This window comes from Neisseria sp. HMSC069H12, from assembly GCF_001812735.1.
Classification (GTDB): domain Bacteria; phylum Pseudomonadota; class Gammaproteobacteria; order Burkholderiales; family Neisseriaceae; genus Neisseria; species Neisseria subflava.
In genome coordinates, this window is record NZ_KV810289.1 from 1 (window position 1) to 56,128 (window position 56,128).

A 56,128-nucleotide genomic window follows, 5' to 3' on the forward strand; every position below is an offset into this window, starting at 1 on the left:
TGTGGTGTAAACAACGCAACGTTTTCCTACAAATAAACCGCTTCATCACACATCATGTCTCCCCGTCCAGTTACCATTACTTCCTACAATATGCACAAAGGCATGTCTGCGCTCAACCGTAAAGTGCAGGTCAACCGCATGGCTGACGCGCTGGGTGCATTGGGTTCGGACGTTTTGTTTTTACAAGAAGTCCAAGGACAACATCTCAACAGAAGCCGCCGTACCAACTTTCCTGATGCACCGCATTATGACATCATCGGCGACAGCCTCGATTATCATCGCAGCTACGGTAAAAATGCCGTCTATCCTAAACGCCATCACGGCAACGCCATTCTCAGCCGCTTGCCGTTGAAAACGGAAAACAACCTCAATATCAGCGTCAACAAACTCGAACAACGCGGCCTGTTGCATTGCGAAGTCGTGCCAGAAGGTTGGGAAGACCCGCTGGTGTGTTTGTGTGTCCACCTCAACTTGCGCGAGCCGGACCGCCTCAAACAATACCGCGCCATTAGCGACTACGTTGGCCGATACATTCGTCCGGAAAGCCCGTTGATTATCGCCGGCGATTTCAATGACTGGCGACAGAAATCAGCGCGTGAGCTGGGCAGGGCATTAGATTTGAACGAAGTATTTGTCGATAATACAGGCAAACGCCCCAAAACCTTCCCTTCGCGCCTACCCATCCTCAGCCTCGACCGCATTTACACGCGCAATCTTGATGTCATCGATTCTGAAATCCACAACAGTAAAGACTGGCAGCATTTGTCAGATCATCTGCCATTGAGCGTAACGGTTAGACCGCATCGTAAAATGAATATGAAATCAGATAGAAAAATGTGAGGCTGAAATTTTTTAAAGCACCATTGGCAATGTATCGAAAGAAAAAGTTTTTTACTCAGATATTTGAGACAAAAACAGGCCGTCTGAAAAGTTTCAGACGGCCTGTTTAAGTTTATAAAAAAGCGCAAACCTTTTTATATCAAAAGTTTGCGCTTCAAATCTGGTGGAGGCGGGGGGAATCGAACCCCCGTCCGAAAGTCCTCTACAGAGCGTTCTACATACTTAGTTGTGTCTATTTAGAATCTCGTCCCCATCATGCCGACCAACAGGCCTTCAGGGAACCAGTTACCTTAAATCTCGTTTCCTGCCAAGTAACCCGACAGAAAACCAGTCAATGTAGAATGACGTTGCGGTAGCTTGCGCTACACAGCCCATTGACCAACTGCTGCAACGGCAGGCCTTAAGCGGCCAGTGCGTAAGTTTCGTCGTTTGCGACTATTTAGATTCAGTGTTTTACGGGGAATCTGAGACCCCGGTATGCCCGCATCTGCTTTGCAACCCCCGTCGAAACCAAGATCGCCCCCAGATAGGAAAAGTCGATTATACGCATGTCTGCGTGCTTTGCCAAGTTGCCGATTGATTGAAAAGGCCGTCTGAACAGCAGTTTGCTTTTTCAGACGGCCTGTTTGGCTTAGGTTTATTGATGGTAGTTTTGCAAGAAGCGTTTGAGTTTGTCCATGGCTTCTTCGATTTGATGAACGGGCGGCAGGGTAACGATACGGAAGTGGTCGGGGCGTATCCAGTTGAAGCCTGTGCCTTGGACGAACAAGACTTTTTCACGCACGAGCAAATCGTAGACGAATTTCATGTCGTCATGAATGCCGTACATTTCGGTATCGATTTTTGGGAACATATACATCGCGCCCATTGGTTTGACGCAGGAAACACCGGGGATTTGGTTGATCAGTTCCCATGCTTTATTGCGTTGTTCCAACAGGCGGCCGCCTGGCAGGATAAATTCGTTGATGCTTTGATAGCCGCCCAAGGCCGTCTGAATGGCGTGTTGCATCGGCGTATTGGCACACAGACGCATGGAAGAGAGCATGTCGAGGCCTTCGATATAGCCTTTGGCATGATGTTTCGGGCCGTTGAGCACCATCCAGCCTTGGCGGAAACCGGCCACGCGGTAGGCTTTGGAGAGGCCGTTAAAGGTAATGGTCAGCAAGTCGGGGGCGAGGGCGGCAATGTGATGGTGTACGGCACCATCGTAAAGAATTTTGTCGTAAATTTCGTCGGCAAAAATAATCAGGCCGTGTTTACGCGCCAGTTCGGCAATTTCCAGCAGGATTTCTTTGCTGTACACCGCGCCGGTAGGGTTGTTGGGGTTGATAACGACGATGGCTTTGGTTTTCGGCGTAATTTTGGCTTCTATATCGGCCAGATTCGGGAACCAGTCGTTTTCTTCGTCGCACAAATAATGACGCACAGTGCCGCCGGCCAGTGTTGCGGCGGCGGTCCACAGTGGATAGTCAGGCGCAGGAATCAGGATTTCATCACCGTCGTTGAGCAATGCCTGCATGGACATGGTAATCAGCTCGGAGACGCCGTTGCCGATGTAAACGTCGTTGACGGTAATATCGCGCAAGCCTTTGGTTTGATAGTAATGAACGATGGCTTTGCGTGCGGAATAAAGGCCTTTGGAGTCGCAATAGCCCTGCGCGGTCGGCAGGTTGCGGATCACGTCAACCAAAATTTCATCAGGCGCTTCAAAGCCGAACGGGGCAGGATTGCCGATATTGAGCTTGAGGATTTTGTTGCCTTCTTCTTCCAGTTGCAGGGCTTTTTTATGAACCGGGCCGCGGATGTCGTAGCAAACGTGATCCAGCTTGGACGATTTGGGAAATTTCTCCATGATGTGTGTTCCGTAAAATTGTTAACAATGGGGGTAAATTTACTCTTTTTGCGGGTAAATTAAAAGCGTTTCAGACGGCCAAAGCTTACTTATTGCGCGCTTCGGCACGGCGAATCGTCACGCTTTTACCGCCTATGCCCCAGTTGTCCATATCGATTTCGTCAATGACGACGACGGTTGTCTCAGGGTTTTTGTTGAGAACGCGTGAGAGTAATTCGGTTACGCCGCGGATTAATTCGGCTTTTTGCTCTGTGCTCGGGGCTTCGCTGCCACCGGTTACTTTGATATTGACGTAAGGCATGGCTGTTTCCTTTTAAAATAGCGTTCATATGTTATCTTATTTTTATCAGGCCGTCTGAAATTTAATTGCAGGATTTTTCATTGCTCATGACTGCTTTTACAAAGAATTAAGTTTTTTGGAATAGATTGTTTTTACAATGCGGTTTTATTTTGGATGGATATCGTCATGAACCGTTTTCTTCAGACTTTGATTGTGGCTGCGCCAATGGTAATTGCCGCGCCTTATGTGGCGGCGGAAACGCATCCGGCGCAAAAGCAGATGCAGCAGAACATTGATACCGTGTTGAAAATTGCACGCAATACGTCTTTGACAGAGGCGCAACGTGTGAAACAGGTTGAGCAGTATGCCAACCGTTATCTGGACTATGAACGTATTTCGGCTTTGGCGGTTGGTGCGCCATGGCGTGAATTTTCTGCCAAACAGAAAACCGATTTTATCCGTGCATTCAAGGATATGGTGATTGCGATGTACTCGCATTCTGCACTGATTGGTGCGGCGGATGCGAATGTGCGCCTGTTGCCGAAGATGACGGCAAACGGCAATAAGTTTGACGTTTTCTCAGAAATTCAGACCAAAAAAGGCACCAAGTATGAAGTGGCCTACCAGCTTTACCAAAGCGGCGGTGCGTATAAGATTTACAACATCCGCGTGGATGGTACCAGCTTGGTAACGGTATACCGAAATCAATTTGGCGAGCTGATTAAGAGTAAAGGCATTGACGGTACGATTGCGACTGTCGAAGCCAAGGGCTTGAAGAAACAATAAGGCAGATTGATAAAAAGGCCGTCTGAATATTCAGACGGCCTTTTTGTGTTACGGGCTGATTAAGCACGTTTGCGGAATTCGCCGGTACGGGTATCGATTTCGACTTTGTCGCCGTTTTCGATGTAAGACATCACTTGGATTTCAGTGCCGCCGACCAGACGTGCGGTTTTCATCACTTTACCGGAGGTATCGCCTTTAACGGCAGGCTCGGTGTATTCAACTTCGCGAACGATGATGGTAGGCAATTCTACGGAGATTGGGTTGCCTTCGTAGAAAGTAACTTCGCATACGTCTTCCATGCCGTCAACGATGAATTTCAACGCGTCGCCGATGTTGTCGGCTTCGATTTCGTATTGGTTGAATTCTTCGTCCATGAAGACGTACATTGGATCGGCAAAGTAGCTGTAAGTACAGTTTTTGCGGGCCAAGATTACGACGTCGAATTTGTCGTCGGCTTTGTAAATGGTTTCAGAAGCGGCACCAGTCAGCAGGTTTTTCAGTTTCATGCTGACTTTGGCGGAAGAGCGACCACCTTTGATGTATTCGGTTTTTTGAACAACCATAGGGTCGTTGCCGACCATGAATACGTTGCCGGCGCGCAGTTCTTGTGCTGTTTTCATTGTAGTTTTCCAATCAAATCGGTTGTAATAAAACGCGCTATTTTAGCGTATTTTTTTGTGCTTTGAAATAAAGGCGGCAAGTTTTTCGACAGCACTTTTTTGGGTAAAAAGTCCGTCCCGCCATTTTGCCGCGCTTTGACGCCATTCGTTTTGGTGTGCCGTCAGGGTTTGCCATGCCTGCAGGCGTTGGCTGTCGCTGAGTGCTTCTCCGTTGTTGAGTTCGTCGGAAAGACGGTGATGTGCCGTGGCGACAACATCCGGATAAACCTGATGCGCTTTGTCCCAAAACGCGTGCAGTTTGTCGAGATGGATATTTTCTTCTTGCGGATAGATGTGCCAAAAGAAAGGTTTTCCGGCGAGCTGGGCGCGAACAAAGCTGTCTTCGCCGCGTATGACGGCGCCGTCGGCAAGATTGAGCAGTTTATCGAAATCCTGTTGGGCAACGAAAGGGATTTTGATCAGGGTAACGTGTTCGCTTTGATACACATCGCCGTCTTCAAGCAGGGCGTTTTGCGGCACTAGGCCGCTGTTTTTCAGGCTGGCGATGATTTGCGTACCTGTAAGCAGCAGGGTAATGGGTTGGCCGGCCTGTTGCCACATAGTCAGCCATTTTGCCCAAATATCGCTTTGATAGCCGAAAAGCAGCCATTCGGGGGCAGTTTTGGCGGGAAGTTTAAGTTGTCGGCGTAAGGCTTCCGTATCAAATCCGGCAGATTCGGCATAATCGCGTTCGCGCAGCAGGCCGCCGCTTTTTTCGCTGAAACCCATAAACCAAAAGTATTTCTGTATGCCGCCGGCTTGGGGCGAAGGCATTAAGTGCAGCCTCTCGTTGCTGTCTTCCGCGCTGAGGTATTCCCAGTTAAGCCAAAGTGGTCGGTGTCGGTGGATGATGGTTTGAACGTTGTCGGGCAGTTCGCAGGCGAAGGTTTCGATGACGATGTCGGGGGTAGGGGCTGTATCGGTATCTTCGGCATGGTCGGTTTGCCAAGTGTGAATGCCGATGCCTTGATAGATATTGGGAATCGAGGTCAAGTCAGGGTAGAGTGCCTGAAGGGAGGGGAAGTCGTCTGTCCATAAATGCACTTGCCAGTCGAGTTCGCGTTGCAAAATACGCGCCAGCCGCCATGAAACGCCGATGTCGCCGAAGTTGTCGATGACGTTGCAGAAAATCCAGCAGGTATAAGGTGGGGTGGTGTTCATGGAAAAAATATGCCCAAGGCCGTCTGAAAACATCAGAATGCGCCGAAATAGTGGAACAAATAAACAATCAGCAAAACAATCGGGATAAACATCCAAATGCTTTGCCGTTTCAGTTCAGGCTCTTGTTTGAGGTGGTGTTTGATGACATCAAAGAGGACGAACTTGAATAGGAACGTGGCTTCGCAGGCAAGGATGATGCCGTTGATGAGGTGTTGCGTTTTGTCTTCGGGCGGGTTGAGGGCAAACCACAAGAGGGTGGCGAGCGGAATCAGGCAGACAACGAGCCAGCGCAGAAGGATGGGTTTGGACATGGTGTGCGTGCAAGAAATAAAAAGGCATTATACCCTGTCGTCTTTCAGACAAGTGCAAATCAGGCTATCATTCGTTTTATTTGAAGCGAACATTCATCCCTATGCAAACCCAAGCCATCATCCGTCATATTGTTCAATGGCTCAAAGATTACGCCGAGCAGGTGCATGCCAAAGGTTTTGTCGTCGGCGTATCCGGCGGCATCGATTCTGCCGTGGTTTCCACACTTACCGCGCAAACCGGTTTGTCGGTTTTGTTGTTGGAAATGCCGATTCGTCAGAAAGCTGACCAAGTTAACCGCGCGCAAGAACACATGGGCCGTCTGAAACAGCGTTATCCCAATGTAAAAGCGCAAAGCGTCGATTTGACCCAAACGTTCGATACGTTTGCCGATACCGTTGACGTTAGCGAAACCGAATTTCCCAACAAACAGCTGGCACTTGCCAATGCACGCAGCCGCCTGCGCATGACAACGCTTTATTATTACGGGCAGTTGCATGGTTTGCTGGTGGCGGGGACGGGCAATAAAATTGAAGATTTCGGCGTCGGTTTTTTCACCAAATACGGCGACGGCGGCGTGGACATCAGCCCGATTGCCGATTTGACCAAAACTCAAGTGTACGCTTTGGCAGCCGAGCTGGACGTGTCGGAGGATATTCAAAAAGCCGTACCGACGGACGGACTTTGGGATACCGAGCGTACCGATGAAGAACAAATGGGCGCATCTTATCCCGAACTCGAATGGGCGATGAGTGTGTACGACAGCCACAAGCCTGAAGATTTTGAGGGCAGACAGCGCGAAGTTTTGGCGATCTATACTCGATTGCACAAAGCCATGCAGCACAAAGTCAATCCGATTCCGGTTTGCAAGATTCCGGAAGAGCTGTTTTAAGTTTGAACATCAAAAGGCCGTCTGAAAACGCTGGATTAAGGTTTCAGACGGCCTTTTATATTTTATTTCAATAAGAATTGGGAATATGTTTGAAAAACAGCATCATCAGATACCAAAACAGCGTAGCGGCCGCCGCGCCAAGCAATACCCACGCGCTGATTTTGGCGATTTCCCGAATGGTACGCTTTTGTTTGCGGCTGAACAAACGGTTCACAATCAATGCCGCTATGGCGCAAAAGAAAAAAAATCGCAAAAGCCTGCCTATCATTCCACATTCTCCCAAAAATATTGCCTTTAATCAGGGCAGGCCGTCTGAAGCCTCATGCACAAAACAAAAACGAAACGTTATAATACCCCTTTTGCCGCTTCACTTGGAAATTACAAATGACAACAAATGCCTCAGTGGGCATTGTAACGCCCCAGAAAATCCCGTTTGACACACCGCTTGCTCTGGAAAACGGCAAAACCTTACCTCGTTTCGATCTGATGATTGAAACCTACGGCACACTCAATGCCGACAAAAGCAATGCCGTCCTTATCTGCCACGCCCTGTCAGGCAATCATCACGTTGCCGGCAAGCACAGTGCGGAGGATAAATACGCCGGCTGGTGGGACAATATGGTCGGCCCCGGCAAACCCATCGATACCGAACGCTTTTTCGTTGTCGGTTTGAACAACTTGGGCGGCTGCGACGGCAGTACCGGCCCTTTGTCCGAAAATCCTGAAACCGGCCACGAATATGGCGCAGATTTTCCGGTTGTAACCGTCAAAGACTGGGTGAAGTCCCAATCCATGCTTGCCGATTACCTCGGCATTCAAAAATGGGTGGCCATTGTCGGCGGCAGCTTGGGCGGTATGCAGGCATTGCAATGGACGATTTCTTTGCCTGAACGCGTTGCACACGCGCTCGTTATCGCTTCTGCGCCTAAACTTTCCACTCAAAACATCGCGTTTAACGATGTTGCCCGTCAGGCTATTTTGACCGATCCCGATTTCCATGAAGGCAATTACCGTAGCCATCATACCGTTCCTTCACGCGGTTTGCGTATTGCGCGCATGATGGGGCACATCACCTATCTTGCCGAAGACGGCTTAGGTAAAAAATTCGGCCGCGATTTAAAATCAGACGGCTATCAATATGGCTATGGCGTTGAATTTGAAGTGGAATCTTATCTTCGCTATCAAGGCGACAAGTTTGTCGGCCGTTTCGATGCCAATACTTATCTGCTGATGACCAAGGCACTCGACTACTTCGACCCGGCCGCCGATTACGGCCACAACCTCACGCGCGCCGTGGAGAATGTGCAGGCCAAGTTTTTTGTTGCCAGCTTCAGCACCGATTGGCGCTTCTCGCCGCAACGTTCGCATGAATTGGTCAAGGCATTAATCGCCGCGCAAAAATCCGTGCAGTACATTGAAGTCAAATCCAATCACGGCCACGATGCCTTCTTGATGGAAGATGAAGCCTATATCCGCGCGGTTGCCGCTTACATGAACAACGTTTACAAGGACTGCCAAAAATGAATCTGCGCGACGATTTGCAACTCATTTACGATTGGATACCCGAAGGCAGCCGCGTACTCGATTTAGGCTGCGGCGACGGCGAACTGTTGGCCGCGTTGGTGGAACATAAAAATTGCACCGGCTACGGCGTTGAAATCGATACCGACAGTGTGATTGCCGCCATATCCCGCGGCGTGAACGTCATTCAAGCCGATTTGGAAGAAGGTTTAGTGGCTTTTGGCGATCAAAGTTTTGATGTGATTGTCTTGAGCCAAACCATTCAGGCGATGCAGAATACGGAAAAAATCCTGCGCTGCCTGATGCGCGTGGCCAAGCAGGCTATTGTCAGCTTCCCTAACTTCGGCTACTGGCGCAACCGCTTTCAAATCGCCATCGGCGGCCATATGCCGGTTTCCGAGCGGATGCCGTATCATTGGTACGATACGCCCAATATCCATTGGTGTACCCTTAAAGACTTCGATTTATTGTGTGCCAAAAACAAAATCCGCGTGCTTGAGCGTGCGGTCATGACCGGCAATAAACAGATTAAACATCTGCCGAATTTATTGGGCAGTCTGGCGTTTTATCGCGTAGGTTGATTGAGGTCATAGATAAAGACCGTCTGAACAGGTAATCACGAAAGCATGGCTTTGCAGATACCTGTTCAGACGGCCTTTTTTTGTTAAAGCCGGTTTAAGCCTGTTTCAATTTTTCCAACAAGGCCAAACTGCCGGCATCGACCAGACGGTAGGTTTCGTCAAAGTCGCCTGCGTACCATGGATCGGGAACGTGGTTGTAACCTGAATCGGGAATAAGGTCGGTCAGTTTGAAGATTTTGCCGGGGTGGAAACCGAGCTGTTTTTCGGTTTCTCTGAGGTTGTTGTCGTCCATCACGATGATGTAGTCGAAATGTTCGGCATCGCTGGGTTTGATTTTGCTGCTGGTAAAGCCTGACGGGTCGATGCCGTGTTGCTTGAGTGCGCGGCGTGTGCCTTCGTGCATGTCTTCTCCGTCATGCCAACCTGATGTGCCTGCGCTGGCTGTAATGACGGCATTGCCCATGCCTGCTTCGCGGGCGCGGTGGCGCAGGACGTATTCGGCCATGGGGGAGCGGCAGATGTTGCCGAGGCAGACGAAAAGGATTTTGTGGGTTTTCATATGCGTGAAAATGAGCGGTAAGGTTTGAAAATCAATGCAACACGCCAAACCGTTTTCAGACGGCCTTGGCGTGTTGCATTTTCAACTTAGTTTACATGGCTGAAGAAAGGATTGTGGCCTTCCAGTTTTAACGCTTGGGCATAAGTAGGGATGTTCTCGTTTTCGCCCAATGGGTTGTGCAGCAGGTAGAGGTGCTCGATTCGGCATTCGGCCATCAGGTCGAGGAAGTTTTGCTGAACGATGGCGATATTGTCGGTTGAGGCCAGCTCCCAAGTGAAGGTCTGCGGAACGATTTCAAACGCGCTGTCTGTTGCGTTGAAGCTGAACTGGAGCTTACCGTCCGCTTTTGCTGCGGCAACAACGCCGACACGTGGGCTTTGCATACGGATGGCGCGGATGGCGTTGGTGGCAAAAACGTCCATCGCCATGCGTTGGCGGGTGTGGCTGCCGTCGGTAAGCGCGTCAAGCGGCGTATTGGGCGAGAGCGGGTTGGTAAAGAGGGTAACGCCGTCAAGGGCGAGATGCTCTTGCCAAACCTGCATCAATGGCAGGCCTGCCTGTTGCAAGTTGAGGCCCAAGGCCGTCTGAATGTCTTTATTGCCGTAGCCCAGCGCGTAAACAACATGGACGGATTGACCTTCGGGCAGCGTCAATGGTTTGTATTCGAATTTTTGCAGGAATGCGCCTGCCGCTTCATCGTTTTGCTTGGCTTGGAACCACTCGCCCGGGGTAACGCTGCTCAAGTCGGTAGATTGGACGAGGTAGGGCAGCCATTGCGTATTTTGCGTGAGGGTGCGCAGGTTCGGGTAGTTTTGCAGGCAGGCGAAGAGGGCTTCGGTAGGCAATGTAAGCGGCAGGGTTTGTTCTTTTTTGCAACCGGCGACCAAAACGACAGGCAGGGCAAACCATTGGGCTTCGTTATCGTTTTCTGCCTTCAGGACTTCGCCTACGCTTTGAATCAGGCTGGTGTAAGTGCCGACATCGGGCGCCATGGTCATCGCCAATGAAAGGTTGATGTAATGGTTTTGGCTGAGCATGGTACGGATTTCGGTTTGCAGTTGGCCGGCCGAAAGCTTGCGTGATGCGGAGGAGGAGTTGTGCGCCAGTTGATAGGCATTGAGCAGAAGGTAGTTTTTGATAGGGCTCTGCGGATAAGGGCGGGTATCTGGAAGAACAAAGGTTTTCATGACGGTTTGAAGTGTTGTGTTGTAAGTGTGGCGATTATAGCAATTTAGTCAGTCGGTGTGCTTGTTAATAAATTAAATTCAAATGGCGATAGGGGATACGCTTCATTTTTATATGGTTTAAGTATCGGCATTTTCTAAGTCGAGGAGGGTAAATGCCCGATATGTTATAATCCATGACCAAACATAATTCAGAAAGGAACAAAATCATGCGCTTGCTTCATACTATGTTGCGTGTTGGCAATCTCGAACGCTCTTTGGGTTTCTATCAAAACGTATTGAACATGCAACTGCTGCGCCGCCGTGATTATCCTGAAGGCCGTTTTACTTTGGCTTTTGTCGGTTATGGCGATGAGGCGGACCATACTGTTTTGGAACTGACCCACAACTGGGATACCGAGTCTTACGACTTGGGCGAGGCTTACGGCCATATCGCGATTGAAGTTGATGACGCTTACGCTGCGTGCGAACGTGTCAAAGAGATGGGCGGTAAAGTGGTACGCGAAGCCGGCCCGATGAAACACGGCACGACTGTGATTGCGTTTGTCGAAGATCCGGACGGCTACAAAATTGAATTTATTCAAAAGAAAAGCGGTAGCGATTCGGTACAATATTCATCTTAAGACATAAGATAATGGAAAAGGCCGTCTGAACATTCAGACGGCCTTTTTTGATTAGCCCAACTGTTTTTGCTTTTCGCTCAACAGGGCGTGTATGTGAAGCGCAGTAGCGTAGCGGTCTTCTCCCGCTTCAATCGGATCGAGGAAATGCAGCTCGACCGTGCTGGAAGGCTGGCTGATGACCATGCAGATAGATTGCCAGAGGCTGATGTCACCGTAGTAGGCAGTGTGCGGATTAGGGCTGCTGCCGTCCGGATTCGGATAGCGGCAGAGTGCTGGAATAATCGGTACGCCTGCATCATAGGCCGTCTGAAAAAAGCTGGGTTTGAACGGCAGGATTTCACGGCCTTCGGTACTGGTGCCTTCGGGGAAAATGGTGACGGTATCGCCGTTTTTCAGTGCTTCGGTTACGCCGGCGATTTTGGCGGAATTGCCTTTGATGCCGCGGTTGCGCGAGACGTAAACCGTTTGCGCCTGTGTGGCGAGATAACCGACCACCGGCCATTTGGCCACATCGTCTTTAGCTACAAAACGGCCGGGAAATGCGCCGTTAACCGCCATAATGTCCAACCATGAAATATGGTTGCTGATAATCAGCTGACCGCGATCTTCTTGCGGCGGCGTGCCGAAGGTTTGCAGTTTCATGCCGCAGGAAGCAAGCACGCGCAGCGACCATAATTGGATTGCGCGCAGTTTGCGTTTGCTGCTGTAAAAGGGAAACAGAAAAAACATTTCGGCCATGCCGTACAAAAGGCAGCCGGCAATACAGAGAAGACGGAAGATAAAACGGATTTTGGCGGTCATTGTGTGTGTTTTTTTTATAAAGATTAGGCAGGTCGTCTGAAGTTTCAGACGGCCTTTTATTATGAATCGGTTTTAGGGGCAAAACGCTGCAAGTAGCGGTCGGAAAGGTGGCTGATGTCCATCATGATCAGCACATCCGCGCAGTTGAATGCTTCATCGACGCAAGGCTCGCCGCAAAACCACGCGCCTGCTTTGAGATAGCCTTTGATCAGTGCGGGTACAGGCGGATTTTCAGACGGCGTGATGCTGTCCCATTTGAGCGGGTTGAGTGGTTTGACGCGCCATTGTTCCGGAGCGAGGTATTTGTCTTTCAAAGCATGATACAGGCCCGCCGCATCGTTGCCGCCGTCGCGCATTTCGATACTGCCGCAACCAATCATAAAGCGCAGGTTTTCGTCTTTCATGAATTTGACCAAACCGGTCCACAACAGCATGACCAAGCCGCCGTTGCGGTAGTCCGGGTGGGTACAGGCGCGGCCGAGTTCGACGGTTTGCGGCAGAATGTTTTTCAAAGGCTCAAGGTCAAATTCATGCTCGCTGTACCAGCCGCCGACTTTTTTTGCGGTTTCTTCGGTAATCAGGCGGTAGCAGCCGATAACTTCGCCGGTTGCATCATCGAAGGCAAGCAGGTGGTGGCAATGCTCATCATAAGGATCGACATCACGGCCGTCATCGCTTTCGATTTCCGCCCCCAATTCTTGGGCAAAAACCTGATAGCGCAATCTTTGGGCGGCTTCGATTTCAGCTTGGGTTTCTGCAAGGCGTACGCTCAGGCCGATTTTGGGGCCCGTTTGATTGAAACGGCTGGGGGACATGATGTTTCCTGTTTGAAGAAAATGGCTGATTATAGCGGATATAAGGACAGATTTATATTGATTTGCTTTGCGGTAGGGCAAATTATGTCGGGTTGTTGGAAAAAGGCTTCAGGCCGTCTGAAACTGATGGCTGTTTAGAAAGATGGCCAAGAACATTTGCCAGGATGTTTGAAATTTATGACATAAATCAAAATATTTATCCGAATTATTTAATATGAGAATAAAAATATATACAATATAACTAGTTCAAAAGTATTAATATGATTGAATGGGATATTTTTAATATTTAAAAAATGGAGAATATAAAGATGAAACTGAATGTATCGCTCAGACCTTTGTGTTTGGCTTTAGCGCTTTTTTTCGGTACTGCGTATGCGGACGGAGGTATCGTTGCTGGAACCATGCACAAGACGGGTTCTTTGGCTGTCGGTAAAGAATCCGTATCGGGCGAAAATGCCACTGCAGTTGGCGACAAGGCTAAAGCAGGCGGCTATAAGGCGGCTGCTTTGGGTTATGATTCTGCCGCTTCCGGTTTGAGCGCAACCGCTTTGGGTGGCGAATCCAAGGCGGAGGCATTGCGGTCGGTGGCGGTTGGCTTTCGGGCCCATGCCAAGGGAACAAATGATGTAGCAGTCGGTGGCGCAGCAGCTGCTTCTGGCGGTCAATCTGTTGCAGTTGGCCTGCTGTCCAAGGCTTCGGCTTTGCGTGCCGTTGCGGTAGGTAATGGCGCGCAGGCAAGTAATATTGATGCAGTAGCTATCGGCAGAGATAGTGAGGCGGATGCGCTCAGTGCAACGGCCTTAGGTGATCGAGCTAAAGCACGTGGAACTCAATCACTTGCGCTGGCATCGGCTGCTGAAGCAGAAGGTTATCAAGCAGTGGCGGTCGGTACGCGTGCGGTATCGAATGCCGTAAACAGTGTGGCTTTGGGTGTAGAGTCTTCCGCCACGGCCTTGAACGGTCTGGCTGTCGGCACCAGCTCCAGCGTGCGTAAAGAAGGTGGTACCGCAGTCGGCGGCGGCGCATCGGCTTTGGAAGAGAAATCTTTGGCACTCGGTTTCCAAGCCAAAGGTAAAGCCGAAAAAGCAGTGGCTCTGGGTGCGCAAAGTATCGCAGATTCGGCTGCAGGGCAGGCAGGCTATGATTTTGCGACACAGTCGGCAAGTCAATCTGAAGAAACGGCATGGAAATCGACATTGGGCGCGGTTTCGGTTGGCAATGAAAAGGACAGCCGTCAAATTACCCATGTGGCTGCCGGTACTCAGGATACGGATGCGGTAAATGTGGCTCAGGTTAAAAGGCTTGCGGAAAGATGGCAGGCCGACAGTCAGCAAAAAGAGTCGGCGGTGGCTGCTCAAATCAATCAAATACGAGCTGAAACACGCGTAGAAATGAAAAAACTGGAAGACCGTGCGGATGCCGGCTCTGCCGCTGCGATTGCGGTGGGTAATCTGGGACAAGCTTACCAGCCGGGACAGGGTGCAGTATCCATTGGCAGCGGCGTTTGGCGCGGAAAGGCCGGTTTTGCTGTCGGAGTATCGAAAGTATCCGCCAGTGGCAAATGGCTGGTGAAAGGTTCGGCTGTTGGCGCATCTAAGGGTGGTGCAGGCGGTGGAGCCAGCGTAACCTATCTGTGGTAGAAAATTTCAGATGGCCTTGAATGTTGAGGCTGTCTGAATTTGGCATGCGAAGCGGTAGAAGCGTAAAATTAACGTTTTTGCCGCTTTTTTATTATGGAAACCTCTTTCCTGCTTGCCGGAAAAATTACCGAGCTGACGCTGATTGTTTTGATGGGTGTGGCCTTGGTGAAGGCCGGGCTGTTGAAATCGGAAAACAGCTACACGCTCTCTGTTATCGCACTTTATCTGATCAGCCCGTCCGTCATGATTCACGCTTTTCAGATGGACAATACGCCGCAGATTATTGAAGGGCTGAAGCTTTCCGTCATGCTGGCGGTGTTTTTCCATGTGGTGTTGATTGTTTTGGGCAGGTTGTTTAAGCACTTGTTCAAACTCGATGCGCTTGAACACGCGGCGACGGTGTACAGTAATTCGGGCAACCTGATTATCCCTTTGGTGATGTCGGTCTTTGGTGCGGAATGGGTGATTTACACCAGCGGTTTTATCATGGTGCAGACGTTTTTGTTTTGGACGCATCTGCGCCTGTTGATTTGCGGCCGCGGCAATGTGGCTTGGAAAACCATTTTCACCAATATCAACATCTTATCCATGCTGGTCGGGCTGCTGATGTTTACCTTTCAAATCAAGCTGCCGCATATTGTCGATAATACTTTGGCGACGGTAGGCGGCATGATTGGCCCGGTTGCCATGTTGGTGGCGGGCATGCTTTTGGCTTCTTTGCCGCTGCGCTTGATTATGTGGACGCCGAGGCTGTATCTTGTTGCTTTTTTAAGGTTGATTTTGATTCCGATATTATTGCTTTTTGCCGTCAAAGTTTGCGGTTTTGCCCATCATGATGCGCATGCGGATACGGTTGTTTTAATCAGCTTTTTGGCAACGACTTCGCCTGCCGCCTCGACAGTTACCCAAATGGCGGTTGTTTACGGCAAAAATGCCCAAAAAGCCAGCGCGATTTACGGGCTGACAACCTTGCTTTGTGTGGTAACCATGCCGGTGATGATTGCGTTATATCGTTGGATTATTTAAGAAAAGGACAGGCCGTCTGAAACTTTAGTCTTATGTTTCAGACGGCCTGTTTGTTATTTTAAATTTGAAAATAACTTTTATTATCAATTAATTAAACAATTAAAAAACTATACAAAGATGATAGCTGCGTGTATCCTTACGCCTAACATTCATCCAATATAAATCTTTAAAGGAACACAGCCATGACTGACTTTACCCTTTGGGAAACCGCGCCTTTCAATTCTACGATTGACCATATCCTGCAACGTTATCACAACGTTCACCGCGCCCAGTTTGAAGAGTTGGTACCACTGGCGCAAAAAGTGGCGCAGGTTCATGCCGACACTTTCCCTGCCGAAGTGACCGATTTGTTGGCCTATATGCAAAACGAGCTGTTGATGCACATGATGAAAGAGGAACGCATGTTGTTCCCGATGATTAATCAGGGCGTGGGCCGTGGCGCGGCAATGCCCATCAGCGTGATGATGCACGAGCATGAAGAACACGACCAAGCCATCGCTCGTCTGGAAGAATTGACCAACAATTTTGAGCTTCCTGAAGGCGCTTGTGGCAGCTGGATCCGTTTGTACACATTGGCCAAAGAGATGGTGGACGATTTGAAAGATCATATCCACTTGGAAAATGAAATTTTCTTCCCCCGCGTTTTGGCTTCTTAAAATTTGAGGTTAATCAAGGCCGTCTGAATGTTCAGACGGCCTGTTCTTTAATCCCTTACTAAGTTAGTGCAATGGTTCTAAAATTTTAATAAAGAAACAAAATTAGGCAGTAAAGGCACACATCCGTTCTTTTGTTTACTTGAGAAGGAGTTTATGAATGAAACATTCTAAAGTTTTATTATCGGGTATTCTGTTTGCTGCTGTGACTGCGTGCGCCCAAACTACGGGCGGTGACTGGAGCGCCCTGCAGGACACGAAAACAGGCGTGCAGTCGCGGCCTTATTATGAATTTGGCAATGTGGTTCAGGAGATTTCTTTTAAGAAAACCGGTAATCCGGAAAATGGTCTGAAAAAGCCTGTTTTGACTGTGTATCGTCAGGGTAAGCTGTTGGGTGAAGCATATAATTTGGAAGCCTCTCATGGCAGCCCCTTGTTGCCGACCTTGTTTTTGGTAAACGGCAAGTCATTAAATATTAATGACGGCAACGATAGAAAACTGTTGGCGGCTGCGAAGAGAATCGATTTTTACGATTTCGGACGTAGTCGGATCGGCCATGCAGTCTTTACCGCGCCTAACGGCATCTGTCAGGATATGAAACACGGAAAAGGCGTTTCCTATAAGCTGGTTACCAACTATATTGATTTTCCGGATTATCCTTCGCCTGAAAATATCTTGATTATTACTGCGCAAGGCAAATATGAGTAAGATGGCTTTGTGTTGGATTCTACCGAGTCAAGGGTGACCGGTGCCAATAAAGAATTTGCCAGAAAAATGAGCGAAGCCCTGAAATCTAAGAATGGCCCTGAGACCAGACAGGTAAATATGGCTAATGCAGCCAGTGCGGAAAAAGGCAGATTGTTGGCTGATTATGTATGTAGGTGATGAAATCAAAGGCCGTCTGAAATTCAGACGGCCTTTTTTAATCATGAATGCATCTCTTGTTCAAACGACAGCAGAATCTGTTTCACTTCATCCGCTTCTTTGACGGCACGGATGCGGTCGAACAATACCTGCGCCTGTTCAAACTCTTTTTTCATCATGCCCAGCCACTGTTTCAAACGGGCAACCGGATATTTGTTGTTGGCCTCTTTGGCAAGGCACAAGTCGAAGAATTGGACTATCCATGAGGAAACTTCGGCAAAGTCGGTATCTTTGACTGTTTCGCCGTTTTCATATTGTTTGATTTGCCGCGCCAAATCGGGACGGATAACGGCGCCGCGCCCGAGCATCACGCTGTCGCAGCCGCTGACGCTTTTAATATTGAGATAGTCTTGAAGGCTGAACACATCGCCGTTGGCGGTAACGGGAATACTGACTGCATCACGGATTTTGCGCACCCATTCCCAATGTGCCGGCGGTTCGTAGCCTTCGACTTTGGTGCGTGCATGGACGGTTAACGCGCATGCGCCGCCGTTTTCAATCGCGGAAGCGCATTCCAATGCCAGACTTTTGTCTTCATAACCGAGCCGCATCTTGGCCGTCAGCGGAATGTGTTGCGGCAGGTGTTGGCGCAGGGTGTGGACGATGTGGTAAATCAAGTCCGGCTCTTTGAGCAAGACCGCACCGCCTTTGTGTTTGTTGACCGTCGGCGCGGGACAGCCGAAGTTGAGGTCGATTTTGTCCGCACCGAAACGTACGGCTTCCAAAGCATTGACGGCCATGTTTTCCGCATCGCTGCCCAAAAGCTGGACAGTACAGGGCGTGCCGGCCGGCGTGCGGTTGGCATGGGCGATTTCGGGAACATATTTAAGCCAAGTGGCGCGTGAGTGGACCGTGTGCGTAATGCGGACAAATTCGCTGACACATTCGTCAAATCCGCCAATACGCGTCAACAGGTCGCGCATCACATCGTCCACCAGCCCCTGCATGGGGGCAAGAATAAGCTGCATGAGTCAGGCCGTCTAAAAAAAAGGAGGACATATTGTAGCGGTATATCGGTTAAAATACAGCTTCCTTTTTCAGACGGCCTTTTTATGATGCACACAATTCCGGCAACCGCCGCCATGTTGGTAAAAAATTCAGAACGTTATCTTTCAGAAGTTTTGAGTGCGCTGAAAGACTTTGACGAAGTCCTGTTGTTGGACAACGGCTCAACCGACCGTACTTTTGAAATTGCCAAGGGCTTTCCGAATGTCAGCTATTACAAGCATGACTTTATCGGGTTTGGCCCGATGAAAAATTTGGCGGCCAGACTGGCGCAAAACGATTGGATTTTCAGCATAGACAGCGATGAAGTGGCGGATGAAGCTTTAATCGAATCCATTCGTGCGGCCGTTTTGGAAAATGAGAAGGAACACATCTTTTCGCTTTCCCGTTTGAACCATTACCACGGCAGACTGATTAAAGGCTGCGGCTGGTATCCGGATATTATTCCGCGCCTTTACCATCGCAGATTTACCCGTTTTTCCGACCGTCAGGTGCATGAGTCTTTGGTGTTGCCGCAGGAAGCCAAGGTTAGACAACTTGATGGCCGTCTGAAACATTATTCTTTTGAAAACGCCGAAGGGCTGATTCAGAAAATGCAGCAGTACAGTTCGCTGTATGCGGAAGAAAACCGCTTCAAGAAAGACAGTTCGCCATTTAAGGCTTTGCTGCATGGCGGCGTATCGTTTGTGAAGAATTATCTGCTTAAACGCGGTTTTGCTTTTGGGGCGGACGGGCTGACGATTTCAGTGTCCAATGCGCAAGGTTCGTATTACAAATATGTCAAACTCTACGAGCGCAACCGCACGATAACCGTTTCCCTCATCATCACCACTTACAACCGCCCCGATGCTTTGGAGCTGGTGTTGAAATCGGCTTTATCGCAAACCCGTCTGCCGGATGAGATTATTGTCGCGGATGACGGCTCAAGGCAGGAAACCGCCGAAGTAGTTGATTTTATCCGCCGTAGGACAAGCATTCCGGTCAAACATTCATGGCAGCCGGATAGGGGCTTTCGTGCCGCCGAATCGCGCAACCGTGCGTTGGCACAGGCGCAAAGCGATTATATTGTGTTGATTGACGGCGATATGGTTTTGGATCCGTCTTTTATCGCCGATCATTTGAAGATTGCCCGCAAAGGCCGTCTGATACAGGGCTCCCGCGTGATTTTGACTGAGGATAAAACGCAGGATATTTTGGACGAAGGCGATTTGCCTGCCTTGTCTATGTTCAGCTCGGGGATAGAAAAACGGCTTTCCGCCTTGCGCTGCCGTTGTTTGGCCAAATTGGCAGGCCGAAAAGGCAACCGCAAACATAAAGGCATCAAAACTTGCAATATGGGCTTTTTCCGCAGCGATGCGCTTGCCGTCAATGGGTTCGACAATAGCTTTGTCGGTTGGGGCAGGGAAGACAGCGAATTTGTCGCCCGTTGTTATCATAACGGGATGAAACGCCATAATCTGAAATTTGCTGGTATTGCGTACCACCTCTGGCACAATGAGGCAGAACGCGATTCCTTGCCGCAAAACGATGCCTTGTTGGAGGCAACCTTGTCGGAACGCAAAATCCGCTGTGTTCATGGCGTATCGGATTTTATAAAAGATGAAGAAGTAGCCGGAAAATAGCCTTATCATCTGTTTGAATCATAAAGGCCGTCTGAAAATTTTCAGACGGCCTCTTTTGTGCTTTTAATGAGTCTATTGGTTAAATGAGAATATTATTTATTTGATGTAGATTGGTATGTATAATTAGGTAAAGTATAGTTAGGGAAGAGGGTTTACTCTATAATCCAACTATTTGTAATTTTATTTCGGTCAAGGCCGGATTTTGGGAGTTGTGATGTCAACTATGTTTTTTATCCAGTTTGCCATTGTGCTGCTGTGTATCCTGATTGGTGCGCAGGTTGGTGGGATTGGTTTGGGCGTGCTCGGCGGTATCGGCTTAGCCGTATTGTCTTTTGGTTTTCATCTTCAACCGACCAGCCCGCCGATTGATGTGATGCTGATGATTATGGCGGTAGTGTCTGCCGCGGCGGCGATGCAGGCCAGCGGCGGTTTGGACTATATGATTAAGATTGCCACGCGCGTGTTGCACCGCAATCCGAAATACATCACCTTTATCGCGCCGGCGGTAACTTACACCTTTACCGTCTTGGCAGGTACGGGCCATGTGGCTTACTCGGTCTTGCCCGTGATTGCCGAAGTCAGCCGTCGCAATGGCATCCGTCCTTCCCGTCCGCTGACGATGGCGGTTATCGCTTCCCAATTTGCGATTGTCGCCAGCCCGATTGCCGCCGCCGTTGTTGCCTGCGTTACCATGCTTGAGCCGCAACACATTACAATGGCGGACGTGTTGAAAGTTACTGTTCCATCCACGATTTTGGGTATCGGTTTGGCTTGCGTGTTTGTAAACAAACTGGGCAAAGAATTGAAAGACGATCCGCATTATCAGGCTTTGCTGAAAGACCCAAACTATGTGAAAGAATATATCGATGTGGAGGAACAAAAAACCGATGTCGTCATTTCGCCGAAAGCCAAATTGTCGGTCGGTATTTTCTTGACTGCGGCATTGCTGGTGGTCGTGATGGGTGCGCTGCCTGAGTTGCGTCCGGCTTTTGAACACGATGGCGCGATCAAGCCTATGGGTATGGCGCATACGATTGAAATCGTGATGTTGTCTGCTTCTGCGCTGATTATCTTGGCGTGTAAACCCAATGGCGATGCGATTACCCGAGGTTCGGTATTCCATGCCGGTATGCGTGCCGTAATTGCGGTGTTTGGCGTGGCTTGGTTGGGCGATACCTTGATGAACGGCCACTTAACAGAAGTGGAATCGACCGTCAGCCATTTGGTTGAGTCTGCGCCATGGACCTTTGCCTTTGCCCTGTTTGTCTTGTCGGTATTGGTCAACAGCCAAGGCGCGACAGTGGCGACGCTGTTCCCAATCGCCATCAAACTGGGTATTCCTGCGCCCATAATTATCGGCACATTTGTTGCGGTAAACGGCTATTTCTTCATTCCGAACTACGGTCCGATTATTGCCGCTATCGACTTCGATACAACCGGCTCGACCAAAATCGGCAAATTTATCTTCAACCACAGCTTCATGATTCCAGGCCTGTTGAGCATGGCATTCAGCTTAGCCATCGGCTTGTTGTTGGTTCAGCTGTATTATTGATAGGCTGAAAAAATAAAGGCCGTCTGAAATTAAATTTCAGACGGCCTTTTTGATATTGTTATCCGAGAGCTTAATTGCAGTATTTATTGACGTCGTTTTGGTATTGCTTAATCAGGCTGTCGCGATTGGCCAAGCGTGCGCTTTCGGCAACTTGGCGGTTGATTTTGGCGATTTTGCAGTTTTCCAGCTTGTTTTGGCGGTTTTGCTCTTCGATTTTTTTATTGCGTTCTTCAATTTGTTTGTTTTGTTCCGCAACCTGTTCGTTGGGCTGCTCGGCAACTGGTTCAGATGCCGAAACAGCAGGCGCAACGGCAGGTTTGACGTTGTGTGTGCGGATGTTGACCACGCCGGAACGCTTCGGTTGCAGACGGTTTGGCGTATCGGAATAGCTGTTGCCCGACGTGCCTTTCCAAGTGTAAACCTCGGCCGCGCCGGTCAGGGCGGCGGAAGAGAGAAGGGCTGCTGTCAGACAGGTTTTGAGTACGGAAGATTTCATGGGTTTCCCTTATGTAAATGATGTTCTCATCCGACCTATTTTACTTGAAACTGCAATGCGTTGGCATATTTTTGTACTGTAGATCAAATCATGTAAAAAAATAACGTTAAAACATGTATTGCCAATGTTAGCATCAAGCCGGTGTGATATAATGCCGTGCATCTTGCACAAACTGAAAGACCGAGCATCATGCGTATTGTAGAAAAAGCCTATACTTTCGACGACGTTTTGTTGGTTCCAGCGCACTCAAACGTGCTGCCTCGAGATGTCAAACTTCAAACCAAACTCACCCGCGATATCACGCTCAACCTCCCTCTACTTTCTGCTGCAATGGATACCGTTACCGAAGCGCGTCTGGCCATTTCTATGGCTCAAGAAGGCGGAATCGGCATTATCCATAAAAACATGACGCCGGAGTTGCAAGCGCGTGCCGTTTCCAAAGTGAAGCGCCATGAGAGCGGCGTGGTGAAAGATCCCGTTACCGTTGCGCCGACCGCATTGATCCGCGAAGTCTTGGAAATGCGCGCACAACGCAAACGCAAAATGTCCGGTCTGCCTGTTGTTGAAAACGGCAAAGTGGTCGGTATCGTGACCAACCGCGACCTGCGTTTTGAAAACCGTGTTGATCTGCCGGTCTCTGCCATCATGACCCCCCGCGACCGTTTGGTTACCGTTCCTGAAGGTACGAGCATTGATGAAGCCCGCGAAATCATGCATGCGCACAAAGTTGAGCGCGTTTTGGTATTGAACGACCAAGACGAACTCAAAGGTCTGATTACAGTTAAAGATATTCTGAAAACAACCGAATTTCCTAATGCCAATAAAGATGCCGAAGGCCGTCTGCGCGTCGGTGCTGCGGTGGGTACCGGCGGCGATACCGAAGAGCGCGTCAAAGCATTGGTGGAAGCAGGCGTAGACGTGATTGTGGTCGATACTGCCCATGGTCATAGCCAAGGCGTTATCGATCGCGTGCGCTGGGTAAAAGAAACTTATCCGCACATCCAAGTCATCGGCGGCAACATCGCGACTGCCAAAGCCGCTTTGGATTTGGTGGCCGCAGGTGCGGATGCCGTTAAAGTCGGTATCGGCCCGGGCTCGATTTGTACGACCCGTATCGTGGCCGGCGTGGGCGTGCCTCAACTGACTGCGATTCACAATGTTTCCGAAGCCCTGAAAGGTACCGGCGTTCCCCTGATTGCCGACGGCGGTATCCGCTTCTCCGGCGATATTGCCAAAGCTCTGGCAGCAGGTGCATACAGCGTCATGCTTGGCGGTATGTTTGCCGGTACGGAAGAAGCACCGGGTGAAATCGAACTCTACCAAGGCCGCTCTTACAAGTCTTACCGCGGCATGGGTTCGTTGGGTGCGATGAGCCAAGGTTCTGCCGACCGCTACTTCCAAGACAAAACCGACAGCACAGACAAATATGTTCCCGAAGGCATCGAAGGCCGCGTTCCTTACAAAGGTCCGATTGTGAACATCATCCACCAGCTGACCGGCGGTCTGCGCTCCAGCATGGGTTACTTGGGTTGCGCCAATATTGCTGAAATGCACGAGAAAGCAGAATTTGTGGAAATCACTTCTGCCGGTATGAGCGAATCTCACGTTCACGACGTACAAATCACTAAAGAAGCGCCTAACTACCATCGTTAAACCAGTATAAAAAGGTCGTCTGAAAATATTTCAGACGGCCTTTCTGTTTTTATAAGGTTTTAAAAATGAAGCAAATACTGCTTGCCGCCGTTATGTTTGGTATTTTGGGCGTGGTATTTGCAGAGTTTGCAGAATAGTTGGGAAGACAAACGCTTCATGCGCTCAAACCAGGGTTCATCTGTTGAAATGACGTGTATCAAGTAGTACGTTTTGATCTGAGAGGTTAAACCGAGTTTCAGACGGCCTTTTAAAAATCGTATTACAATAAGCCAAAATTAAAAACACATTCCATTATGTCCAAAAAAATCCTGATTATTACCCCAAGCTGGATTGGCGACTGCGTTATGACCCAACCGCTTTATCGCCGTTTGCATGAGCTGCATCCCGGCTGCATCATTGATGCGTTTGCACCCAAATGGTCGATGGCCGTATTCGAGCGTATGCCTGAAATCAACCGTGTGATGGAAAATCCGTTTGGACATGGTGCGTTGGAATTGAAAAAACGCTGGCGTATCGGGCGTGAATTGGGAAAAGAAGGCTATGATCAAGTGATTGTTTTGCCCGGTTCGCTCAAATCCGCCATCATTGCCTTAGCTACGGGCATTAAGCAGCGTACGGGCTACGTCGGCGAGTCGCGCTATTTTTTGTTGAACGATATCCGTGAGTTGGATAAGGCCGCATTGCCGTTGATGGTCGACCGCTATACTGCGCTGGCGCATCCGACCCAAGCGGATTTTAACGGCCATTCCGATAATCCCTGTTTCACGATTGATCCCGAAAGCCGTCAAGCCGCTTTGGCAAAACATGGTTTGGCGACGGATAAACCGATTTTGGCATTTTGTCCCGGTGCGGAATATGGCCCGGCCAAGCGTTGGCCTGCGCGTTATTTTGCCGAACTCGGCCGCCAATATTTAGCCGAGGGTTGGCAGGTTTGGCTGTTTGGTTCGCAAAAAGATTTTGATATTGCAGATGAAATCAACCGACTTTCAGACGGCCTGTGTACCAATCTTTGCGGCAAAACCAATCTTCCGGAGGCGATTGATCTGTTGTCTTGCGTCGATACGGTCGTGTGCAACGACAGCGGTCTGATGCACCTTGCGGCCGCGCTTGATCGGAAATTGGTTGCGGTTTACGGCTCATCCAGCCCTGACCATACGCCACCTCTAAGCCAAAAGGCAAAAATCGTCAGCTTGAATTTGGATTGCTCGCCTTGTTTCAAACGCGAATGTCCGTTGGGGCATACGGATTGTTTGAACAAGCTGACGCCGGATATTGTGCAAAAAGCGGCGGAAGAGCTGGCTCGTTCTTAGATGGAAAGCAGCAAAGGGCGGATTTGAATCTGCTCTTTTAATTTTTGTTTCTTTTATTTTTTAACAAAAGGCCGTCTGAAAATCATATTTTAGACGGCCTTTTGGGGTTTGGAAATTAATATATCTGATTATTTTTGATGCAGATTATAAACGTATTCCACTTCTTCACGGCTGCCCATGAATACGGCAACACGTTGGTGCAGGCCGGTAGGTTGGATGTCGAGCATGGCTTCGATGGCGTTGTTTGATGCGCCGTCGGCTTGTTCCATAAGCAGGCTCATCGGGTTGGCTTCGTACATCAGGCGCAGTTTGCCCGGTTTGGATGGATCGCGTTTGTCTTGCGGATACATGAATACGCCGCCGCGCATCAGGATGCGGTGGATTTCGGCAACCATGCTGGCTACCCAGCGCATATTGTAGTTTTTGCCGCGTACGCCGGTCTCGCCTGCCAGCAATTCGTCAATGTATTGTTGAACAGGGGCGAACCAATGTCTTTGGTTGGACATATTGATGGCGAATTCTTTAGTAGATTCGGGAACGCTCGGATTTTCTTTGGTCAGCAGGAATTGGTTGGCATCGTCCAGAGTGAAGACAAATACGCCGTGACCGACAGTCAGTACCAGTTGGGTTTGCGGACCATATAAAACATAACCTGCGGCCACTTGGTCGCGGCCTTTTTGCAGGAAGGATTCGGTAGTCAATGCGCCTTCAGGTTTCGCCAAGATGGAGAAGATGGTGCCGACGGAGATATTGACGTCGATATTGGAAGAGCCGTCCAGCGGATCAAACAATACCAAATAGCCGCCGTTTTCGTTTGTGGCGACATAGGTGTCTTCTTCTTCGCTGGCAAGGCCTGCGATGTTGGCATTGGCTTTTAAAACATCAATCATGATGTTGTTGGCGATGACATCGAGTTTCTTTTGGTCTTCGCCTTGGATGTTGCCGGTACCTGCCATGCCCAAAACGCCGGAAAGCGCGCCGAGGCGGACTTTGGCGTTGATGTCCAAACAGGCGGCGGCTACGGATTCCAATACGCTTGCCAGCTCTTGCGGCAGTTTGTGTTCGGGCAGGTGTTGGGCTAAGAATTGGTTCAATGTATTCATGGTTTCACTCTTTTCCTAAGTTTGAATCGAATATTTTTCAATTTCAGGCCGTCTGAAAACGGCGTGTTCATTTGGTTTTGCTGTCGGCCATACCTAAAACTTCTTTAGTGCAGGCGGTGCTGATGTCTTTGATGCGTTTTTTCAGCTCGTCGCTCATGGAGTCGCTGCCGCCCAAAAGCGAGGTTGCTTCTTCAGGATTGATTTGGTCGACTGTTTTTTCGCCGATGCAGCGGCAGATTTTTTCAGTGGTCACGGAATCAAACGGGCTTTTTCCGGAAGCTTTTTCTACGCAGGCTTCGGTTGCCGAGCGGACAAATTCGGTGCGGAAACTTTGGGTAAATTCTTCTTTAAATTCGTTTTTTACTGATTCGCTGCACGCGCAAAGCAGGAGCGTGCAGGCTAGGGGTGTGCGTATATTCATGAGTGGATGGTCGTTAATTGTTATGTTATGAATTGTAGTGGAAAAAGGCTTAAGTATAAAGGGTTAAGGCCGTCTGAACGGGTATGGCGGAAAAATCGAAGCGTTTGGATATGCGTTCAGACGGCAGAATTTATTTCGTTTTGCTTTCCAATACATAATGCGCGCCGGCATCTTGTGCCAAAATTTTGGAAAGTTCGGGCAGATTGTTTTGCAACTGTTCGGCAAGCATATAGGGCGGATTGATGACGAACATGCCGCTGCCGTGCATACCGAAACCGTCACTGCGTGGCGTATGGACATGGAGCTCGGCGTGCAGATAATTGTCGGGAGCGATTTTTTTGAGTTCGTCCGGCAGTTTGCGGCTTTCTTCACGGCTCAGGCAGGGATACCAAACCATGTAGCAGCCGGTTTCAAAGCGTTTCAAAGCATCTTTCAAAACTTGGACGACACGGCGGTAGTCTTGTTTTTCTTCGTAGGGCGGATCAATTAAGACTGCAGCGCGGCGGGGCGGAGGAGGCAATAATGAAATCAAGCCTTGATAACCGTCCGCCTGGCTGACCTGTACTTTACGCGCAGGACGGACTTCGCGCATATTGTTTTGCAAATGGACAAAATCGGCAGGGTGCAGCTCAAAGAGGCGCATTTTGTCGCTGTCGCGCGTGAGTGCCTGTGCCAGCCAAGGCGAGCCGCAGTAAAGGTTGTCTTGCGGCAGTATTTGTTTCAGACGGCCTACAAATTCGGCCAATTCGGCAGGCAGCTTGTCAGCTTGTTCCAAGAGCGCAATGCCTTGTTTGTATTCGCCGACTTTTTGCGCTTCATCGCCGCTCAAATCATACAAACCGGCACCGCTGTGCGTATCGATATACCAATAGGGCTTGTCTTTACGGTTGAAATATTCGAGGATGAGGAAGAGGGTAAAGTGCTTGAGCATATCGGCATGGTTGCCGGCATGGAAGGCGTGGTGGTAGCTGAGCATGATCGGGCTGCGGAAATAAAAATCCGATTATACCCCAAACCATCGCCATCACTGCTTTCAGACGGCCTTTGTGCCTGGAAAATGCTACAATATCCGCCTTATCGTACCATCGGAAAGAAGACATTATGTTTACAGGCATCGTACAAGGTATGGGCAAAATTACAGACATCGCCCAACCTTCGCCCGACTTTCGTACCCACACAGTCGAGCTGCCCCCCGAAATCGCCGACAATCTGCAAACCGGTGCCTCTGTCGCCAACAATGGCTGCTGCCTGACCATTACCCGAATCGACGGCAACAAAGTCAGCTTTGATTTGATGGACGAAACCTTACGCAAAACCAATCTCGGCAGCTTGAAAGTCGGCGACAGTGTCAATTTGGAACGCGCGGCGCGGTTTGGCGACGAAATCGGCGGCCATGTGATGAGCGGCCATGTGATGGCGGTTACCCGAATTTCCCGTATCGAATCCAGTGAGTTCAACCGTACCGTTTGGTTTGAGCTGCCGGAAAACCTCAAGCCCTATATTCTCACCAAAGGCTTTGTCGGTTTGGACGGTTGCAGCCTGACTATAGGCGAAGTCAGCGACAGTGAATTTTGCGTACACCTGATTCCAGAGACTTTGGAGCGTACCCTGTTTGGCAGCCGCAAAGAAGGCGACCTCATCAATATTGAAATCGATCCGCAAACCCAAGCCGTTGTCGATACCGTGATGCGAGTATTGGCGCAAAAGGCCGTCTGAAAAAAAAAAAGAAAGCCGAAATGAAATTATCCAATTTTTTGAAAAAAGCCAATTCCGTTTTAAACCGTCTGGATTTAATCCTGCCTGACGAAGCCGGTAAAACTGACTGGCGCGCTTTGGCCTACCGTTGGCACAGCATGGGCAAAAAAGGTATTTTGGAAAGCCTGCCGCGTCCGCATACGTTTCCTTTGAGTAGATTGGCGGCAGTCGGTTCGCAAACCGACAGACTGAAACGCAATACCGAGCAATTTTTGGCAGGCCGTCCTGCAAATAATGTCTTGATGACCGGCGCGCGCGGTACGGGCAAATCTTCCTTGGTTAAAGCGTTGTTGTACGAATACGCCGAGCGCGGCCTGCGGCTGATTGAGGTAGACAAAAGTGATTTGATCAGCTTGCCGGCTTTGTTGACGCTGTTGTCTGAGCGTCCCGAGAAATTTATCGTTTTCTGCGATGATTTGTCGTTTGAAACCGGTGATGAAACCTATAAAGCCTTGAAAACTGCTTTAGACGGCGGACTGTCGCAACGTTGCACCAATGTTTTGGTTTATGCCACTTCCAACCGCCGTCATTTAATTCCTGAATACATGGATGAAAACGGCGGTACTACGGGCATTCGCGGAGAAATCCATCAGAAAGAGGCCGTCGAGGAGAAAATTTCCCTTTCTGACCGCTTCGGCTTATGGCTGAGTTTTTATCCTTTCGATCAAAACGATTATTTGACCGCCGTAGCCAACTGGTTGGACGATTTCAATGTGCCTTTTGACGATACAGCGCGCCAAGCCGCGTTGCAATGGGCGCAAATGCGTGGCAGCCGTTCAGGCCGTTCGGCATGGCAGTTTGCCTGCGACTGGGCAGGCCGGTTGCCGGAAGAAAGAGTGTTGGATTAAGGCTGAAAAAGTAAAGGCCGTCTGAATATGGTTTCAGACGGCCTTTTTGTATTTTTATTTATCCATCAGCGCAAGCATGAAGACAACCATTGCTGGCGTTGGCGCGGATTGAGCAGATGATAGAAGCGGTATTGGATTTCCATTTCATCCACCGCATAGTCCATGCTGGAGAGGTAGCGGTTTTCAACATAATCGCGGGCAGCGTTTGAGTCGAATGAGTCGCCGGAGAGGATTTTGATGATGGTTTGACGGCGGTTGCGGTCGGAGCGTACGGTTTTACGATAGGCTTTATCGTTGATTTGTTTGAAGTCGGTACGCAGACGGCGCAGGGCAGCGTGTTGGTCGGCGGATAAATTGAGCTGTCGGATGTCGCAATTCGGGTGGAAGTCGTCCAAAGTGGCCAGAAACGGACCGGCATGTGCAGGCAGACTGGAACAGAGTAGGGCGAGTGCTAAGAAAATAAAAGTCGGATAGCGGGAAAGTGCAACAGACACGGTGTTTTCCTAATGTTTCATCAGGTTTGGAAATATAACCGATAAGCGTGTGAAAGGCAGTATCAATGCAGTTAACTTTTGTTAATGATGTTAGATTTTTTTGCAGATGTATGTAATCTAATAATTTATTTTCAAAGTCTTACTATGTGATTATAAGTTTCATTAATGTATATGAAATGTAAATTCATAAAAATGACGGCAGAGGTGTTGTCGGCAGCATACAACATAGGGTTAAAAATGCGATAATGACAAAGGGACACACTTTAGGAGAATAAACATGACCGACTACCGTATTGCACCCAGTATTTTGTCCGCTGATTTTGCCCGTTTGGGCGAAGAGGTTGCCGAAGTTATCCGCGCCGGTGCGGATTTGATTCATTTTGATGTGATGGACAATCATTATGTGCCGAATCTGACTTTCGGTCCTATGGTTTGCGCGGCTTTGAAACCGTATGCAACCGTGCCGGTCGATGTGCATTTGATGGTTGAGCCGGTTGATGATTTGATTCATGCGTTTGCCAAAGCCGGTGCCAATATTATTACTTTTCATCCGGAAGCCAGCCGCCATGTCGACCGCAGCTTGGGTTTGATTAAAGAATACGGCTGTCAGGCAGGCTTGGTATTGAATCCTGCTACGCCGGTCAATATTCTGGAAAACGTTTTGGACAAACTGGATATGGTGTTGCTGATGTCGGTCAACCCGGGCTTCGGCGGACAAAGCTTTATTCCGAATACGCTGGTGAAAATCCGCAAAGTGCGCGAGATGTTGGACGAGTATGAACGGCAAAGCGGCCGCCATATCGCATTGGAAGTCGACGGCGGCGTGAAGACAGACAATATTGCTGAAATTGCGGCGGCAGGTGCGGATACGTTTGTGGCCGGTTCGGCGATTTTTGGCAAACCGGATTACAAAGCCGTTATCGATGAAATGCGTCAGCAGTTAGCGCAAGTCGGATAATTAAGCCGGGATATTCTTGGTTTCCAAACTTTAAATAATCAATGTTTAATATTAAAGGCCGTCTGAAATGATTTTCAGACGGCCTTTTTTTAGCCTAAACCCTTACAGCGGCCATTTCAATGCTGGATTGCTTTCAATGACTGCTTTGAATTGGTTTTGAATACGCTCAATCGCTTCTTGCGTATCCGCTTCAAAACGCAATACCAAAATCGGCGTGGTATTGGACGCACGCATCAGGCCGAAGCCGTCAGAGAATTCAACGCGCAAGCCGTCGATGGTGATGATTTCGGTCGCACCTTCAAACTTGGCATTGGCAGCCAGTTCTTCAATCACTTTGTGTCCGTTGCTGCCTTCCGGCAGGTCGATGTTGAGTTCCGGAGTGGAAATACTTTGCGGCAACTTGTTCAACACTTCGGACGGATTGTCGAAGGCAGACAGGATTTCCAAGAGGCGTGCGCCGGCATACATGCCGTCGTCGAAGCCGTACCAGCGTTCTTTAAAGAAAACGTGGCCGCTCATTTCGCCGGCAACCAGTGCGCCGGTTTTTTTCATGGTGGATTTGATGAAGCTGTGGCCGGTTTTTTCCATCACAGGTTCGCCGCCGTGTTCTTTAATCCAAGGCGCGAGCAGGCGAGTGGATTTGACGTCGAAAATCACTTTGGCTTTAGGATTGCGGCTCAACACGTCTTGCGCGAAAAGCATCAGTTGGCGGTCTGGATAGATGATGTTGCCGTCTTTGGTGACCACGCCCAAGCGGTCGGCATCGCCGTCAAATGCCAAGCCGATTTCGGCATCGCTGTTTTTAAGCTCGACGATGAGGTCTTGCAGATTTTTCGGTTTGGACGGATCGGGGTGGTGATTAGGGAAATTGCCGTCCACTTTGCAGAAAAGTTCGGTCACTTCATTGCCCAAACCTTTGTAGAGTTTGCCTGCAAATGCGCCGCCGACACCGTTGCCCGCGTCGATGACGATTTTCATCGGACGTTTGAGCTTGATGTGGCCGACGATGTTGTTGTGGTATTCGCCGGAGATGTCTTTTTCGGTTACGCTGCCTTGTTTGTCGGCGGCAACAAAACCGTCTTTCTCAACAATAGCTAAAAGTTCTTGAATGGCTTCGCCTGCGAGCGTGTCGCCGCCGAGCATCATTTTGAAACCGTTATAATCGGGCGGATTGTGGCTGCCGGTAATCATCACGCCGCTGCCGCCGCATTCGTTGATGGCTGCGAAGTAGAGCATAGGAGTGGCAACCATACCGACGTTGAGGACGTCGATGCCGCTGTCGGTAAAACCGCGTTGAATTTGTGCCATCAGGCCGGGACCGCTCAAACGGCCGTCGCGGCCGAGTGCGATGCGGGTAATGCCTTTTTCTAAGGCTTTGGTGGCAATGGCTTTACCGATTAAGTAGGCAGCTTCGGCAGTCAGGGTTTTACCGACGATGCCCCGAATGTCGTAGGCTTTAAAAATGTCGCGGGCGATATTTGCCATGTGGATTTCCTTTAAATTTAAGGGGAAATAATGGGGCTTATTTTAACACGGCTAAAAGGCCGTCTGAAGCATTCAGACGGCCTTTTGTCGTTACATCAAAGAACAGTGTTACTTGGACGAATTAATTGTTGAAAGTGTTGCACTGGTTGATGTCGCCGCTTTCCAAACCGCGCTTGAGCCAAGTCATGCGTTCTTCGGACGAGCCATGGGTAAAGCTGTCGGGAACGACATAGCCCTGAGCCTGTTTCTGCAAGCGGTCGTCGCCGACGGATTCGGCGGCCAGCATGGCTTTTTGAATGTCTTCGGCTTTGAAGATATTGTTGTTGACGGCGTAGTGTCCCCAAATACCGGCGAAACAGTCGGCCTGCAATTCGAGTTTGACGGAAAGGGCATTGGCCTCTTTTTTGCCGACTTGCTGTTGCATTTTGTGGACTTTAGGCAGAATGCCGAGCAGGTTTTGAACGTGATGGCCGACTTCATGGGCAATAACGTAGGCAAACGCGGCATCGCTGGCGGATTCGAGCTTGGTGCGCATGTCTTCGTAGAAACTCAAATCCAAATAAACTTTTTGGTCGCCCGGGCAGTAAAATGGACCCATGGCAGATTGGCCCGTACCGCAGGCGGTGGATGTACCGCCTTCATACAACACCATGGTCGTCGGTCTATAGCTCTGACCGTGTTGTTGAAAGTATTTGCCCCATGCTTTTTCCGTATCGGCAAGGACGACACGGGACAGTTCGTTCAATTCGGCTTCTTGTTGGCTGTCGAGTCGGGTAGCTTGCTGGGTAGGAATGCCCATCGAAGATGAGCCACCAACCAAACCGCTTAAATCCACGCCGTAATATGCACCGACCAAAACCACGATAATGCCGAGTATGCCCGGCGTTTTGCCGCCACCGCCGCCGCCACGGCTTCCGCGGCGATCTTCGACGTTTTGGCTTTGTTCACGACCTTTCCAATCCATAATGTGTATCCTGTGTAGTTTTCATGTGGCGGATTATATTATGGAATATCAAATGTGTTTGATCGAATTGTGAATATTGCTTGAGGCCGTCTGAAAATGCGGCATCGGGAAAGTGAAAACGGCAGTATCTTTCAGACGGCCTTGGTGTTTGTTAGAATGAACCAACCTACTATTGGGAGATATAAGATGAAAGTCAGCAGTAAAGCTATTGTCAACGGTGAATTTGAAGACAAATACGGCAAGCGTGGCAGCCAGTTCAGCCCGAGCGGTATGCCTTCTTATTCGATTCCTTTTGAAATCGAAGATGCGCCAGAAGGAACAAAATCGTTTGCCGTGGTATTGGAAGACAAAGATGCCATTTCGGCATCGGGCTTCGTATGGACACATTGGTTGATTTCGGATTTGAAACGCACTTCCGTGGCAGAAAATGAGAGTATTTCTGCAACAGATTTCACTCAGGGCGCGAACACTTGGGCGAGCGCGTTGGGTAAATTTGAAATCGAAGAGGCTTCTTTTTACGGCGGTATGGCGCCACCGAACAACCGACATCGTTATGAACTGATTGTGTACGCGCTGGATACTGTTTTGGATTTGCCGCGCGGTTTCCGCTTTAATGAGCTGCATTTTGCCATGCAGGGCCATGTGTTGGATTCGACATGCGTGGTCGGTACTTATGATGTGTGACGGTATGCATCATTATTGAAAAACAGCCTGTCCGGTTTTAATTCGGACAGGCTGTTTTTATGGGAAATCAAATCAATTAAACCACTTCGGCTTTAGTGATGATGACAGGCTCGCTCGGTACGTCGTCGTGGTAGCCGTGACGTTTGGTAGAAACGCCTTCGATGGCATCGACAACGTCAAAACCGTCAACGACTTTACCGAATACGGCATAGCCCCAGTCTTGGACGACGGTTTTGCCGTACAGCTCTTTAGAACGGAAGTTCAGGAAGGCGTTGTCGGCGGTGTTGATGAAGAATTGCGCGCTGGCGGAATGCGGGTCGGAAGTACGCGCCATGGCGATGGTGTATTTTTCGTTGGGCAGGCCGTTGGATGCTTCGTTTTGAATCGGATCGCGGGTTTCTTTTTCGTTCATGTTTTCATCCATGCCGCCGCCTTGAATCATGAAGCCTTTGATGACGCGGTGGAAGATTACGCCGTCGTAGAAGCCGTCTTTAACGTATTGCTCGAAGTTTTTAGCAGTAACGGGGGCTTTGTCGAAATCGAGTTCGATTGTGATGTCGCCTTTGTTGGTGTGCAGGATAATCATGGGTTTCCTTTCGTTAGAATCCGGTTTTGAATCATTCGTTAAATTGTGTCTGAACGAGAAACTTCAAGGCCGTCTGAAAAATATTCTTTCAGACGGCCTTGTTACTTAGTCGATGGTTTACATCAGTACAGCATAAGCCCACAGAGCAACCAATACCACGCAGAGGATGTTCAGCAATAAGCCGACATTCATCATTTCGCGTTGTTTAATCAAGCCTGTACCGAACACAATCGCGTTAGGCGGTGTGGCAACCGGCAGCATGAAGGCACAAGATGCGCCGACACCGATCACGAATACCAAGACTTGTTCAGGCAGGCCCATTTGCGCGGCGATGCTGGCGAAAATAGGCACAAGCAGGGCGGCGGAAGCGGTGTTACTGGTGAACTCGGTCAGGAAGATGATGAAGGTGGCAACCACAAAAATCACCAGCAATGCAGGAGAATGAGAGAACGTGGAAGCAACTTGCTGACCCAGAGCTTCAGATGCGCCGGAAGACTGCAGCAACGCGCTCAAGCTGATACCGCCACCGAAGAGCATCAATACACCCCAGTCGGTATTGCGGGCAACTTCTTTCCATTGCGCCACGCCGAATACGACGACGGCAACGGCGGCAATCAGGGCGATAACGGTATCAGGGTTGGAAATACCGAATGCGGCTTTGATTTTGGAGCTGAATACCCAAGCGATGGCTGCGGCCAAGAAAATCAACAGCGCGATAACGCGGTGCAAAGTCCAAGGGATAGATTCGGCTTTGACTTCCACGCGCTCGTTCAAATTAGGTTTGAGGATGACGTACATGGAGAACAGCATCAGCGGCAGAATCAACAGCATCATCGGCAGGCCGAGCTTCATCCAGCCGATGAAGTCCAAGTTCAGCGCTTTGGCGGCAATCATGTTCGGCGGAGAACCGACCACGGTACCCAAACCGCCGATACTGGCGCAGTAGGCGATACCGAGCAGGACGAAAACGTAGGTTTTGCGTTCTTTTTCTTGGTCGAGGTGGCTCATCATACCCATTGCCAAAGGCAGCATCATCGCGGCAGTCGCAGTGTTACTGATCCACATAGACAGGAAGGCGGTAACGGCAAACAGCATCAATACGGCAACTTTCATATTGCCGCGGGACAGGCGCAACAGGCTGACGGCGATTTTACGGTCGAGACGCTGCATGTGCAGGGCGGTTGCAAGCGCGAAGCCGCCGAAGAAGATATAAATCGTCGGGTCGGAGAAACCGGCCATTGCTTTTTTGATGTCCATATCCGGGAAGCCGAGTACAACGGCAAGGATAGGGATCATCAGCGCGGTAACGGTAATGTGTACGGCTTCGGTAAACCAAAGTGCCGCAACGAAAAGCAACAACGCGATACCTTTGTTGGCATCGGTACTGTAGGGAAGAATGTAATAAATGCCGAAGCAGACAACAGCAGAGATAATGGTCGTCAGCAATCCTTTAAAGTCGGTAATCGGCTTTTGCGCACTGAGAAGCTCGACGTTCTCAGGATGCTGAGTCTTATCCTTGGCGTTTAAGTCCATGATGTATTCCTCTGAAACATGATTGGTTTTTCTTTTCAGCCGTATGTTCAGACGGCCTAATCGGTAACAGTATATTTGTAATTTAATGTAGTGTAAACAAATTGTAAATTATTTTTTAAAAATGAAATGAAAACCGGATAAGCAGCAAGAAAACTGCTTATCCGGCGGAATGAAGACCCATCGTGAGTCAATAAGAATCAGGACAAATCGGTAAAACTGCCAAAATTACAGCCGAGTCAGTAATACCATCCTGATTTATATGGATTTAAACGTTTTGCGTCAGATTGTCTTGTTCCTTAAACAACAAGCCGCAAACGGCCAGACCTGCCGCTGCCAGCAAGGCTCCGGCAATGCCGATATTGGAAAGGCCGAACCAAACGGTTACATAATGCCCCAAAAGCGCACCGCCGCCGATGCCGACATTGTACAAACCTGAATAAATCGAGTTGGCCACATCTGTTGCATCCGAGGCAAATGCCAAGACTTTCGACACCATGCCCAAGCTGACGATAACGATGGCCACGCCCCAAATAAACACCAGCGCGTACACCGCATAAGGGAAAGAGGCAAACGGCAGAAGCAGCAGGGCGGAGAGCAGGATGACCGCCACCGCGCCAAGCATAAACAGGCGTTGCGATTTGGCAAAACATTTGCCAAACAGATAAGAAGCGGCGAAGCCTGCCAAACCGTACAGGCTCAAAACGATGGTAACTTGTTCTGCCTTAAATCCGCCAACTTGCAACACAAAAGGCTCGATATAGCTGTATGCCGTGAAATGTGCCGTAATAATCAACACCGTCATGGCATAAAGCAGCATCAGGTTGCGGCGTTTGAACAAACTCGGCAGGCTGCTTAAAGAGCCGGTATTTTGGCTAGGTAAAGCAGGCAGGTTTTTGGCCAACACCAGCATTACGCCGGCAGCGCAGAGCCCGATCAGCAGGAAGCTGAGCTGCCAGCCGAAGTATTGCCCGACCACGCGCCCCAGCGGAATACCCAAAACCATGGCCAAAACCGTACCCGTACTGAGCAAGCCCAACGCCTGATTGGTTTTGCCCGTGGGCGCAAGCCGTACCGCCAAAGAAGCCGTAATCGACCAAAAGACCGCGTGTGTCAGCGCAATCCCGATACGGCTGACCAAGAGGATATTGAAGTTCCAAGAAAAGAACGACAGCGCGTGAAACAGCGCAAACAGTACAAACAGCATCAGCAATAATTTGCGCCGTTCGATGTTTTTCGTCATCAGCATCAGCGGCAGCGATAGGAGCGCAACAATCCACGCATACACCGTAATCATCATGCCCACTTCCGTTGCCGGTTTGTCAAAGCTCTGACCGATGTCGCTCAAAAGCGCAATCGGAATGTATTCGGTGGTATTGAAAATAAACGCCCCCACCGCCAGAGCGCATACGCTAATCCATTGTTTGAATGTTGAAGTCATTATTATGTCCGTTTGATGAAGCAAAGGGCGTTATTGTACGCCTATCTACATTTTTCAGACGGCCTTTAATGAAGAATTTGCAAGCTGTTTGTGTAAGGAGTAAAGTGTTTGGCAACCATATTTGTTTGAATGAAAGGAAATACAAATGCAAACTGTTACCCTCAACATCGACGGCATGACCTGCGGCGGCTGCGTGAAAAGCGTAACCCGTCTTTTGGAAGGCGTAGAAGGCGTGGAAAAAGCAGAAGTCAGCTTGGAAAACAAAAATGCAGTGATTACTTTCGATGAGAGCAAGACAGATGCCGACGCGCTGATTGATGCCGTAGAAGACGGCGGCTATGATATCGTCCTGTAAGATTTAAAAGAATAGGCTTTTAAAGCATAGAATGGGTGCTTTTGTTGACTACTGCGTACGGTAAAAACTTATTAAATATAAGTATTTTTAACTATAAATAGAAATTATTATGACTCTAACTGAAAGAACAATAGAACAAAAATTTATTCAAAAACTTATTGATTTAAAATATACCCACCGTCCCGATATTCATGACCGAGAATCGCTCGAAAAAAATTTCCGTCAAAAATTCGAGCAATTGAACCGCGTCCGTTTAACTGATAGCGAATTTGAACGCTTAAAACTGGAAATCATCAAGCCTGATGTGTTTTCTGCTTCGAAGCTCCTACGCGAGACCAATACTTTCATTCGCGAAGATGAGACTCCGCTCCACTATACTCTAGTTAATATCAAAGACTGGTGTAAGAATGACTACGAAGTCATCAGCCAACTGCGTATCAATACTGAAAACAGCCATCACCGTTATGACGTAATTTTGTTAATTAACGGGCTTCCGTTAGTACAAATCGAGCTAAAAACCCTGCAAATTCCGCCGATAAAAGCCATTGAGCAGATTATCGACTACAAAAACGATACGGGAAACGGTTACGGTAACAGTCTTTTATGCTTTATGCAGCTTTTTATTGTCAGTAACGAAAGCAGTACCTATTATTTTGCTAATAACTCAAACAAACACTTTAGCTTCGCTGCAGACGAGCGCTTTCTGCCTGTTTACCATTTTGCCGACGAAGCCAACAACAAAATCAACCATCTCTACGACTTTGCCGATAAATTTTTAGAAAAATGCACTTTGGGCAGAATAATCAGTCGTTATATGGTGTTGGTTGCCAGTGAGCAAAAACTGTTAATGATGCGTCCTTACCAAATTTATGCTGTCAAAGCGATTGTGGATTGCATTCATCAAAGTCGCGGCAACGGCTATATCTGGCACACCACCGGTTCCGGCAAAACACTGACCTCCTTCAAAGCCTCAACCCTGCTTAAAGATAATTCCGACATCGACAAATGCCTGTTTGTAGTAGATAGAAAAGACCTCGACCGCCAAACCCATGAGGAATTCAACCGTTTCCAAGAAGGCTGCGTTGAAGAAAACACCAATACCCAAACTTTGGTAAACCGCCTGCTGTCCGACGATTACGCCGACAAGGTCATCGTAACTACTATTCAGAAACTCGGCTTGGCGCTTAAAGAAAACAGCAAATACCACAACCAATTAAGCACACTCAAAGACAAACGAATGGTGTTTATCTTTGACGAATGTCATAGAAGCCAATTCGGCGACAACCATCGGGCGATTAAAAACTTCTTCCCGAAAGCTCAGATGTTTGGCTTTACTGGCACACCGATTTTTGAAGAAAATGCCAGTTACAAACGTATTGATGGCACGGATGCTACACTTCAGACGACCTTAGACATCTTTGAACAGCAGTTGCACTCCTACACCATCACAAATGCTATTGACGACGGCAACGTCTTGAAATTCCATATCGATTATTACAAAGCCGAAGGTGATAAACCCGTTTCCGCTACCCATCCTGCCACCAAACAGGCAATTGTCGATTCCATTTTAAGCAAACACGATGCAGCAACGGGCGGCGAGCGCCGCTTCAACGCTATTTTTGCTACCGCGTCCATTAACGATGCTATCGAATATTACGAATTATTCAAGTCTGTCCAAGCTAAGCTGCAAGCAGACAATCCCGAATTTGAGCCGTTGAACATCGCCTGCGTTTTCTCGCCGCCTGCACAGGCAATGCAGAAAGATGACCACAAAAACCAATCCGACATCGTTCAAATGCAGGAAGATTTACAACAGGAAAAATTCGATAATCAAACTGACCCAGAAGGCAAAAAAGCAGCCTTAAAAGCTATTATCGAAGACTACAACCACCAATACCGTACCAACCACAGCATCGGTGAATTCGATGTGTACTATCAGGATATTCAAAAACGCATCAAAGACCACCAATATCCCGACAAAGACTATGCGCACAAAAACAAAATCGATATCACCATCGTCGTCGATATGCTGTTGACCGGATTCGACAGCAAATATTTGAACACGCTCTATGTCGATAAAAATCTCAAGTACCACGGCTTAATCCAAGCCTTTTCCCGCACTAACCGCGTTTTGAACGCAAGCAAGCCCTACGGCAATATCCTCGATTTTCGCGGACAAGAGGAGCAGGTAGATGAAGCCATCAAACGCTTTTCAGGGCAGGATGCAGAGCGCGCCAAAGAAATCTGGATAGTCGATCCCGCAGAAATCGTCATGACCAAACTGCAAAACGCCATGACTCAACTTGAAGACTTCATGTCATCGCAAGGCGTAGCATGCGAACCATCCGAGGTTTATAACCTTAAAGGCGACAACGCCCGCGCAGGCTTTCTTAACCTATTTAAAGAAGTACAACGTTACAAAACCCAGCTTGGGCAATACACCGATTTAAGCGAAGAACAAAAGCAAGAAATAGAAGCCATTCTACCCACCGATACCCAGCGTGCTTTCAAAGGCGTATATCTGGATATGGCGCAACGCTATAAAGAAAAAACTGGTAAGAAAGACACTGTTTTACCTCAAGAAATCGAACAACTGGATTTTGAATTCATCCTCTTTTCATCCGCTATTATTGATTACGACTACATTATGCGCTTGATTGCTGAAAACACATTCAAGCCGAAGAAACAGCAGATGAGCCGAAAGCAATTGGTCGAACTGATTGCCTCCAGTAGCGACCTGATGGACGAAAAAGACGACATTATCGCCTATATCGACAGCCTGAAAGCAGGCAGAGCCCTAAGCGAACAAGATGTTAAAGCAGGCTATCAGGCATTCTGCCAAGAAAAAACAGACCAAAAACTGACTGCGCTTTCCGGCAAACACGGCATTTCGAGCGCAACCCTGTCCGCATTCGTCAACGAAATTATGGATAGAATGATTTTCGACGGTGAAAAACTGACCGACCTTCTTGAGCCGCTGGATTTAAACTGGAAAGAACGTCGTATTAAAGAACTCGCCTTGATGGAAGATCTCATGCCTTTGCTGAAAAAATTGGCAAAGGGCAAAGAGATCTCGGGATTGAAAGCGTATGAGTAAAAAGTGCGATTTCTCAAAATAACGGCAACGCTTATTTCGAGAAAGGCCGTTTTCTCAAAATAATAAGCACTGTTATTTCGAGAAAACGGCCTTTCTCGAAATAAGGAAGTGTGTTATTTTAAGGAAAACACAAAATCAAGGTAAATTTATGTCAGCAATACAAAAAATCGAAACCTTCAAAGCAGGCAAATGGGAAAAACGCTACCAATACAACAGTTTTGAGCCGACGCTCATCAACAAGCCGTGGTCGTGGGAAGATCCCAAAATCAACTTTATGCTGGAGCGGGCAACCAAAGCCTTGGGCGAACTGAATGCTTTTTCGCTGATTGTGCCTGATATTGACTTATTTATTCAAATGCATATCGCCAAAGAAGCACAAACATCCAGCAAAATTGAAGGCACGCAAACTCAGCTTGACGAAGCATTAATGCCCGAAGATCAAATCCAACCTGAAAAACGCGATGATTGGCGTGAAGTACAACATTACATCAAAGCCATGAACCAAGCGGTTGACGGGCTAAAAACACTACCACTGTCCAACCGCCTGCTTAAACAAACACACCATACTTTAATCAGCGGAGCAAGGGGCAAAGAAAAACTGCCCGGTGAATTTCGCAGCAGCCAAAACTGGATTGGCGGTTCAAGTTTAATGGACGCCGCATTTATCCCCCCGCATTATGAAAACGTACCTGAATTAATGAGTGATTTGGAGCTGTTTTGGCACAATGAAGACATATTTGTGCCACATCTTATCCGTATCGCCATCAGCCACTACCAATTTGAAACCATTCATCCATTTTTAGATGGCAATGGACGCGTTGGGCGTCTACTGATCCCCTTGTATTTAATTGGCCATGGCGTATTGGAAAAACCATCTTTCTATATATCAGATTTTTTTGAGCGCAATCGATCCAGCTATTACGATGCGCTTATGGCAGTACGCCTGCGGAATGATTTGAAACATTGGATTTTATTCTTTTTAAATGGTGTAGAAGAAACGGCAAAAAAAGGCTGTCAGGTTTTCCGTCAAATTCTAGCGTTGCAACAAGAAATGCACGCCGTTGTTATGAGTTTGGGCAAGCGGGCAGAAACCGCAAACAGCCTGTTGAAACTGCTTTATACACAACCGATACAGACCGCACAAAACGTAGAAAACAACTTGGACGTATCGTCATCAACTGCCAATTCACTGTTAAAAGAATTTGAAAAGTTAGGCATTTTGCAGGAAATCACAGGCAATAAACGTGGAAGGATGTATGTCATGACCCGTTATTTGAATATTTTCTAAGCAAAGACTAAAGAGCACAGACAATGAATACAACAAACATGGACAAACAAGACGATAAACAAGAACATGTTATTCCAAAACTGCGGTTTCCGGAGTTTCAGACGACGTTGGGGTGGGATACATTTAAATTGAAAGATGTATCAACCAGAATATTAGATAAAGTAGGCGATAAGAAATTAATGCCTATAAGTATCACTGCTGGTGTAGGTATTGTTTCTCAAGAAGAAAAATTCGGGAAAAATATTTCAGGAAAACAATACAAAAATTATCTAATTCTAAATAAAGGAGATTTTGTCTATAACAAAGGAAACTCAAAAAAATATCCTCAAGGAGCTATATATTATTTAGATAAATGGGAAAAAGTAGCTGCTCCGAATGTTTTTTTATGTTTCAGACTGAAATCAGATCAAGTCCATGGATTTTATCAAGGATATTTTGATAACAATGCTCATGGTATTCAATTACAAAAATATATTACCAGTGGTGCAAGAAGTGATGGGCTACTAAATATTAGCGCAGATACTTTTTTTAATTTAAGCTTTGCCATCCCTGATCCAAAAGAACAGCAAAAAATCGCCGATTGCCTATCTTCCATCGACGAATTAATTGAATTACAAGAACAAAAACTCGCCGCCTTAAAACAGCATAAAAAAGGCTTGATGCAGCAGTTATTCCCAAGCCACAATGATCTGCAAGCAAGCAAGCAAGCAAGCAAGCAAGCAAGCAATAGTTTATCCGAAACTTAGATTCCCACAATTTAAAGATTGTGAAGGTTGGAGGGTTGTCAAATTAGGTAATGTATTCAAAAGAATAACTTTAAAAAATAAAGAGAATAATCAAAACGTATTAACTATTTCTGCACAATACGGATTAATTAGTCAACTGGACTTTTTTAATAAATCTGTTTCTGCAAAAAATATTACAGGATATTACTTATTGCATAAAGGCGATTTTGCATATAACAAAAGTTATTCCAATGGCTATCCTTGGGGAGCGGTTAAACCACTAAAATTATACGATAAAGGTGTTGTTTCTACGCTTTATATTTGCTTTAGACTTCAAGAACTTTACTCAGAATATGGTTCATTTTTCGAACACTATTTTGAAACTGGATTACAAAACAATGAAATCAGCCAAATAGCTCAGGAAGGAGCAAGAAATCATGGTTTGCTAAATGTTTCAGTTCAAGACTTTTTTGAAAATATAAGCATTTGTCTTCCTTCTCCCAAAGAACAAGAAGCCATAGCCGATTGCCTATCATCACTAGACAAGCTGATCAACGAAGAAAACGAACAGATAGGCCGTCTGAAAGACCATAAGAAGGGATTGATGCAGCAGTTATTCCCTAAAATACAATAAGGAAACAGCGACTATTTTCGCGGCATTACGAAAATGGTCGGTTCAACCAATTGAGAACCAATAAAACGCAATGGCAAACAAAAACAAACAGCAAAACGAAGATCCGTTCAAAGACCTAGTTGATTTAAATGACTTGGCAGGACGACTAAGAAAACAAAACAGCAAATGCCACTTGATTTTTGCTCATAATGGCACAGGGAAAACACGTTTATCAATGGCATTTAAAGATTCGGGGAAACAAGACAATAGCCGTGATACGTTGTATTTTAATGCCTTTACTGAAGATTTGTTCTTTTGGGACAATGATTTGGACAATGATACTGACCGAGTATTGGTATTGAATGACTATTCTCACTTTTTCGATGGTATCGAGAAATTGGAAATGGAAACCCGGATCCGTCCTTTTGTGCAGAAATATGTAGATTTTGATTTTCGGATAACCAAAGAGAATCATAGAAAAGAGGCTGATAAAGAAGAAATTGAAAGATGGGAGGTTTCTTTTTTCCGGCCAGACAACCCGGATGAAAATATTAAAGTATCCAGAGGAGAAGAGCATATTTTTATATGGTGTTTTTTTCTTGAAATTCTGCAACTTAGCTTGGATAAAGAGGACGGTTCGCCTTATGAATGGGTGAAATATGTCTATATTGATGACCCGATTTCTTCATTAGATGATAATTATGCCGTTTCTGTTGCTCATAATTTGGCAACAATACTAAAAGATTATAAAAAAATAAATTATGATCCTAAAAAAGATATTAAATTTATTATATCTACTCATCATGGTTTATTTTTTAATGTATTATGCAACGAATTAAACAAAGCGCCCAGATATTTACTCTCTAAAAATACTTCTGATAAATACTATTTCATTAAATTAGAAGGGGATACTGCCAGTTTGTATCATGTAGCTATGCTGAAAGTGCTGAAAGATACGTTGGATAATAATGAACCGCTATATCCTTATCACTTCAATATTCTACGAAATATTATGGAGAAAACAGCAAATTTTCATGGGTTGGCAGGCTTTAAAAAATGTATAGAACTAGAAGATGCTGAATTTTATGAACGTCTTATCCCTGTTCTCAATCATGGCAGTTATTCTGTTTTTGAGCCAAAAGAGATGCTGCCTGAAAATAAAGAAAACTTTGTAATGGTTTTGAGAAAATTATTGGACACATATCCGTTCCACCAAGATTTATCGCCCAATTCATTTAAAGAGAGTCAACCATGACCCAAGAACAATTAAACCAACTCGGCAAAACGCTATGGGCAATCGCCGACCAACTGCGCGGGGCGATGAATGCCGACGATTTCCGCGACTATATGCTGTCGTTTCTATTTTTACGTTATCTGTCCGACAATTACGAGCTTGCTGCACAAAAGGAATTGGGCCGAGATTATCCGCAATTGGGCGATGAAGACAAGCGCACACCGCTTGCCGTGTGGTATGAACAAAATGCTGACTTCGTCGCTGATTTTGAAAAACAGATGCGCCGTAAAGTACATTATGTGATTAAGCCCGAGTTTCTTTGGGGCAGTATTGCTGAGCTTGCACGAATTCAAAGCAGTAAATTATTAAATACTTTGCAAGATGGCTTTAAATATATTGAAAACGAGTCTTTTGAAAGTACGTTTAGCGGCTTATTTTCCGAAATTAATTTAAATTCGGAAAAGCTTGGCAAAAATTACGAAGAACGAAATAAGCGATTAAGCGAGGTCATCAAGAAAATCGCTGAAGGCATCAATGAGTTTTCTACCAATAGCGATGCTTTGGGTGATGCTTATGAATATCTGATTGCCCAGTTCGCATCCGGCTCTGGCAAGAAGGCCGGAGAGTTTTATACCCCTCAACAGGTTTCTACGATTTTATCGCGGATTGTTACGCTCGACAGCCAAAACCCAGCCAGCGGCAAAAAGAAAAAGCTGGACAATGTGCTGGACTTTGCCTGCGGTTCAGGTTCTTTATTGTTGAATGTGCGTCATCAGATGGCGGAAGCAGACGGGCATATCGGCAAAATCTACGGACAGGAAAAGAACATTACCACCTACAACCTGGCGCGAATGAATATGCTGCTGCACGGTGTAAAGGATACAGAATTTACCATTCATCACGGCGATTCTCTGCTCAACGATTGGGATATTCTCAATGAAATGAATCCTGCGAAGAAGCTGGAATTCGATGCCGTTGTTGCCAATCCGCCGTTCAGCTACCGCTGGGAGCCGAAAGAGGATTTGGCAAACGATTTCCGCTTCAAAAACTATGGGCTTGCCCCTAAATCGGCAGCAGATTTCGCCTTTTTGCTGCACGGTTTTCATTTTTTAAGCGATAGCGGTACGATGGCTATCATTCTGCCGCACGGTGTGTTGTTCCGTGGAGGCGCGGAAGAAAAAATCCGCACAAAACTGCTCAAAGATGGCAATATTGATGCTGTTATCGGACTGCCTGCCAATTTGTTTTATTCAACAGGTATTCCAGTCTGCATTTTGGTGTTGAAAAAATGTAAAAAAGAAGACGATGTTTTGTTTATCAACGCCGCCGATTATTTTGAAAAAGACAAACGCCAAAACCGCCTGACAGGCGAACATATCAATAAAATCGTGGACTGCTACCAATACCGCAAAGAAGAACAAGGCTACTCACGCCGTGTATCTATGCAGGAAATTGAAGATAACGGCTACAATCTGAATATTGCCCGCTATGTCAGCAATACTCCTATTTAGGAAGAAATCGATTTGGTCGCTAATCATAGTATTTTGATGGATTTGGATTTAAAAATTAAAGAGGCTACGGAAAAACATAATGCATTTTTGAAAGAATTGGGATTACCATTGTTGCCATAATATATTTATTAATTGGACCCCAAGTGAGAGATATGTAAGAATCTTTGGCCGTCTGAAACGTTTCAGACGGCCTTTGTCTCTTGATAACTTACTTTTTGCCATTATGTCGTTTTCGTTTGATAATATATAAACGCAAAAAACACGCGCCAAACAATCAATAGGAGGCTTTACCATGCAACAAAAAGTCCGTTTCCAAATCGAAGGCATGACCTGTCAGGCCTGTGCTTCGCGCATTGAAAAAGTGTTGAACAAAAAAGATTTTGTCGAATCGGCAGGGGTGAACTTCGCCAGCGAGGAGGCGCAGGTGGTGTTTGACGACAGCCAAACCTCCGCCGCCGACATCGCCAAAATCATCGAGAAAACCGGCTATGGCGCGAAGGAAAAGACGGAAGACGCGCTGCCGCAGCCCGAAGAAACCGCGAATGTAAGCTGGCGGCTTTGGCTTTTGCTGGCGATCAATATTCCGTTCCTTATCGGCATGGCGGGGATGATGATTGGCAGACACGATTGGATGATTCCGCCGTTGTGGCAATTCGCGCTGGCAAGCGTGGTGCAGCTTTGGCTGGCAGTGCCGTTTTACAAAAGCGCGTGGGCGAGTATTAAAGGCGGGCTGGCGAATATGGACGTGCTCGTTACCATCGGTACGGTCTCGATTTACCTGTATTCCGTCTATATGCTGTTTTTCAGCCCGCACGCGGCACACGGCATGGCGCATGTGTATTTTGAAGCGGGCGTGATGGTGATTGGTTTTGTGTCGCTGGGCAAATTTTTGGAACACCGCACCAAAAAATCCAGCCTGAACAGCTTGGGCTTGCTGCTGAAACTTACGCCGACCCAAGTCAACGTGCAACGTGATGGCGAATGGAAACAACTGCCCATCGACCAAGTACAAATCGGCGACCTTATCCGCGCCAACCACGGCGAACGCATCGCTGCCGACGGCATTATCGAAAGCGGCAGCGGCTGGGCGGACGAGAGCCACCTCACTGGCGAATCCAATCCCGAAGAGAAAAAGGCGGGCAGCAAAGTGTTGGCGGGCGCGCTGATGACCGAAGGCAGCGTGGTGTACCGCGCCACGCAGCTCGGCAGCCAAACCCTGCTCGGCGACATGATGAACGCGCTATCTGAAGCGCAGGGCAGCAAGGCGCCGATTGCGCGTGTGGCAGACAAGGCGGCGGCGGTGTTCGTGCCTGCCGTCGTGGGCATTGCACTTTTGACCTTTATTGCTACTTGGCTGATTAAAGGCGATTGGACGGTTGCGCTGATGCACGCCGTTGCCGTTTTGGTGATTGCCTGCCCGTGCGCACTTGGTTTAGCAACACCCGCCGCGATTATGGTCGGCATGGGCAAGGCGGTGAAACACGGCATTTGGTTTAAAGACGCGGCGGCGATGGAAGAAGCAGCCCACGTCGATGCCGTCGTGTTGGACAAAACCGGCACGCTGACCGAAGGCAGGCCGCAGGTTGCCGCCGTTTATTGCGTTCCCGACAGCAGCTTTGACGAAGACGCTTTGTACCGCATCGCCGCCACCGTCGAACAAAACGCCGCCCACCCGCTCGCCCGCGCCATCGTCTCCGCTGCCCAAGCGCGCGGTTTAGACATTCCCGCCGCACAAAATGCGCAAACCGTTGTCGGCGCAGGCATTACCGCCGAAGTCGAAGGCGTGGGCTTGGTGAAAGCGGGCAAAGCCGAATTTGCCGAATTGACCCTGCCCGAGTTTTCAGACGACGTCTGGCGCATCGCAAGCATCGTCGCCGTTTCCGCCAACGGCAAACCCATCGGCGCATTCGCACTCGCCGATGCGTTGAAAGCCGATACCGCCGAAGCCATAGGCCGTCTGAAAAAACACGGCATCGACGTTTACATCATGAGCGGCGACAACCAAGGCACGGTCGAATATGTCGCCAAACAACTGGGCATTGCACACGCCTTCGGCAACATGAGTCCGCGCGACAAAGCCGCCGAAGTGCAGAAACTCAAAGCCGCCGGCAAAACCGTGGCAATGGTCGGCGACGGCATCAACGACGCGCCCGCGCTCGCTGCCGCCAACGTCAGCTTCGCCATGAAAGGCGGCGCGGACGTTGCCGAACACACCGCCTCCGCCACGCTGATGCAGCATTCGGTCAATCAACTCGCCGATGCTCTGCTGGTGTCGCAAGCCACTTTGAAAAACATCAAGCAAAACCTGTTTTTCGCCTTCTTCTACAATATCTTGGGCATTCCACTCGCCGCACTCGGCTTTTTAAATCCCGTCATCGCAGGCGCGGCAATGGCGGCAAGCTCGGTTTCCGTGTTGAGCAATGCCTTGCGCCTGAAACGGGTGAATATTGAGTGATAATATAAAGGCCGTCTGAAGACTGTTTTTTCAGACGGCCTGTCATCAAGTATTTTTGAAGGAATAATCAGATGAAAACACTTCGTTTATTGTTTGGCTTGGCATTGGTTGCCACTGCATTTAGCGTGCAGGCTGAGGATTACAGCGAGAAGCAGCACGATAAGCTGATACAAGAATGCAATCGGAACAATCTGGAAAGTTGCGTCACTGCGGCCATTTGGACGCGCGACTATCTTGAAGCGCCTGCTAATGCTTATCCGTTTCTGAAAAAAGCCTGCGATGGCGGTAATATGCGCGGCTGCAATGTTTTGGGTAATCTGTATCTCAATCCGTCCAGCGGTTTGGGCATGGATTATGCCGCCGCGGTCAAGCTCTACGAACGGGCCTGTAAAGGCGGTTATGAAAATGCTTGTACCAATCTTGAAGAAACTAAAGCAGAGATGGCGCAAGGCAATACATCAGACCGCGACAGTCGGTTAAACCAACTGAGCGAATCTTGTGCTTTGGAAAACGAAGCCGCTTGTCAGGCGTTAATGATGGAAATGCAACGTTGAGCGTCACGCGGAGGCCGTCTGAAGACTGTTTTTTCAGACGGCCTTCAATCCATATTTTCTGATTTTGAGACCCAAGCGGGAGTATGTCGTATGGACATGATGTTGTTGACCAATATTGTATTGATTGTTTTATGTATTTTTACCATGTTGCTGGTGTGGTCGCGCAACTGGAAACACAAGCAGGCGTATTTTGAGAAAATCAAAAGCAATCCGGAAAACCTCAAATGGGTTGGGCAAAATCTGACCGGTCAGGACTGGAAGGATTTGAAAGTCGTGAGCGACCATTTTGGCCTACCCATGTTGCAGGCCAAGCAATTAATTGATTTTTATAAAAACAGTCAGCATTAATTTATGATTTAACGATAGAATTTGACTGAAGTTAAGGCCGTCTGAAATAGCACTCTTATAATAATATAAGTAATATTTCAGACGGCCTTGCTGTTGGTTCAAATAAAGGGAGGAGAACAAAAATGACCGTTTACTTAATCGGCGATTCCGTTCGGCTTGCATCGGAGCCTTACACACGCGCCGCTTTGCCTGAGGCGGATATTGTTTCTCCATCGGAAAACTGCCGTTCGTCGCATGATGTGCTAGAGCATATCGGGCAATGGACAGAGGGCGCGACTGTGGGAGACATTATCCACATCAACTGCGGTTTGCACGACATCCGTCACAATCAAGGCTGTAATGAGCCGGTGGCCGATATAGAAACCTACCGCAACAACCTGACCCGAATTTTCGATTATCTGAAACAGATAGGGGCAAAAATTATTTGGGCGAGCAGTACGCCGTTTTTGGAAAGCGTACACAATATCGTCAAACCCTCGCGCCGTTATCTGGCCGACTTGAAGGCCTATAACCGTGTGGCGGAGGATTTAGCAAGGCAATATGGTTTTGCCGTTAATGATTTATACAGTTTGATGTTCGGGCAGGACTTGACTGATGTGATGCTGTGCGATGGGCTTCATTTCAATGAGTTCGGCAGTAAGATGATAGGCAAGGCAGTAGCCGAAGCGATATTGAAACAGATGGACTAACCTGACTTAACTCGTTTTGTCATGTTTTGGCTTTCAGACGGCCTTTAAAGCTAAAGCAAAGTTCCCAATATAAGGTAATGCAGCACTAATTCTTATCAACATTTAATCTAGGAGTATGGCCATGAGCGGCGAATTAGATAAAATCAGCGGTAAAGTAAAAGAAGTGGTTGGAGATGTATCCGGCAATGCTAAACTTGAAGCTGAGGGCTTGATTCAACAAGGCGTTGGCAAAGTAAAAGAAGTGGTCGGCGACATTGAAGAAAAAGGCAGCGATGTTTTGCAAAAAGGCAAAGAAGAAGCCGAGCATTTGGTTGATGAAGCCAAAGAAAAAGCTGAAAGCTTAATTAATGATATTAAAAGCAAATTTTAATATTTAAAGAATAAAAGGCCGTCTGAAAGATTTTCAGACGGCCTTTGTTTATGGTTTTAAAGCTTAGGCAAACTGTTTGCCAAATTCGATAAATTCGTCTTTTTTGGCTTTGGCTTTGCCGGAGTCGATGGCTTCTTGAGCGGCTTTGACACCATCCGCCAGCGAAGCAATCACATTTCCTGCATAGAGCGCGGCAGCAGCGTTAAGGACGACGATATCGCGTGCGGCACCGGCTTTGCCATCCAACACTTCGTTCATTTTTTGCAGGGATTCTTGCGCGTTTTCGACTTTGATTTCGTCCAAATTGCGGCGGATTTCCATGCCGAAATCGGCTGGGCTGATGTCGTATTCGGTGATTTTGCCGTCTTTCAGTTCGGCAACGCGGGTTTTGCCGGTCAGCGTGATTTCATCCAAACCGCCTTCGCCGCACACAACCAAAACATGTTTGGAACCAAGCTGTTGCAATACGCGGGAAAGAATGCCGCACAAGTCGATGTGGAATACGCCCAACAGTTGGTTTGCCGCACCGGCAGGGTTGGTCAGCGGACCCAAGATATTGAAGATGCTGCGGAAGCCGAGCGAGCGGCGGACAGGGGCAACATAGCGCATGGCGCTGTGGTGGTTGGGCGCGAACATAAAGCCGATGCCGGTTTGCTGAATGCTTTGGGCAACCTGTTCGGGGTTGAGGTTGAGGTTGGCGCCCATTTGTTCCATGACATCGGCAGCGCCGCTGGATGAAGAAACGGAGCGGCCGCCGTGTTTGGCGACTTTCGCGCCTGCCGCAGCCGCGACAAACATGGAAGTCGTGGAAATATTGAAAGTTTTGGCACCGTCGCCGCCTGTGCCGACAATATCGACCAAGTCATCGGCGTTTTCCAGCGGCACTTTAGTGGCAAATTCGCGCATCACGCTGGCTGCGGCGGTAATCTCGGAAACGGTTTCAACTTTAATCCGCAGGCCGGTCAGAATGGCGGCGATTTGCTCGGGCGGAACTTGGCCGCTCATGATTTGGCGCATGAGGTCGGTCATTTCATCGTAGAAAAGTTCGTTGTTGCTGATGAGGCGTTCAATCGCTTGTTGAGGGGTAATCATGATTTTTCCTTTGTTCGTGTGATGTGATTCAGGCCGTCTGAAAATGCGGTTTGAACACTGTCAAACACATTTCAGACGGCCTTTCATTAAGATTTTTGCGGACGATAGTCTTTGAATTCTTCCAGGAAGTTTTTCAGCATATCGTGGCCGTGTTCGGTCAGCAGGGCTTCGGGGTGGAACTGTACGCCTTCGACGGCATATTCTTTGTGGCGTACGCCCATGATTTCGCCGTCTTCCGTCCATGCGGTAATTTCGAGGCAGTCGGGCAGGGTGGCGCGGTCGATGGCCAGGCTGTGGTAGCGCGTGCAGTTGACCGGATTGGGCAGGTCTTTAAACATGCCTGTGCCGTGATGGAAAACAGGGGAGACTTTGCCGTGCATCATCGTTTGCGCGCGCACGATATTGCCACCGAACGCTTCGCCCATGGTTTGATGGCCGAGGCACACGCCCATGACGGGCAGCCTGCCGGCAAAGTGCTGCATGGCTGCAACAGAAATGCCTGCTTCCTTAGGGGAACAAGGGCCCGGGCCGATGACCAGATATTGCGGTTTCAGGGCTTCGATTTCTTCGATGGTGATTTCATCGTTGCAACGTACCAAAACTTCCTGCCCCAATTCGGCAAAGTATTGGACGATGTTGTAGGTGAAGCTGTCGTAATTATCAATGAATAAAAGCATTTGCAAACCTTTAATGACATCTTGGCAGACAGGGTAAGTCCTGCCAAAAGTGTAAAAATCGTTTATGTTTGCATAATATCACAATCTTTACCTAAAGGCCGTCTGAAACGGCGGATAAGACAAAACAGCTAAAAAATGCTATGCTTTACGCTTTGAACCTAATCTGTTTGAAGTGATGAAAAAGTATCTTATCCCGACTGCCGCCGTCGTTGTCGCCGCTGCGCTCGGCACGCCTTATTATCTTGGTGTCAAAGCGGAAGAAAGCCTGACCGAGCAACAAAAGCTGTTGCAGGAATCCGGTTTTCTGACTGTTGAGTCCCACCAATACGATCGCGGTTGGTTCAGTTCAACCGAGACGACCGTCATCCGCCTCAAACCGACCCTGCTTCAAAATACGCAAAAATACCTGCCGGACAATTTGAAAACCGTCCTGCAAGAGCCGATTACGGTCATCAACCACGTGACACACGGCCCGTTTGCCGGCGGTTTCGGCACGCGTGCCCATGTGGAAACCGAGTTCCAATACCATCCGGAAACCAAAAAAGTTTTGGATCGCTTCTTCGGCCAGCAAACGCCGTTGACCATGACCAATACGGTTTACCTTTCCGGCGACGGCAAACTTAGCCTCAATATCCCCGCCTTCGACTATGAAGAGCTTTCCGGTATCAAGCTCAACTGGAAAGGCTTTAGCGGCAATACCGATTACAGCCAAGGCTTCAAAAGCTATCGCCACGATTACCTTGCACCGTCTCTACAAGTCAAATTGGCCGACAAAGGCGATGTGTCTTTGGAAAACCTACGCTTCCAATCCGAAACGGAAGACGGCCTGACCAAGCTTTCTTTGGGCAAGAGCAGCATTACGCTGGATAAATTCCTGCTGCAATGGAAAGAAAACATCGATTACAACGTTAAGTTGAACGAACTGGTCAACCTTGTAACCAACCTGCAAATCGGTGCATTCATCAATCCGACCGGCACGATTGCTCCGTCTAAAATCGAAGTCAACAAACTGCGTTTCGATACCCAGACCGGCGAAGTCGATAAATTCATCAACAGCGAAGGCCGCTTCCAATTTGAAAGCCTGACCTATGGCGAAGACAAATACGGCCCTCTGGACATCAATGTTGCTGCCGAGCATTTGGATGCCGCATCACTTCTGGCATTGAAAAACAAAATTGCCGAAGTGTCCGTGAAGAAAATGAGCGAAGAAGAGATTCAGGCTTCCTTGATTCAGACGGCCAAAAACGAGGCTTCAGGCCTATTTACCAACAATCCGGTTTTAAACGTTAAAACCTTCAAATTCACCATGCCTCATGGCGATGTCGATGTCAGTGGCAAACTTGCGTTTAAAGGTTTGGCAGCCAAAGACCTCAACAATTTGGGCGATATGCTGAAGAAAACCGAAGCCGACTTCAATATGAGCGTACCGCAAAAATTGTTGGAGCAGCTCGCCGTCAACCAAGCAAGCAGCCTGTTTAGCGTCAATGCCGAAGATGAAGCCGCAGGCCGCGCCAGCATCGACGATATTAACGAAACCTTGCGCCTGATGGTGGACAGTACCATCAAAAGCATGGCAAGCGAGAAATATCTGACCTTAGAAGACGATAATGTCAAAACCCATCTGACTCTGCAAAACAGCGAGTTGAAATTAAACGGAAAAGTCCTTCAAAGCGATCCGGAACCCGAGTTTGACGAAGCAGACTTTCCCAATAACTAATCCTCAATCACACAAACAGCGGTTTTAACTTCTCAGAAGTTAAAACCGCAAATCAACCCACAATCAAAAAGGAAACCCATGTTCCGTACCATGCTCGGCGGCAAAATCCACCGTGCCACCGTTACCGAAGCCGACCTCAACTACGTCGGCAGCATTACCGTTGACCAAGACCTGCTGGATGCGGCAGGTATTTGCGTTAACGAAAAAGTCGCCATCGTCAACAATAACAACGGCGAACGTCTTGAAACCTACACCATCCCCGGCGAACGCGGCAGCGGTGTCGTTTGTCTCAATGGCGCGGCCGCGCGTTTGGTTCAAAAAGGCGACATCGTGATTATCATGTCTTACGTTATGTTGTCCGAACCCGAAATTGCAGCGCATGAGCCGAAAGTCGTCCTCGTCGATGAGAACAATAAAATCCGCGACGTGATTTCTTATGAGCCGCCGCACACCGTGTTGTAATATTCAAACAAAGGCCGTCTGAAATGTTTCAGACGGCCTGTTTCCCAAATTCAACTTATCTGAAAGGCTTTGCCGTGAATATCCAAATCAACAATATCACCGTCAGCAACGATGCGCCCTTTACCCTTTTCGGCGGCATCAATGTCCTTGAAGACCTCGACTCTACGCTGAAAGCCTGTGAGCAATACGTTAAAGTCACCGATAAACTCGGCATTCCTTATGTGTTCAAAGCCTCTTTCGACAAGGCAAACCGCTCTTCTATTCACTCTTTCCGCGGTGTGGGCCTGGACGAAGGCATGAAGATTTTTCAAGCGGTGAAACGCGAGTTTAACGTTCCCGTGATTACCGACGTTCACGAGCCTTACCAATGCCAACCGGTTGCCGAAGTCTGCGATGTCATCCAGCTGCCTGCCTTCTTGGCGCGCCAAACCGATTTGGTGGTGGCAATGGCGAAAACCGGCAATGTCATCAACATCAAAAAACCGCAATTCCTCAGCCCGTCTCAAATGAAAAACATTGTGGAGAAATTCCAAGAAGCAGGCAACGAGCAAATCATTTTGTGCGAACGCGGCGCAAACTTCGGCTACGACAATTTGGTGGTCGATATGCTCGGCTTTGGCGTGATGAAAAAAACGTGTAACAACCTGCCCGTTATTTTTGACGTCACCCATTCCCTGCAAACGCGCGAATCCGGTGCCGCTGCATCAGGCGGACGTCGCGCCCAAGTATTGGACTTGGCGCTTGCCGGCATGGCAACCCGATTGGCCGGTTTGTTCCTCGAATCCCATGCCAATCCCGACCAAGCCAAATGCGATGGACCAAGCGCATTGCCGCTTGCCCAATTAGAAGACTTCCTGACCCGTGTTAAAGCAATCGATGAAACCGTGAAATCGTTTGCGCCTATGGATATTCGTTAAGGGCAAATAAGTTAAAAGGCCGTCTGAAAGCATTTTCAGACGGCCTTTTTATTGGTGTTACTGTCCGCGTAAAAACAACGCATCCAATTCTTTTAAAGTCAGTTTGACCCATGTCGGACGGCCGTGGTTACACTGGTTGCTGCGCGGCGTGTTTTCCATATCGCGCAGGAGCGCATTCATCTCAGGCAGGGTAAGCTGGCGGCCGGCGCGGACTGAGCCGTGGCAGGACATGGTGGCGAGGATGTGGTTTTCGTGTTCTTCGATGGTTTGGCTGCTGCCGACTTGAGCGAGTTCGCCCAATACATCTTTGGCCAGCGAAACGACGTCGGCTTTACCGAGCATGGCAGGAACTGCGCGGACGGCAAGGGTATTGCCGCCCATGTCGGACAATTCCAAGCCAAAGCCTGTCAGCATTTCGGCATGATCGGCAAGGGCGGCGCATTCTTCGTGGGACGCGGCAAAGGTTACGGGAATAAGAAGTCGCTGGCTTTGCAGGTTGCCATTTTCCTGACGTTGGCGTTTCATTTTCTCGTAGTTAACGCGTTCGGCGGCGGCGTGCATGTCGATGAGCAACAGGCTGTCTTCGGCTTGGGCAAGGATGTAGATGCCAAGTAATTGGGCAATGGCAAAGCCGAGCGGCGGCAGTTCGGATTGAGAGGGAAGGCCGTCTGAAAGCGGCGTATCTGTTTTGGGAGTAGGCGTTTCAGACGGCATATTGCCGAAACGTGCCTGCTCGAATTGGCTCAACTCAAGGTCAATGTCGTCGGTTTTTTTGTAGAGCTCGGCATAAGTATTCATGGCTGCGCGGCTTTCGCGCAGAGACAGGCTGCGTTGTTGCGGTGCACGCGCGGCTTGGTAAGGCATAGGCGCGGTTTTGCCTGATGAACCAAAGGCATTGCGTGTATCGGGTTTGTTGCCCGTCGGGTAGTTGGATGCGCTATCAAACAGATTTTCACCGTCGTTTTCAGACGGCATTGGTGTAGTAATAACGCCAGTAATGTCATGCAACA

57 protein-coding genes and 1 other RNA gene (1 of these 58 cut by a window edge) are annotated in these 56,128 nt (G+C 48.3%); 33 read left to right on the plus strand and 25 right to left on the minus strand.

The annotated features are described in order from the left end of the window. The first annotated feature begins 54 nt into the window (after positions 1–54). Positions 55–840, plus strand: a complete 786-nt coding sequence (locus HMPREF2872_RS08050) for an endonuclease/exonuclease/phosphatase family protein (RefSeq protein ID WP_070632791.1) — start codon at positions 55–57, stop codon at positions 838–840. A gap of 161 nt (positions 841–1,001) precedes the next feature. Here HMPREF2872_RS08050 and ssrA read toward each other — a convergent pair. The 3 genes from ssrA to HMPREF2872_RS08065 form a co-directional block, all read right to left on the minus strand. Further along, positions 1,002–1,364, minus strand: a transfer-messenger RNA (tmRNA) gene (gene ssrA / locus HMPREF2872_RS08055). Between the two features lie 113 nt (positions 1,365–1,477). Beyond that, complete coding sequence (locus HMPREF2872_RS08060; RefSeq protein ID WP_070632792.1) at positions 1,478–2,692, minus strand: pyridoxal phosphate-dependent aminotransferase; 1,215 nt, start codon at positions 2,690–2,692, stop codon at positions 1,478–1,480. Positions 2,693–2,777: 85 nt separating this feature from the next. After that, on the minus strand, positions 2,778–2,993 hold the full coding sequence (locus tag HMPREF2872_RS08065) for a tautomerase family protein (protein ID WP_070632794.1): 216 nt from the start codon (positions 2,991–2,993) through the stop codon (positions 2,778–2,780). Positions 2,994–3,158: 165 nt separating this feature from the next. Here HMPREF2872_RS08065 and HMPREF2872_RS08070 point away from each other — a divergent pair, with 165 nt between their 5' ends. Further along, complete coding sequence (locus HMPREF2872_RS08070; protein ID WP_070632918.1) at positions 3,159–3,758, plus strand: MlaC/ttg2D family ABC transporter substrate-binding protein; 600 nt, start codon at positions 3,159–3,161, stop codon at positions 3,756–3,758. 59 nt (positions 3,759–3,817) lie between these two features. Here HMPREF2872_RS08070 and efp read toward each other — a convergent pair whose 3' ends face one another. The 3 genes from efp to HMPREF2872_RS08085 are packed head-to-tail and all read right to left on the minus strand — an operon-like array spanning position 3,818 to position 5,889. Further along, entirely contained in the window at positions 3,818–4,378 is a 561-nt protein-coding gene (gene efp, locus HMPREF2872_RS08075; protein WP_049351376.1) for an elongation factor P, read from the minus strand. Between the two features lie 42 nt (positions 4,379–4,420). Continuing rightward, positions 4,421–5,578, minus strand: a complete 1,158-nt coding sequence (earP, locus tag HMPREF2872_RS08080) for an elongation factor P maturation arginine rhamnosyltransferase EarP (protein WP_070632920.1) — start codon at positions 5,576–5,578, stop codon at positions 4,421–4,423. Between the two features lie 32 nt (positions 5,579–5,610). Beyond that, the gene (locus HMPREF2872_RS08085) at positions 5,611–5,889 is read right to left on the minus strand and encodes a hypothetical protein (RefSeq protein ID WP_003682447.1); all 279 of its coding nucleotides are present in this window, start codon (positions 5,887–5,889) and stop codon (positions 5,611–5,613) included. A 101-nt stretch (positions 5,890–5,990) separates the two neighbouring features. On the opposite strand from HMPREF2872_RS08085, the gene nadE reads away from it, so the two are divergent. Continuing rightward, entirely contained in the window at positions 5,991–6,779 is a 789-nt protein-coding gene (gene nadE / locus HMPREF2872_RS08090; RefSeq protein ID WP_070632796.1) for an NAD(+) synthase, read from the plus strand. 67 nt (positions 6,780–6,846) lie between these two features. Here the strand turns inward: nadE and HMPREF2872_RS08095 are convergent, their stop codons facing one another. Next, positions 6,847–7,047, minus strand: coding sequence for a protein MIGRI (locus tag HMPREF2872_RS08095; RefSeq protein WP_003682450.1), 201 nt, complete (start codon positions 7,045–7,047; stop codon positions 6,847–6,849). 116 nt (positions 7,048–7,163) lie between these two features. Here HMPREF2872_RS08095 and HMPREF2872_RS08100 point away from each other — a divergent pair, with 116 nt between their 5' ends. Both HMPREF2872_RS08100 and metW read left to right on the plus strand, forming a co-directional pair. Next, positions 7,164–8,303, plus strand: coding sequence for a homoserine O-succinyltransferase MetX (locus HMPREF2872_RS08100; RefSeq protein ID WP_070632798.1), 1,140 nt, complete (start codon positions 7,164–7,166; stop codon positions 8,301–8,303). Beyond that, positions 8,300–8,881, plus strand: a complete 582-nt coding sequence (gene metW, locus HMPREF2872_RS08105; RefSeq protein WP_003684992.1) for a methionine biosynthesis protein MetW — start codon at positions 8,300–8,302, stop codon at positions 8,879–8,881. The genes HMPREF2872_RS08100 and metW overlap by 4 nt, the downstream gene beginning before the upstream one ends. Positions 8,882–8,975: 94 nt before the next feature. Here metW and HMPREF2872_RS08110 read toward each other — a convergent pair whose 3' ends face one another. Both HMPREF2872_RS08110 and HMPREF2872_RS08115 read right to left on the minus strand, forming a co-directional pair. Continuing rightward, the gene (locus tag HMPREF2872_RS08110) at positions 8,976–9,440 is read right to left on the minus strand and encodes a low molecular weight protein-tyrosine-phosphatase (protein ID WP_070632800.1); all 465 of its coding nucleotides are present in this window, start codon (positions 9,438–9,440) and stop codon (positions 8,976–8,978) included. A gap of 86 nt (positions 9,441–9,526) precedes the next feature. Then, complete coding sequence (locus HMPREF2872_RS08115; protein ID WP_070632801.1) at positions 9,527–10,627, minus strand: conjugal transfer protein; 1,101 nt, start codon at positions 10,625–10,627, stop codon at positions 9,527–9,529. Between the two features lie 206 nt (positions 10,628–10,833). Between HMPREF2872_RS08115 and gloA the strand changes: the two genes are divergently transcribed. After that, positions 10,834–11,247 (plus strand): lactoylglutathione lyase, encoded by a 414-nt coding sequence (gloA, locus tag HMPREF2872_RS08120; RefSeq protein ID WP_070632803.1) that lies wholly within the window; start codon positions 10,834–10,836, stop codon positions 11,245–11,247. A gap of 51 nt (positions 11,248–11,298) precedes the next feature. On the opposite strand, the gene HMPREF2872_RS08125 is transcribed toward gloA, so the two are convergent. Together HMPREF2872_RS08125 and HMPREF2872_RS08130 are read right to left on the minus strand one after the other, a co-directional pair. Continuing rightward, entirely contained in the window at positions 11,299–12,048 is a 750-nt protein-coding gene (locus HMPREF2872_RS08125; RefSeq protein WP_070632805.1) for a lysophospholipid acyltransferase family protein, read from the minus strand. A gap of 59 nt (positions 12,049–12,107) precedes the next feature. Continuing rightward, positions 12,108–12,863, minus strand: coding sequence for a GNAT family N-acetyltransferase (locus HMPREF2872_RS08130; protein WP_070632807.1), 756 nt, complete (start codon positions 12,861–12,863; stop codon positions 12,108–12,110). 308 nt (positions 12,864–13,171) lie between these two features. Between HMPREF2872_RS08130 and HMPREF2872_RS08135 the strand changes: the two genes are divergently transcribed. The 4 genes from HMPREF2872_RS08135 (at position 13,172) to HMPREF2872_RS08150 (ending at position 16,891) form a co-directional block, all read left to right on the plus strand. Beyond that, complete coding sequence (locus HMPREF2872_RS08135) at positions 13,172–14,503, plus strand: YadA-like family protein (RefSeq protein WP_070632809.1); 1,332 nt, start codon at positions 13,172–13,174, stop codon at positions 14,501–14,503. 93 nt (positions 14,504–14,596) lie between these two features. Continuing rightward, positions 14,597–15,529 carry an AEC family transporter gene (locus HMPREF2872_RS08140; RefSeq protein ID WP_070632811.1) on the plus strand — a complete coding sequence of 311 codons (933 nt, stop codon included), beginning with the start codon at positions 14,597–14,599 and terminating at the stop codon, positions 15,527–15,529. Between the two features lie 182 nt (positions 15,530–15,711). Then, the gene (gene dnrN / locus HMPREF2872_RS08145) at positions 15,712–16,185 is read left to right on the plus strand and encodes an iron-sulfur cluster repair protein DnrN (protein ID WP_070632813.1); all 474 of its coding nucleotides are present in this window, start codon (positions 15,712–15,714) and stop codon (positions 16,183–16,185) included. 157 nt (positions 16,186–16,342) lie between these two features. Further along, on the plus strand, positions 16,343–16,891 hold the full coding sequence (locus HMPREF2872_RS08150; protein WP_283119011.1) for a DUF8095 domain-containing protein: 549 nt from the start codon (positions 16,343–16,345) through the stop codon (positions 16,889–16,891). A gap of 218 nt (positions 16,892–17,109) precedes the next feature. On the opposite strand, the gene HMPREF2872_RS08155 is transcribed toward HMPREF2872_RS08150, so the two are convergent. After that, a complete protein-coding gene (locus tag HMPREF2872_RS08155) occupies positions 17,110–18,075 on the minus strand; it encodes a tRNA dihydrouridine synthase (RefSeq protein ID WP_070632815.1) in 966 nt (321 codons plus the stop codon). A gap of 84 nt (positions 18,076–18,159) precedes the next feature. On the opposite strand from HMPREF2872_RS08155, the gene HMPREF2872_RS08160 reads away from it, so the two are divergent. Then, positions 18,160–19,734, plus strand: coding sequence for a glycosyltransferase family 2 protein (locus HMPREF2872_RS08160; RefSeq protein WP_070632817.1), 1,575 nt, complete (start codon positions 18,160–18,162; stop codon positions 19,732–19,734). Between the two features lie 223 nt (positions 19,735–19,957). Continuing rightward, a complete protein-coding gene (locus HMPREF2872_RS08165; protein ID WP_070632819.1) occupies positions 19,958–21,286 on the plus strand; it encodes an anaerobic C4-dicarboxylate transporter family protein in 1,329 nt (442 codons plus the stop codon). A gap of 70 nt (positions 21,287–21,356) precedes the next feature. Here HMPREF2872_RS08165 and HMPREF2872_RS08170 read toward each other — a convergent pair whose 3' ends face one another. Further along, positions 21,357–21,782 (minus strand): DUF4124 domain-containing protein, encoded by a 426-nt coding sequence (locus HMPREF2872_RS08170; protein ID WP_049329680.1) that lies wholly within the window; start codon positions 21,780–21,782, stop codon positions 21,357–21,359. A gap of 189 nt (positions 21,783–21,971) precedes the next feature. Here HMPREF2872_RS08170 and guaB point away from each other — a divergent pair, with 189 nt between their 5' ends. After that, on the plus strand, positions 21,972–23,435 hold the full coding sequence (gene guaB, locus HMPREF2872_RS08175) for an IMP dehydrogenase (RefSeq protein ID WP_003678893.1): 1,464 nt from the start codon (positions 21,972–21,974) through the stop codon (positions 23,433–23,435). A gap of 293 nt (positions 23,436–23,728) precedes the next feature. Continuing rightward, on the plus strand, positions 23,729–24,745 hold the full coding sequence (waaF, locus tag HMPREF2872_RS08180; RefSeq protein WP_070632821.1) for a lipopolysaccharide heptosyltransferase II: 1,017 nt from the start codon (positions 23,729–23,731) through the stop codon (positions 24,743–24,745). A 128-nt stretch (positions 24,746–24,873) separates the two neighbouring features. Here waaF and HMPREF2872_RS08185 read toward each other — a convergent pair whose 3' ends face one another. The 3 genes from HMPREF2872_RS08185 to rlmJ form a co-directional block, all read right to left on the minus strand. Beyond that, complete coding sequence (locus HMPREF2872_RS08185) at positions 24,874–25,848, minus strand: class 1 fructose-bisphosphatase (protein WP_070632823.1); 975 nt, start codon at positions 25,846–25,848, stop codon at positions 24,874–24,876. A 67-nt stretch (positions 25,849–25,915) separates the two neighbouring features. Beyond that, positions 25,916–26,269, minus strand: a complete 354-nt coding sequence (locus HMPREF2872_RS08190; protein WP_070632826.1) for a hypothetical protein — start codon at positions 26,267–26,269, stop codon at positions 25,916–25,918. A gap of 130 nt (positions 26,270–26,399) precedes the next feature. Beyond that, complete coding sequence (gene rlmJ, locus HMPREF2872_RS08195) at positions 26,400–27,245, minus strand: 23S rRNA (adenine(2030)-N(6))-methyltransferase RlmJ (protein WP_070632828.1); 846 nt, start codon at positions 27,243–27,245, stop codon at positions 26,400–26,402. A gap of 125 nt (positions 27,246–27,370) precedes the next feature. On the opposite strand from rlmJ, the gene HMPREF2872_RS08200 reads away from it, so the two are divergent. After that, on the plus strand, positions 27,371–27,985 hold the full coding sequence (locus tag HMPREF2872_RS08200) for a riboflavin synthase (protein ID WP_003683409.1): 615 nt from the start codon (positions 27,371–27,373) through the stop codon (positions 27,983–27,985). Positions 27,986–28,005: 20 nt separating this feature from the next. After that, the gene (locus HMPREF2872_RS08205) at positions 28,006–28,872 is read left to right on the plus strand and encodes an ATP-binding protein (RefSeq protein WP_070632830.1); all 867 of its coding nucleotides are present in this window, start codon (positions 28,006–28,008) and stop codon (positions 28,870–28,872) included. A gap of 65 nt (positions 28,873–28,937) precedes the next feature. Here HMPREF2872_RS08205 and HMPREF2872_RS08210 read toward each other — a convergent pair whose 3' ends face one another. Continuing rightward, positions 28,938–29,366, minus strand: coding sequence for a Spy/CpxP family protein refolding chaperone (locus HMPREF2872_RS08210; protein WP_003683375.1), 429 nt, complete (start codon positions 29,364–29,366; stop codon positions 28,938–28,940). A 277-nt stretch (positions 29,367–29,643) separates the two neighbouring features. Between HMPREF2872_RS08210 and rpe the strand changes: the two genes are divergently transcribed. Further along, the gene (gene rpe / locus HMPREF2872_RS08215; RefSeq protein ID WP_003678905.1) at positions 29,644–30,324 is read left to right on the plus strand and encodes a ribulose-phosphate 3-epimerase; all 681 of its coding nucleotides are present in this window, start codon (positions 29,644–29,646) and stop codon (positions 30,322–30,324) included. A 102-nt stretch (positions 30,325–30,426) separates the two neighbouring features. On the opposite strand, the gene HMPREF2872_RS08220 is transcribed toward rpe, so the two are convergent. Both HMPREF2872_RS08220 and HMPREF2872_RS08225 read right to left on the minus strand, forming a co-directional pair. Next, positions 30,427–31,809 carry a phosphomannomutase/phosphoglucomutase gene (locus tag HMPREF2872_RS08220; protein WP_070632832.1) on the minus strand — a complete coding sequence of 461 codons (1,383 nt, stop codon included), beginning with the start codon at positions 31,807–31,809 and terminating at the stop codon, positions 30,427–30,429. A gap of 121 nt (positions 31,810–31,930) precedes the next feature. Further along, complete coding sequence (locus tag HMPREF2872_RS08225; RefSeq protein ID WP_070632834.1) at positions 31,931–32,773, minus strand: KPN_02809 family neutral zinc metallopeptidase; 843 nt, start codon at positions 32,771–32,773, stop codon at positions 31,931–31,933. Positions 32,774–32,959: 186 nt separating this feature from the next. Between HMPREF2872_RS08225 and HMPREF2872_RS08230 the strand changes: the two genes are divergently transcribed. Further along, on the plus strand, positions 32,960–33,457 hold the full coding sequence (locus HMPREF2872_RS08230) for a YbhB/YbcL family Raf kinase inhibitor-like protein (protein WP_063075477.1): 498 nt from the start codon (positions 32,960–32,962) through the stop codon (positions 33,455–33,457). 76 nt (positions 33,458–33,533) lie between these two features. Here the strand turns inward: HMPREF2872_RS08230 and HMPREF2872_RS08235 are convergent, their stop codons facing one another. The 3 genes from HMPREF2872_RS08235 to HMPREF2872_RS08245 form a co-directional block, all read right to left on the minus strand. Continuing rightward, entirely contained in the window at positions 33,534–34,043 is a 510-nt protein-coding gene (locus HMPREF2872_RS08235) for a peptidylprolyl isomerase (protein ID WP_070632836.1), read from the minus strand. 117 nt (positions 34,044–34,160) lie between these two features. Then, the gene (locus HMPREF2872_RS08240) at positions 34,161–35,576 is read right to left on the minus strand and encodes an SLC13 family permease (RefSeq protein WP_070632838.1); all 1,416 of its coding nucleotides are present in this window, start codon (positions 35,574–35,576) and stop codon (positions 34,161–34,163) included. Between the two features lie 265 nt (positions 35,577–35,841). After that, positions 35,842–37,014, minus strand: coding sequence for a sugar transporter (locus HMPREF2872_RS08245; protein WP_070632840.1), 1,173 nt, complete (start codon positions 37,012–37,014; stop codon positions 35,842–35,844). 145 nt (positions 37,015–37,159) lie between these two features. On the opposite strand from HMPREF2872_RS08245, the gene HMPREF2872_RS08250 reads away from it, so the two are divergent. The 12 genes from HMPREF2872_RS08250 (at position 37,160) to HMPREF2872_RS08305 (ending at position 50,253) form a co-directional block, all read left to right on the plus strand. Then, positions 37,160–37,369, plus strand: coding sequence for a heavy-metal-associated domain-containing protein (locus tag HMPREF2872_RS08250; RefSeq protein ID WP_070632842.1), 210 nt, complete (start codon positions 37,160–37,162; stop codon positions 37,367–37,369). 109 nt (positions 37,370–37,478) lie between these two features. Beyond that, entirely contained in the window at positions 37,479–40,466 is a 2,988-nt protein-coding gene (locus HMPREF2872_RS08255) for a type I restriction endonuclease subunit R (protein ID WP_070632844.1), read from the plus strand. Between the two features lie 148 nt (positions 40,467–40,614). Next, a complete protein-coding gene (locus HMPREF2872_RS08260; RefSeq protein WP_070632847.1) occupies positions 40,615–41,754 on the plus strand; it encodes a Fic family protein in 1,140 nt (379 codons plus the stop codon). A 38-nt stretch (positions 41,755–41,792) separates the two neighbouring features. Next, a complete protein-coding gene (locus HMPREF2872_RS08265) occupies positions 41,793–42,500 on the plus strand; it encodes a restriction endonuclease subunit S (protein WP_141752861.1) in 708 nt (235 codons plus the stop codon). After that, complete coding sequence (locus HMPREF2872_RS08270) at positions 42,439–43,113, plus strand: restriction endonuclease subunit S (protein WP_070632851.1); 675 nt, start codon at positions 42,439–42,441, stop codon at positions 43,111–43,113. The genes HMPREF2872_RS08265 and HMPREF2872_RS08270 overlap by 62 nt, the downstream gene beginning before the upstream one ends. Before the next feature lie 70 nt (positions 43,114–43,183). Next, positions 43,184–44,347 (plus strand): AAA family ATPase, encoded by a 1,164-nt coding sequence (locus HMPREF2872_RS08275; RefSeq protein ID WP_070632853.1) that lies wholly within the window; start codon positions 43,184–43,186, stop codon positions 44,345–44,347. Beyond that, positions 44,344–45,837: a type I restriction-modification system subunit M gene (locus HMPREF2872_RS08280; RefSeq protein WP_210398851.1), complete on the plus strand. Its 1,494-nt coding sequence runs from the start codon at positions 44,344–44,346 to the stop codon at positions 45,835–45,837. Before HMPREF2872_RS08275 ends, HMPREF2872_RS08280 begins: the two co-directional genes overlap by 4 nt. Positions 45,838–46,129: 292 nt before the next feature. Next, a complete protein-coding gene (locus HMPREF2872_RS08285; RefSeq protein ID WP_070632855.1) occupies positions 46,130–48,292 on the plus strand; it encodes a heavy metal translocating P-type ATPase in 2,163 nt (720 codons plus the stop codon). A 71-nt stretch (positions 48,293–48,363) separates the two neighbouring features. After that, a complete protein-coding gene (locus HMPREF2872_RS08290) occupies positions 48,364–48,846 on the plus strand; it encodes an SEL1-like repeat protein (RefSeq protein WP_070632856.1) in 483 nt (160 codons plus the stop codon). A gap of 90 nt (positions 48,847–48,936) precedes the next feature. Beyond that, positions 48,937–49,194 (plus strand): hypothetical protein, encoded by a 258-nt coding sequence (locus tag HMPREF2872_RS08295; RefSeq protein ID WP_070632859.1) that lies wholly within the window; start codon positions 48,937–48,939, stop codon positions 49,192–49,194. Between the two features lie 122 nt (positions 49,195–49,316). Further along, the gene (locus HMPREF2872_RS08300) at positions 49,317–49,883 is read left to right on the plus strand and encodes an SGNH/GDSL hydrolase family protein (protein WP_070632861.1); all 567 of its coding nucleotides are present in this window, start codon (positions 49,317–49,319) and stop codon (positions 49,881–49,883) included. Between the two features lie 121 nt (positions 49,884–50,004). Further along, a complete protein-coding gene (locus tag HMPREF2872_RS08305; protein WP_070632863.1) occupies positions 50,005–50,253 on the plus strand; it encodes a CsbD family protein in 249 nt (82 codons plus the stop codon). Between the two features lie 63 nt (positions 50,254–50,316). Here HMPREF2872_RS08305 and trpD read toward each other — a convergent pair whose 3' ends face one another. Both trpD and HMPREF2872_RS08315 read right to left on the minus strand, forming a co-directional pair. Next, positions 50,317–51,345 carry an anthranilate phosphoribosyltransferase gene (gene trpD / locus HMPREF2872_RS08310; protein ID WP_070632864.1) on the minus strand — a complete coding sequence of 343 codons (1,029 nt, stop codon included), beginning with the start codon at positions 51,343–51,345 and terminating at the stop codon, positions 50,317–50,319. Positions 51,346–51,431: 86 nt separating this feature from the next. Then, the gene (locus HMPREF2872_RS08315) at positions 51,432–52,022 is read right to left on the minus strand and encodes an aminodeoxychorismate/anthranilate synthase component II (RefSeq protein ID WP_070632867.1); all 591 of its coding nucleotides are present in this window, start codon (positions 52,020–52,022) and stop codon (positions 51,432–51,434) included. A 175-nt stretch (positions 52,023–52,197) separates the two neighbouring features. Between HMPREF2872_RS08315 and HMPREF2872_RS08320 the strand changes: the two genes are divergently transcribed. From HMPREF2872_RS08320 to kdsA, 3 genes are all read left to right on the plus strand, one after another. Next, positions 52,198–53,739: a YdgA family protein gene (locus tag HMPREF2872_RS08320; RefSeq protein ID WP_070632869.1), complete on the plus strand. Its 1,542-nt coding sequence runs from the start codon at positions 52,198–52,200 to the stop codon at positions 53,737–53,739. Positions 53,740–53,817: 78 nt separating this feature from the next. After that, on the plus strand, positions 53,818–54,201 hold the full coding sequence (gene panD / locus HMPREF2872_RS08325; RefSeq protein WP_003678944.1) for an aspartate 1-decarboxylase: 384 nt from the start codon (positions 53,818–53,820) through the stop codon (positions 54,199–54,201). Positions 54,202–54,275: 74 nt separating this feature from the next. Further along, a complete protein-coding gene (kdsA, locus tag HMPREF2872_RS08330) occupies positions 54,276–55,118 on the plus strand; it encodes a 3-deoxy-8-phosphooctulonate synthase (protein WP_036472435.1) in 843 nt (280 codons plus the stop codon). 57 nt (positions 55,119–55,175) lie between these two features. Here the strand turns inward: kdsA and mutL are convergent, their stop codons facing one another. After that, positions 55,176–56,128, minus strand: the final stretch of a protein-coding gene (gene mutL / locus HMPREF2872_RS08335; protein WP_070632871.1) for a DNA mismatch repair endonuclease MutL. It continues 1,024 nt past the right edge of the window; the window shows 953 of its 1,977 coding nt (coding positions 1,025–1,977); the start codon falls outside the window, past its right edge — the gene reads right to left on this strand; it ends in the stop codon at positions 55,176–55,178.

Coding starts and splice junctions, on each gene's coding strand:
- HMPREF2872_RS08050 (WP_070632791.1), top strand. CDS start 55: ATGTCTCCCCGTCCAGTTACCATTACTTCCTACAATATGCACAAAGGC.
- HMPREF2872_RS08060 (WP_070632792.1), bottom strand. CDS start 2,692: ATGGAGAAATTTCCCAAATCGTCCAAGCTGGATCACGTTTGCTACGAC.
- HMPREF2872_RS08065 (WP_070632794.1), bottom strand. CDS start 2,993: ATGCCTTACGTCAATATCAAAGTAACCGGTGGCAGCGAAGCCCCGAGC.
- HMPREF2872_RS08070 (WP_070632918.1), top strand. CDS start 3,159: ATGAACCGTTTTCTTCAGACTTTGATTGTGGCTGCGCCAATGGTAATT.
- efp (WP_049351376.1), bottom strand. CDS start 4,378: ATGAAAACAGCACAAGAACTGCGCGCCGGCAACGTATTCATGGTCGGC.
- earP (WP_070632920.1), bottom strand. CDS start 5,578: ATGAACACCACCCCACCTTATACCTGCTGGATTTTCTGCAACGTCATC.
- HMPREF2872_RS08085 (WP_003682447.1), bottom strand. CDS start 5,889: ATGTCCAAACCCATCCTTCTGCGCTGGCTCGTTGTCTGCCTGATTCCG.
- nadE (WP_070632796.1), top strand. CDS start 5,991: ATGCAAACCCAAGCCATCATCCGTCATATTGTTCAATGGCTCAAAGAT.
- HMPREF2872_RS08095 (WP_003682450.1), bottom strand. CDS start 7,047: ATGATAGGCAGGCTTTTGCGATTTTTTTTCTTTTGCGCCATAGCGGCA.
- HMPREF2872_RS08100 (WP_070632798.1), top strand. CDS start 7,164: ATGACAACAAATGCCTCAGTGGGCATTGTAACGCCCCAGAAAATCCCG.
- metW (WP_003684992.1), top strand. CDS start 8,300: ATGAATCTGCGCGACGATTTGCAACTCATTTACGATTGGATACCCGAA.
- HMPREF2872_RS08110 (WP_070632800.1), bottom strand. CDS start 9,440: ATGAAAACCCACAAAATCCTTTTCGTCTGCCTCGGCAACATCTGCCGC.
- HMPREF2872_RS08115 (WP_070632801.1), bottom strand. CDS start 10,627: ATGAAAACCTTTGTTCTTCCAGATACCCGCCCTTATCCGCAGAGCCCT.
- gloA (WP_070632803.1), top strand. CDS start 10,834: ATGCGCTTGCTTCATACTATGTTGCGTGTTGGCAATCTCGAACGCTCT.
- HMPREF2872_RS08125 (WP_070632805.1), bottom strand. CDS start 12,048: ATGACCGCCAAAATCCGTTTTATCTTCCGTCTTCTCTGTATTGCCGGC.
- HMPREF2872_RS08130 (WP_070632807.1), bottom strand. CDS start 12,863: ATGTCCCCCAGCCGTTTCAATCAAACGGGCCCCAAAATCGGCCTGAGC.
- HMPREF2872_RS08135 (WP_070632809.1), top strand. CDS start 13,172: ATGAAACTGAATGTATCGCTCAGACCTTTGTGTTTGGCTTTAGCGCTT.
- HMPREF2872_RS08140 (WP_070632811.1), top strand. CDS start 14,597: ATGGAAACCTCTTTCCTGCTTGCCGGAAAAATTACCGAGCTGACGCTG.
- dnrN (WP_070632813.1), top strand. CDS start 15,712: ATGACTGACTTTACCCTTTGGGAAACCGCGCCTTTCAATTCTACGATT.
- HMPREF2872_RS08150 (WP_283119011.1), top strand. CDS start 16,343: ATGAAACATTCTAAAGTTTTATTATCGGGTATTCTGTTTGCTGCTGTG.
- HMPREF2872_RS08155 (WP_070632815.1), bottom strand. CDS start 18,075: ATGCAGCTTATTCTTGCCCCCATGCAGGGGCTGGTGGACGATGTGATG.
- HMPREF2872_RS08160 (WP_070632817.1), top strand. CDS start 18,160: ATGATGCACACAATTCCGGCAACCGCCGCCATGTTGGTAAAAAATTCA.
- HMPREF2872_RS08165 (WP_070632819.1), top strand. CDS start 19,958: ATGTTTTTTATCCAGTTTGCCATTGTGCTGCTGTGTATCCTGATTGGT.
- HMPREF2872_RS08170 (WP_049329680.1), bottom strand. CDS start 21,782: ATGAAATCTTCCGTACTCAAAACCTGTCTGACAGCAGCCCTTCTCTCT.
- guaB (WP_003678893.1), top strand. CDS start 21,972: ATGCGTATTGTAGAAAAAGCCTATACTTTCGACGACGTTTTGTTGGTT.
- waaF (WP_070632821.1), top strand. CDS start 23,729: ATGTCCAAAAAAATCCTGATTATTACCCCAAGCTGGATTGGCGACTGC.
- HMPREF2872_RS08185 (WP_070632823.1), bottom strand. CDS start 25,848: ATGAATACATTGAACCAATTCTTAGCCCAACACCTGCCCGAACACAAA.
- HMPREF2872_RS08190 (WP_070632826.1), bottom strand. CDS start 26,269: ATGAATATACGCACACCCCTAGCCTGCACGCTCCTGCTTTGCGCGTGC.
- rlmJ (WP_070632828.1), bottom strand. CDS start 27,245: ATGCTCAGCTACCACCACGCCTTCCATGCCGGCAACCATGCCGATATG.
- HMPREF2872_RS08200 (WP_003683409.1), top strand. CDS start 27,371: ATGTTTACAGGCATCGTACAAGGTATGGGCAAAATTACAGACATCGCC.
- HMPREF2872_RS08205 (WP_070632830.1), top strand. CDS start 28,006: ATGAAATTATCCAATTTTTTGAAAAAAGCCAATTCCGTTTTAAACCGT.
- rpe (WP_003678905.1), top strand. CDS start 29,644: ATGACCGACTACCGTATTGCACCCAGTATTTTGTCCGCTGATTTTGCC.
- HMPREF2872_RS08220 (WP_070632832.1), bottom strand. CDS start 31,809: ATGGCAAATATCGCCCGCGACATTTTTAAAGCCTACGACATTCGGGGC.
- HMPREF2872_RS08225 (WP_070632834.1), bottom strand. CDS start 32,773: ATGGATTGGAAAGGTCGTGAACAAAGCCAAAACGTCGAAGATCGCCGC.
- HMPREF2872_RS08230 (WP_063075477.1), top strand. CDS start 32,960: ATGAAAGTCAGCAGTAAAGCTATTGTCAACGGTGAATTTGAAGACAAA.
- HMPREF2872_RS08235 (WP_070632836.1), bottom strand. CDS start 34,043: ATGATTATCCTGCACACCAACAAAGGCGACATCACAATCGAACTCGAT.
- HMPREF2872_RS08240 (WP_070632838.1), bottom strand. CDS start 35,576: ATGGACTTAAACGCCAAGGATAAGACTCAGCATCCTGAGAACGTCGAG.
- HMPREF2872_RS08245 (WP_070632840.1), bottom strand. CDS start 37,014: ATGACTTCAACATTCAAACAATGGATTAGCGTATGCGCTCTGGCGGTG.
- HMPREF2872_RS08250 (WP_070632842.1), top strand. CDS start 37,160: ATGCAAACTGTTACCCTCAACATCGACGGCATGACCTGCGGCGGCTGC.
- HMPREF2872_RS08255 (WP_070632844.1), top strand. CDS start 37,479: ATGACTCTAACTGAAAGAACAATAGAACAAAAATTTATTCAAAAACTT.
- HMPREF2872_RS08260 (WP_070632847.1), top strand. CDS start 40,615: ATGTCAGCAATACAAAAAATCGAAACCTTCAAAGCAGGCAAATGGGAA.
- HMPREF2872_RS08265 (WP_141752861.1), top strand. CDS start 41,793: ATGGACAAACAAGACGATAAACAAGAACATGTTATTCCAAAACTGCGG.
- HMPREF2872_RS08270 (WP_070632851.1), top strand. CDS start 42,439: ATGATCTGCAAGCAAGCAAGCAAGCAAGCAAGCAAGCAAGCAATAGTT.
- HMPREF2872_RS08275 (WP_070632853.1), top strand. CDS start 43,184: ATGGCAAACAAAAACAAACAGCAAAACGAAGATCCGTTCAAAGACCTA.
- HMPREF2872_RS08280 (WP_210398851.1), top strand. CDS start 44,344: ATGACCCAAGAACAATTAAACCAACTCGGCAAAACGCTATGGGCAATC.
- HMPREF2872_RS08285 (WP_070632855.1), top strand. CDS start 46,130: ATGCAACAAAAAGTCCGTTTCCAAATCGAAGGCATGACCTGTCAGGCC.
- HMPREF2872_RS08290 (WP_070632856.1), top strand. CDS start 48,364: ATGAAAACACTTCGTTTATTGTTTGGCTTGGCATTGGTTGCCACTGCA.
- HMPREF2872_RS08295 (WP_070632859.1), top strand. CDS start 48,937: ATGGACATGATGTTGTTGACCAATATTGTATTGATTGTTTTATGTATT.
- HMPREF2872_RS08300 (WP_070632861.1), top strand. CDS start 49,317: ATGACCGTTTACTTAATCGGCGATTCCGTTCGGCTTGCATCGGAGCCT.
- HMPREF2872_RS08305 (WP_070632863.1), top strand. CDS start 50,005: ATGAGCGGCGAATTAGATAAAATCAGCGGTAAAGTAAAAGAAGTGGTT.
- trpD (WP_070632864.1), bottom strand. CDS start 51,345: ATGATTACCCCTCAACAAGCGATTGAACGCCTCATCAGCAACAACGAA.
- HMPREF2872_RS08315 (WP_070632867.1), bottom strand. CDS start 52,022: ATGCTTTTATTCATTGATAATTACGACAGCTTCACCTACAACATCGTC.
- HMPREF2872_RS08320 (WP_070632869.1), top strand. CDS start 52,198: ATGAAAAAGTATCTTATCCCGACTGCCGCCGTCGTTGTCGCCGCTGCG.
- panD (WP_003678944.1), top strand. CDS start 53,818: ATGTTCCGTACCATGCTCGGCGGCAAAATCCACCGTGCCACCGTTACC.